This is a genomic window from Nocardioides sp. (assembly GCF_036503465.1).
Lineage (GTDB): Bacteria > Actinomycetota > Actinomycetes > Propionibacteriales > Nocardioidaceae > Nocardioides.
This window is the reverse complement of record NZ_DASXWU010000028.1, coordinates 1-57,039: the sequence shown is the minus strand read 5'-3', so window position 1 is coordinate 57,039 and position 57,039 is coordinate 1. Positions and strand designations below refer to the sequence as shown.

54 protein-coding genes and 2 tRNA genes (1 of these 56 only partly in view) are annotated in these 57,039 nt (G+C 70.4%); 6 read left to right on the top strand and 50 right to left on the bottom strand.

Features of this window, described 5'->3' with window-relative positions:
- On the top strand, positions 1–379 hold the 3' end of the coding sequence (locus tag VGK78_RS04495) for a glycosyltransferase (RefSeq protein ID WP_331526215.1). The gene continues 860 nt to the left of window position 1, outside the view; only the last 379 of its 1,239 coding nucleotides appear in the window; the start codon falls outside the window, past its left edge; its stop codon occupies positions 377–379.
- The gene (locus VGK78_RS04490; protein WP_331526214.1) at positions 379–1,257 is read left to right on the top strand and encodes an alpha/beta hydrolase; all 879 of its coding nucleotides are present in this window, start codon (positions 379–381) and stop codon (positions 1,255–1,257) included. Before VGK78_RS04495 ends, VGK78_RS04490 begins: the two co-directional genes overlap by 1 nt.
- On the opposite strand, the gene VGK78_RS04485 is transcribed toward VGK78_RS04490, so the two are convergent.
- From VGK78_RS04485 to VGK78_RS04325, 33 genes are all read right to left on the bottom strand, one after another.
- Positions 1,214–2,143, bottom strand: a complete 930-nt coding sequence (locus VGK78_RS04485; protein ID WP_331526211.1) for an alpha/beta hydrolase — start codon at positions 2,141–2,143, stop codon at positions 1,214–1,216. The two genes, VGK78_RS04490 and VGK78_RS04485, sit on opposite strands and share 44 nt — an antisense overlap.
- 11 nt (positions 2,144–2,154) lie before the next feature.
- The gene (locus VGK78_RS04480) at positions 2,155–3,732 is read right to left on the bottom strand and encodes a phospholipase D family protein (protein ID WP_331526208.1); all 1,578 of its coding nucleotides are present in this window, start codon (positions 3,730–3,732) and stop codon (positions 2,155–2,157) included.
- A gap of 48 nt (positions 3,733–3,780) precedes the next feature.
- A complete protein-coding gene (locus VGK78_RS04475) occupies positions 3,781–5,067 on the bottom strand; it encodes an MFS transporter (RefSeq protein ID WP_331526206.1) in 1,287 nt (428 codons plus the stop codon).
- Positions 5,068–5,230: 163 nt separating this feature from the next.
- Positions 5,231–6,508, bottom strand: a complete 1,278-nt coding sequence (locus tag VGK78_RS04470) for a dihydroorotase (protein ID WP_331526204.1) — start codon at positions 6,506–6,508, stop codon at positions 5,231–5,233.
- Entirely contained in the window at positions 6,505–7,512 is a 1,008-nt protein-coding gene (locus VGK78_RS04465) for an aspartate carbamoyltransferase catalytic subunit (RefSeq protein WP_331526202.1), read from the bottom strand. Before VGK78_RS04465 ends, VGK78_RS04470 begins: the two co-directional genes overlap by 4 nt.
- Positions 7,509–8,099 carry a bifunctional pyr operon transcriptional regulator/uracil phosphoribosyltransferase PyrR gene (gene pyrR / locus VGK78_RS04460; protein WP_331526199.1) on the bottom strand — a complete coding sequence of 197 codons (591 nt, stop codon included), beginning with the start codon at positions 8,097–8,099 and terminating at the stop codon, positions 7,509–7,511. The genes VGK78_RS04465 and pyrR overlap by 4 nt, the downstream gene beginning before the upstream one ends.
- Before the next feature lie 94 nt (positions 8,100–8,193).
- On the bottom strand, positions 8,194–9,573 hold the full coding sequence (locus tag VGK78_RS04455) for an NAD(P)/FAD-dependent oxidoreductase (protein ID WP_331526195.1): 1,380 nt from the start codon (positions 9,571–9,573) through the stop codon (positions 8,194–8,196).
- A gap of 64 nt (positions 9,574–9,637) precedes the next feature.
- Positions 9,638–10,456, bottom strand: coding sequence for a DUF1206 domain-containing protein (locus tag VGK78_RS04450; protein WP_331526193.1), 819 nt, complete (start codon positions 10,454–10,456; stop codon positions 9,638–9,640).
- Positions 10,457–10,525: 69 nt separating this feature from the next.
- Positions 10,526–10,936, bottom strand: coding sequence for a transcription antitermination factor NusB (nusB, locus tag VGK78_RS04445; RefSeq protein WP_331526192.1), 411 nt, complete (start codon positions 10,934–10,936; stop codon positions 10,526–10,528).
- A gap of 12 nt (positions 10,937–10,948) precedes the next feature.
- Positions 10,949–11,512, bottom strand: a complete 564-nt coding sequence (gene efp, locus VGK78_RS04440; RefSeq protein WP_331526190.1) for an elongation factor P — start codon at positions 11,510–11,512, stop codon at positions 10,949–10,951.
- Between the two features lie 91 nt (positions 11,513–11,603).
- Positions 11,604–12,536 (bottom strand): DUF4349 domain-containing protein, encoded by a 933-nt coding sequence (locus tag VGK78_RS04435; RefSeq protein ID WP_331526188.1) that lies wholly within the window; start codon positions 12,534–12,536, stop codon positions 11,604–11,606.
- Positions 12,533–13,315 carry an SIMPL domain-containing protein gene (locus VGK78_RS04430; protein ID WP_331526186.1) on the bottom strand — a complete coding sequence of 261 codons (783 nt, stop codon included), beginning with the start codon at positions 13,313–13,315 and terminating at the stop codon, positions 12,533–12,535. The genes VGK78_RS04435 and VGK78_RS04430 overlap by 4 nt, the downstream gene beginning before the upstream one ends.
- Positions 13,316–13,377: 62 nt before the next feature.
- Positions 13,378–13,959: a hypothetical protein gene (locus VGK78_RS04425; RefSeq protein WP_331526184.1), complete on the bottom strand. Its 582-nt coding sequence runs from the start codon at positions 13,957–13,959 to the stop codon at positions 13,378–13,380.
- Between the two features lie 20 nt (positions 13,960–13,979).
- Positions 13,980–14,417 carry a type II 3-dehydroquinate dehydratase gene (locus VGK78_RS04420; protein WP_331526182.1) on the bottom strand — a complete coding sequence of 146 codons (438 nt, stop codon included), beginning with the start codon at positions 14,415–14,417 and terminating at the stop codon, positions 13,980–13,982.
- 1 nt (position 14,418) lies between these two features.
- Entirely contained in the window at positions 14,419–15,510 is a 1,092-nt protein-coding gene (gene aroB, locus VGK78_RS04415; RefSeq protein WP_331526181.1) for a 3-dehydroquinate synthase, read from the bottom strand.
- The gene (locus VGK78_RS04410; RefSeq protein ID WP_331526180.1) at positions 15,503–16,018 is read right to left on the bottom strand and encodes a shikimate kinase; all 516 of its coding nucleotides are present in this window, start codon (positions 16,016–16,018) and stop codon (positions 15,503–15,505) included. Before VGK78_RS04410 ends, aroB begins: the two co-directional genes overlap by 8 nt.
- 7 nt (positions 16,019–16,025) lie before the next feature.
- Complete coding sequence (aroC, locus tag VGK78_RS04405; RefSeq protein ID WP_331526178.1) at positions 16,026–17,204, bottom strand: chorismate synthase; 1,179 nt, start codon at positions 17,202–17,204, stop codon at positions 16,026–16,028.
- A gap of 12 nt (positions 17,205–17,216) precedes the next feature.
- Positions 17,217–18,029 carry an A24 family peptidase gene (locus VGK78_RS04400; RefSeq protein WP_331526177.1) on the bottom strand — a complete coding sequence of 271 codons (813 nt, stop codon included), beginning with the start codon at positions 18,027–18,029 and terminating at the stop codon, positions 17,217–17,219.
- Positions 18,026–18,850 carry a shikimate dehydrogenase gene (locus tag VGK78_RS04395; RefSeq protein WP_331526176.1) on the bottom strand — a complete coding sequence of 275 codons (825 nt, stop codon included), beginning with the start codon at positions 18,848–18,850 and terminating at the stop codon, positions 18,026–18,028. Before VGK78_RS04395 ends, VGK78_RS04400 begins: the two co-directional genes overlap by 4 nt.
- Positions 18,851–18,862: 12 nt before the next feature.
- A complete protein-coding gene (mltG, locus tag VGK78_RS04390) occupies positions 18,863–20,074 on the bottom strand; it encodes an endolytic transglycosylase MltG (RefSeq protein ID WP_331526174.1) in 1,212 nt (403 codons plus the stop codon).
- Positions 20,071–20,559: a Holliday junction resolvase RuvX gene (gene ruvX / locus VGK78_RS04385; protein ID WP_331526173.1), complete on the bottom strand. Its 489-nt coding sequence runs from the start codon at positions 20,557–20,559 to the stop codon at positions 20,071–20,073. The genes mltG and ruvX overlap by 4 nt, the downstream gene beginning before the upstream one ends.
- Before the next feature lie 8 nt (positions 20,560–20,567).
- Positions 20,568–23,282: an alanine--tRNA ligase gene (gene alaS / locus VGK78_RS04380; protein WP_331526171.1), complete on the bottom strand. Its 2,715-nt coding sequence runs from the start codon at positions 23,280–23,282 to the stop codon at positions 20,568–20,570.
- Positions 23,282–23,557, bottom strand: coding sequence for a DUF6167 family protein (locus VGK78_RS04375; protein WP_331526169.1), 276 nt, complete (start codon positions 23,555–23,557; stop codon positions 23,282–23,284). The genes alaS and VGK78_RS04375 overlap by 1 nt, the downstream gene beginning before the upstream one ends.
- Complete coding sequence (locus VGK78_RS04370; RefSeq protein WP_331526168.1) at positions 23,554–24,057, bottom strand: hypothetical protein; 504 nt, start codon at positions 24,055–24,057, stop codon at positions 23,554–23,556. The genes VGK78_RS04375 and VGK78_RS04370 overlap by 4 nt, the downstream gene beginning before the upstream one ends.
- Before the next feature lie 21 nt (positions 24,058–24,078).
- A complete protein-coding gene (locus VGK78_RS04365) occupies positions 24,079–25,479 on the bottom strand; it encodes a replication-associated recombination protein A (RefSeq protein WP_414690629.1) in 1,401 nt (466 codons plus the stop codon).
- Positions 25,480–25,649: 170 nt separating this feature from the next.
- Positions 25,650–26,852 carry a dipeptide ABC transporter ATP-binding protein gene (locus VGK78_RS04360; RefSeq protein ID WP_331526166.1) on the bottom strand — a complete coding sequence of 401 codons (1,203 nt, stop codon included), beginning with the start codon at positions 26,850–26,852 and terminating at the stop codon, positions 25,650–25,652.
- A gap of 7 nt (positions 26,853–26,859) precedes the next feature.
- On the bottom strand, positions 26,860–28,008 hold the full coding sequence (locus VGK78_RS04355) for an ABC transporter ATP-binding protein (RefSeq protein WP_331526165.1): 1,149 nt from the start codon (positions 28,006–28,008) through the stop codon (positions 26,860–26,862).
- Positions 28,009–28,053: 45 nt separating this feature from the next.
- Entirely contained in the window at positions 28,054–29,064 is a 1,011-nt protein-coding gene (locus VGK78_RS04350; RefSeq protein ID WP_331526164.1) for an ABC transporter permease, read from the bottom strand.
- A gap of 119 nt (positions 29,065–29,183) precedes the next feature.
- Entirely contained in the window at positions 29,184–30,956 is a 1,773-nt protein-coding gene (locus tag VGK78_RS04345) for an ABC transporter substrate-binding protein (protein WP_331526162.1), read from the bottom strand.
- A 62-nt stretch (positions 30,957–31,018) separates the two neighbouring features.
- The gene (locus tag VGK78_RS04340) at positions 31,019–32,047 is read right to left on the bottom strand and encodes an ABC transporter permease (RefSeq protein WP_331526161.1); all 1,029 of its coding nucleotides are present in this window, start codon (positions 32,045–32,047) and stop codon (positions 31,019–31,021) included.
- Between the two features lie 142 nt (positions 32,048–32,189).
- The gene (aspS, locus tag VGK78_RS04335; RefSeq protein ID WP_331526159.1) at positions 32,190–33,974 is read right to left on the bottom strand and encodes an aspartate--tRNA ligase; all 1,785 of its coding nucleotides are present in this window, start codon (positions 33,972–33,974) and stop codon (positions 32,190–32,192) included.
- Entirely contained in the window at positions 33,971–35,386 is a 1,416-nt protein-coding gene (gene hisS / locus VGK78_RS04330; RefSeq protein WP_331526158.1) for a histidine--tRNA ligase, read from the bottom strand. The genes aspS and hisS overlap by 4 nt, the downstream gene beginning before the upstream one ends.
- A gap of 3 nt (positions 35,387–35,389) precedes the next feature.
- Positions 35,390–36,127, bottom strand: coding sequence for an MBL fold metallo-hydrolase (locus VGK78_RS04325; RefSeq protein WP_331526157.1), 738 nt, complete (start codon positions 36,125–36,127; stop codon positions 35,390–35,392).
- 127 nt (positions 36,128–36,254) lie between these two features.
- On the opposite strand from VGK78_RS04325, the gene VGK78_RS04320 reads away from it, so the two are divergent.
- Positions 36,255–37,481 (top strand): DUF349 domain-containing protein, encoded by a 1,227-nt coding sequence (locus tag VGK78_RS04320; protein ID WP_331526156.1) that lies wholly within the window; start codon positions 36,255–36,257, stop codon positions 37,479–37,481.
- Positions 37,482–37,569: 88 nt separating this feature from the next.
- Here the strand turns inward: VGK78_RS04320 and VGK78_RS04315 are convergent, their stop codons facing one another.
- The 14 genes from VGK78_RS04315 to VGK78_RS04250 all read right to left on the bottom strand — a co-directional run bounded on the left by VGK78_RS04315 (position 37,570) and on the right by VGK78_RS04250 (position 51,185).
- Positions 37,570–38,427 (bottom strand): hypothetical protein, encoded by an 858-nt coding sequence (locus VGK78_RS04315; protein WP_331526155.1) that lies wholly within the window; start codon positions 38,425–38,427, stop codon positions 37,570–37,572.
- Positions 38,428–38,752: 325 nt separating this feature from the next.
- Positions 38,753–40,987, bottom strand: a complete 2,235-nt coding sequence (locus VGK78_RS04310) for a bifunctional (p)ppGpp synthetase/guanosine-3',5'-bis(diphosphate) 3'-pyrophosphohydrolase (protein ID WP_331526255.1) — start codon at positions 40,985–40,987, stop codon at positions 38,753–38,755.
- 142 nt (positions 40,988–41,129) lie between these two features.
- Positions 41,130–41,696 (bottom strand): adenine phosphoribosyltransferase, encoded by a 567-nt coding sequence (locus VGK78_RS04305; RefSeq protein ID WP_331526153.1) that lies wholly within the window; start codon positions 41,694–41,696, stop codon positions 41,130–41,132.
- A complete protein-coding gene (secF, locus tag VGK78_RS04300; protein ID WP_331526152.1) occupies positions 41,693–42,940 on the bottom strand; it encodes a protein translocase subunit SecF in 1,248 nt (415 codons plus the stop codon). Before secF ends, VGK78_RS04305 begins: the two co-directional genes overlap by 4 nt.
- On the bottom strand, positions 42,940–44,661 hold the full coding sequence (gene secD, locus VGK78_RS04295) for a protein translocase subunit SecD (protein ID WP_331526151.1): 1,722 nt from the start codon (positions 44,659–44,661) through the stop codon (positions 42,940–42,942). The genes secF and secD overlap by 1 nt, the downstream gene beginning before the upstream one ends.
- Before the next feature lie 4 nt (positions 44,662–44,665).
- On the bottom strand, positions 44,666–44,998 hold the full coding sequence (yajC, locus tag VGK78_RS04290; protein WP_331526149.1) for a preprotein translocase subunit YajC: 333 nt from the start codon (positions 44,996–44,998) through the stop codon (positions 44,666–44,668).
- Positions 44,999–45,122: 124 nt separating this feature from the next.
- Entirely contained in the window at positions 45,123–46,199 is a 1,077-nt protein-coding gene (gene ruvB, locus VGK78_RS04285) for a Holliday junction branch migration DNA helicase RuvB (protein WP_331526148.1), read from the bottom strand.
- Position 46,200: 1 nt separating this feature from the next.
- The gene (gene ruvA, locus VGK78_RS04280; RefSeq protein ID WP_331526147.1) at positions 46,201–46,797 is read right to left on the bottom strand and encodes a Holliday junction branch migration protein RuvA; all 597 of its coding nucleotides are present in this window, start codon (positions 46,795–46,797) and stop codon (positions 46,201–46,203) included.
- Positions 46,794–47,333, bottom strand: a complete 540-nt coding sequence (gene ruvC, locus VGK78_RS04275) for a crossover junction endodeoxyribonuclease RuvC (protein ID WP_331526254.1) — start codon at positions 47,331–47,333, stop codon at positions 46,794–46,796. The genes ruvA and ruvC overlap by 4 nt, the downstream gene beginning before the upstream one ends.
- A gap of 287 nt (positions 47,334–47,620) precedes the next feature.
- The gene (locus VGK78_RS04270; protein WP_331526145.1) at positions 47,621–48,385 is read right to left on the bottom strand and encodes a YebC/PmpR family DNA-binding transcriptional regulator; all 765 of its coding nucleotides are present in this window, start codon (positions 48,383–48,385) and stop codon (positions 47,621–47,623) included.
- An 11-nt stretch (positions 48,386–48,396) separates the two neighbouring features.
- Positions 48,397–48,993, bottom strand: coding sequence for a pyridoxal 5'-phosphate synthase glutaminase subunit PdxT (gene pdxT, locus VGK78_RS04265; protein WP_331526144.1), 597 nt, complete (start codon positions 48,991–48,993; stop codon positions 48,397–48,399).
- A 28-nt stretch (positions 48,994–49,021) separates the two neighbouring features.
- The gene (pdxS, locus tag VGK78_RS04260; protein WP_331526253.1) at positions 49,022–49,933 is read right to left on the bottom strand and encodes a pyridoxal 5'-phosphate synthase lyase subunit PdxS; all 912 of its coding nucleotides are present in this window, start codon (positions 49,931–49,933) and stop codon (positions 49,022–49,024) included.
- A gap of 42 nt (positions 49,934–49,975) precedes the next feature.
- Positions 49,976–50,617: a phosphatidylinositol phosphate synthase gene (gene pgsA, locus VGK78_RS04255; protein ID WP_331526143.1), complete on the bottom strand. Its 642-nt coding sequence runs from the start codon at positions 50,615–50,617 to the stop codon at positions 49,976–49,978.
- Positions 50,618–50,645: 28 nt separating this feature from the next.
- On the bottom strand, positions 50,646–51,185 hold the full coding sequence (locus VGK78_RS04250; protein WP_331526142.1) for an HIT domain-containing protein: 540 nt from the start codon (positions 51,183–51,185) through the stop codon (positions 50,646–50,648).
- A 61-nt stretch (positions 51,186–51,246) separates the two neighbouring features.
- On the opposite strand from VGK78_RS04250, the gene VGK78_RS04245 reads away from it, so the two are divergent.
- Positions 51,247–51,738, top strand: coding sequence for a GNAT family N-acetyltransferase (locus VGK78_RS04245; protein ID WP_331526141.1), 492 nt, complete (start codon positions 51,247–51,249; stop codon positions 51,736–51,738).
- Between the two features lie 5 nt (positions 51,739–51,743).
- Here the strand turns inward: VGK78_RS04245 and thrS are convergent, their stop codons facing one another.
- Positions 51,744–53,732: a threonine--tRNA ligase gene (gene thrS / locus VGK78_RS04240; RefSeq protein WP_331526140.1), complete on the bottom strand. Its 1,989-nt coding sequence runs from the start codon at positions 53,730–53,732 to the stop codon at positions 51,744–51,746.
- A gap of 111 nt (positions 53,733–53,843) precedes the next feature.
- Here thrS and VGK78_RS04235 point away from each other — a divergent pair, with 111 nt between their 5' ends.
- A complete protein-coding gene (locus tag VGK78_RS04235; protein ID WP_331526139.1) occupies positions 53,844–55,823 on the top strand; it encodes a DUF4012 domain-containing protein in 1,980 nt (659 codons plus the stop codon).
- Positions 55,824–55,841: 18 nt separating this feature from the next.
- On the opposite strand, the gene VGK78_RS04230 is transcribed toward VGK78_RS04235, so the two are convergent.
- A tRNA-Val gene (locus VGK78_RS04230) sits at positions 55,842–55,913 on the bottom strand.
- A 56-nt stretch (positions 55,914–55,969) separates the two neighbouring features.
- Entirely contained in the window at positions 55,970–56,791 is an 822-nt protein-coding gene (locus tag VGK78_RS04225) for an aminotransferase class IV (protein ID WP_331526138.1), read from the bottom strand.
- 111 nt (positions 56,792–56,902) lie between these two features.
- On the opposite strand from VGK78_RS04225, the gene VGK78_RS04220 reads away from it, so the two are divergent.
- A tRNA-Gly gene (locus VGK78_RS04220) sits at positions 56,903–56,975 on the top strand.
- Positions 56,976–57,039 lie beyond the last annotated feature (64 nt).

The window sequence follows — 57,039 nt, the reverse complement described above, 5'->3', positions numbered from 1 at the left end:
CGGGCCACGGATCGACCCGGGCGAGCTGCCGGACGTCGAGGGGGCCGACGTCCGCGGGTTCGTGCCGGACCTCTACCTCCGCATGGCGGCCGCCGACGTCGCCGTGGTCCAGGGCGGGCTCACGACGACCATGGAGCTGACCGCGGCGCGGGTGCCCTTCATCTTCGTGCCGCTCCAGCACCACTTCGAGCAGAACTTCCACGTGCGGCACCGCCTCGAGCGCTACCGCGCAGGCCAGTGCGCGTCGTACGCCGAGATCAGCGATCCGGAGTGGCTGGCGGAGACCCTGGTGAAGCTCCTCGACACCGAGGTGTCCTGCCGGCCGGTCGAGACCGGCGGCGCGGAACGCGCTGCCGCGATGCTGGCGGAGCTGCTCTGATGCGCGCGATGTCTCCGGTCACCGACGGGATCCTCGACAGGGACGGCTTCGGCGTCGGCTACGCGGTGTACGGCGACGGACCGGTGACGGTCTGCCTGGTGATGCCGGACACGTGCGTCCATGCGAGGGCGTGGAAGGCACAGGTCCCGTTCCTGGCCCGGTTCTTCCGGGTGGTGACGGTCGACCCGCGGGGCAACGGCCGCTCCGACCGGCCGACGAGACCCGAGCAGTTCGCCCTGTTCGAGCTGGAGGGCGACGTCTGGGCGGTCCTGGACCATGTCGGCGCCCGGACCGTGGTGCTGGGAGGCCTCTGCGGTGGCGCCGCCCTGGCCACCGTCCTGGCCGCGGAGCGGCCCGAGCGGGTGCTGGGGCTCGTGGCCATCAATCCGGGGATGGCCCTGGGTCCGCCGCTGCCGCACAAGGTGCAGTACGACTTCGAGGCGGAGCTCGACACCGACGAGGGCTGGGCGAAGATGAACCGGCACTACTGGCAGCGCGACTGGCGCGGCTTCTGGGAGTTCTTCTTCGGAGAGATGTTCCCCGAGCCGCACTCGACCAAGCAGGTGGAGGACACCGTGGCCTGGGCTACGGAGACGACCCCGGAAGTGATGCTCCTCGACCACGACGCCGACGGCGACCCGCGCTTCGGAGAGGGCGCCGAGGAGGTCTGTCGCCGGGTCCGCTGTCCGGTGCTCGTCCTCAGCGGCTCGGAGGACAGGTGTCAGAGCTTCGAGCGAGGCCGGCGCGTGGCCGAGCTGACGGGAGGCGACTTCGTGCTGCTCGAGGGCAGCGGCCACCTCCCGAACGCCCGCGACCCGGTGAAGGTCAACCTCCTCATCCGCGACTTCGTGCGGCAGGTGTCGGGCGACCTGGTCTGAACCCGGATCCGGCGACTGACACCATCGAGTCGATCACGCGGTTCACCGCGACCGGGTCGCGTCCCTGGGGCAGGTGGCCGCTGCCCTCGAAGGTCACCAGAGTGCCGCCGGTGAGCTCGGCCAGCCGGGCGCCGTGCGCGTGCGGGACCACGCCGTCGCGGGTCCCGTGCACGACGACGACCGGACAGCGGACGGCAGCGGTCTGCTCCTCGATCGAGGTCCGTGGAGGCTTCAGGGCCAGCTCACCGAGCACCAGGATCTCCGCGTCGGTCCCCCGGCTCCAGCCCACCAGGTCCTCCACCAGCTTGGTAGAACGGGGTTCGTTCACGGCCTGGTCGAAGAAGAACGTCACGAAGCCCGGGTAGTCGCGCAGCCAGGAGTACCGGTTGTAGCGATCCCATCCGTCGTCGGCGCCGGTGTCCTCGTTCCACCGGGCGAAGGCCGCGGCACGCTCCTCCCCGTAGTCGCCCAGGCCACGGATCGAGGGCGCGATCGCCACCCAGGCGGCCACCCGTTCGGGGTGCTCGGCGGCGAGGGTGAGGGCCTCCTCGTTGCCTGCTGAAAGACCCACGACGACGGTGCGTCGGGTGCCCGTGGCATCGAGGACGTCGATCGCGTCCTGGGCCAGCTCCTCCCGCCCGTATGCCTCTCGATGCCGGGGCCGGTCGGAGAGCCCGTTCCCGCGCGGGTCGAAGGTCAGCACGCGCGTGCGCCGTGCCAGGAACGGGACCTGCAGCTTCCACACCTCGGCCGAGACGATGCGCCAGGTGGGCAGCAGCAGCACGGCCGGCGCGTCCGGATCCGGCAGCTCGCCGTACTCCCGCCACGCGACGCGTACGCCGTCGCGCTCCACCACTCCCGTGCGGTCCGGCTCGCGCGCCTTCATGCGTCACCGCCTCAGTAGCGGGTCCCCCCGCTGATCGACCGCGGCCTGCCGTCGGGGTCGTGGACGATCCCGAGGACGGGCCCAGCCCAGCGCCTGGCCCAACCCGAGATCCTAGGCAGTGGCAGCGGCCGCAGGCGACCCGGCGGCCGGTCTCCGACGCATCCGCCCCGGTGCCACGTCTCGAGGGCGGCCGCGGTGGCGGCGTACGCGTCGAACATCCCGGCCGGCTCGACGCAGTCGGCCACCGTTTCCTCCAGGCCCCGCTCGGAGACCTCCTCGAGGCGGTCCAGATGCTCCGCGGCGAGCACGAGCCGCAGGTTCCGCGCGTACTCCTCGTCGAGCACGGCGGCACTGAGCTCCGAGTCGTGGGTCCAGGAGCGGCGGTTGAAGTTGTCGGACCCGGTCACCGCCCACACGTCGTCGACCACGCACACCTTGGCGTGCACGTAGACCGGCGTGCCGGCGTGGTTCTCGAGTCCGTACGCCGCGACGCGGCCCGGCGCGACCCGCATCATCCGCCCCAGAGCACGCTCGCGCCCGAGCTCCTGCGGCAGCCGGTTCAGCCCGGCGATGTCGGGGACCAGCGGGATCACCACGATCACCCGGAGGCCGGGGTTCGCGGCCAGGGCCGACTCGAACGGCTCGGCGACCCCGTGCCCCCAGAAGTACTGGTCCTCGACGTAGACGATCCGCTCGGCCTGGCAGATCGCCTTCGTGCAGCCGCGTGCCACGCTGCGCTCGCCGCCGTTCGCGAACGGGTAGTCGCGCCCCCGGCGCAGGTCGGGATAGGTCCGCAGGAGCTGGACGGTATGGGGGCCGGCCTCCGGAGGCGGCGGCCACTGCTCGGGCAAGCCGTCGGGCGAGGTGTCGTCGTGACGTAGGTAGTCGACGGTCTTGCGGATCGGGCTCCGCGAGAGCGGTGTCGGGTCCTGCCACCGCTCGCGGAAGACCGTCTCGACGTCGTACACCGCAGGTCCGCGGATCTCGACCTGGACGTCGTGCCAGGGCGGGTGTGCGCCGTACTCCTTGGTCAGGAGCTGCGGCTGAGGGTCTCCGCCGTGGTCGGCGTCGTCGCGCCGGTTGTGGGCCAGATCCATCCCACCGACGAATGCGACGTCGCGGGCCGGGTCGTCGTGGAAGCGGACCACCACGAACTTCTGGTGGTGCGAGCCTCCCGTGCGCACGCGCATGTCGAGCAGCACCTCGGCACCGCGCTTCTGCAGCTGCTCGCCCAGGTGCCGGTTCTCCGCCGCGAAGAAGCCGGTCTGGTCCAGATGTGAGCGCCAGACCAGCCCCCGGACATCGACACCTCGCTCGTCGGCGCGGCCGAGCACTTCGAGCACCTCGCTCCCCGGCTCGCCGGTCAGTCGCTCGTCGGCGTCGCCCTGCCAGTCGGTGAAGTAGACGAGGTCGCCGGCCCGGGTCGACTCGAGGACGTCGTACAGCGCCGGGAAGTAGGTCGCCCCGTGGATCAGGGGCCGCACCAGGTTGCCGGTGGACCAGGCGCGGTCATCGTCGTGACGGTCGTCGAGAACGGTGCTGGGGTTGCCGCGCTCGGACTTGGTGAGCAGCCACTGCGAGGGTTCCACTCGTGGAGGGTGCCCCGTCGGCGGCTCGCTCATTCGCGCGGCGCGGGGTCACGGGGTGGCCGGGGTCGCGGTCACCTCGGCCGCAGGTCCGGCGTACGACGCGCCCGACCGCTCCAGGAACCGCTGCGCCGCCCGTGCCGCGGGGTGGGAGACCACGGCGGCGAGCACCCCGATCGCGGCGATCACGCCCCAGCCCGGCTCGCCCCACTGCAGCGCCAGGAAGGTGAACAGGCCCGGGAAGATGATCGGCTGCGCCTGGTAGCCCAGCCCCCAGACGCCCTGGTAGTCACCCAGCCTGCGGTGGTCGGACAGCTCGGACTGTAAGCCCCAGTCGGCCGCGGACTGCCACAGCTCGGCGCCGGTGATGGTGACGTGACCGAGCCAGATCAGGACGATCGACACCCAGCCGACGGTCTCGTGGGTGACGCCGATGACCAGGCAGGACAGGATGAACGCCCAACCGGAGAGACGGACGGCGCGGAGCGCGCCGTTCACGGTCTCCGAGCCGCGTGAGGCGCGGACCTGGAGGAGCACGGCCATCACCGTGTTGGTGCCGAACAGCCAGGCCAGCAGCGTGTGCGGGGCGTCTGTACGCTCGACGAGCCAGAGCGGGACCACGACGTTGAGCAGCACCTGGTTGGAGTTCAGGACACCGTTGCAGACCGAGAGCGTCACGAAACCGAGGTTGCGCCACGCGGGCGGGGCGGGCGCGGCGTACTCCTCGTCGTGGTTCACCGGCTGCTCCGGCCGGTCGATCCGCGGCAGACGCGAGACCATCAGCGCGTTCAGCACGAGCAGGCCGCCGGTGAGGATCGGGACGGCGGTGATCGCGGTGCGGGTGCCGATCGCGAGCGCGATGCCGCCGGCCAGCGCACCGAGGGTGTAGCCGACGTTGCGCGCCGACCGCATGTAGGCCAGGGCCCGCACCCGGACCTCGCGCGGGAACACCGCGATCCGGTAGACGTTGCGGCCGGTGTTGCCCGCGGTGCTGATCGCGGCCAGCAGCGACAGCAGCGCGACGAAGGCGAGCATCCCGCCGGCCAGCGGCCAGGCGAAGTAGAGCAGCGCCTCGACCAGGGCGGAGATGGCCCAGAGCGGCTTGGCGCCGACCCGGTCGGACAGCCGCCCGAGCGGCAGCGACAGCAGCAGCGTGACGATGCCGGCGACCGACATGCCGAGCCCGACCTGGGAGCCGGTCAGGCCGACGATCTGGGTGAAGAAGACCGCCGTACCGGTGAGGAACGACCCGGTCGCGAACGCCGACAGCACGCACTGCAGGGCCAGGTCTCGCTCCAGCGTGGTGGGCGGGAGGATGCGGCGGAGGGATGAGGTCACCGAGCCATCACGACCCCATCCTCACCTGTCCCACCGACGTCGCGCGAGTCGATATCGGCGGTCCCAGAATTCCCCGCCTGAGCGGGGAACTCTGCACTTGTTGGGGCAAATCTGGGCCAACAAGTGTCGAAATACCCGCTCAGGCGGGGAATTCGCGCAGCCGTCAGGCGAGCTTGCCGTCGAGCACCGTGGGCCTCCCGTGCAGGAACGTCGCGACGACCCGCCCCGGAAGCTCCATGCCGGCGTACGGCGTGTTGCGCGAGAGCGAGACCGACTCCGCGGCCTCGACAACGCGGCGTACCGAGGGGTCGTAGAGCACGATGTTCGCCGGAGCACCGTCCTCGAGGGGCCGCCCGTGGTCGGCCAGCCGTCCGATCCGCGCGGGGGCGTAGGACATCCGCTCGGCGACCTCGGCCCAGGTGAGTAGGCCCGGGTCGACCATCGTCTCCTGGACGACCGAGAGCGCCGTCTCGAGTCCCAGCATCCCGAACGCGGCGGCCGCCCACTCGCAGTCCTTGTCCTCGAGCGGGTGCGGCGCGTGATCGGTGGCCACGACATCGATCGTCCCGTCGGCCAGACCGGCCCGCAGTGCCTCGGTGTCGGCGGCCGTGCGCAGCGGCGGGTTGACCTTGTAGACCGGGTCGTACGACGCGGCCAGGTCGTCGGTCAGCAGCAGATGGTGGGGCGTCACCTCGGCCGTGACGTTCCAGCCTGACGCCTTGGCCTGCCGGATCAGCTCCACGGAGCCGGCCGTCGAGACGTGGCAGACATGCAGCCGCGAGCCGACGTGGGCCGCGAGCAGGCAGTCGCGGGCGATCACCGCCTCCTCGGCGACAGCGGGCCAGCCGGCCAGCCCGAGCCGTCCGGAGAGCTCGCCCTCGTTCATCTGGGCACCCTCGGTGAGCCGCGGCTCCTGCGCGTGCTGGGCGACGACGCCGTCGAACGCCTTGACGTACTCCAGCGCCCTCCGCATCAGCACCGCGTCACCGACACAGTGCCCGTCGTCGGAGAACACCCGCACCCGGGCCGCCGAGTCGGCCATCGCGCCGAGCTCGGCCAGCTGCTCGCCGGCCAGGCCGACCGTGACGGCACCCACCGCGTAGACGTCGCAGTAGCCGCCCTCGCGGCCGAGCCGCCAGACCTGCTCCACGACGCCCGCGGTGTCGGCCACCGGGTCGGTGTTGGCCATCGCGTGCACGGCGGTGAACCCGCCCATCGCGGCCGCCTGCGTGCCGGTCAGGACCGTCTCGGCGTCCTCCCGGCCGGGCTCCCGCAGGTGCGTGTGCAGGTCCACCAGACCGGGCAGCGCGATGAGCCCGGTCGCGTCGATCACCTCGGCGCCGGCGTCGGTCTCGCCGAAGGCCAGGACGCCGTCGCGCAGGAGGACGTCGGTGGGTCCGCCGCCCAGGATCCGCGCGCCCTTGATCAGGTAGCCGGTCACGTGTCCGCCCCTTCCGTCGTACCCACTGCGGGCGGTTCCTGAGGAGCCGAGGGACGAGGCGTCTCGAATGGTTCGTTGCCACCGAGCAGCAGGTAGAGCACCGCCATCCGCACGGCGACGCCGTTGGTGACCTGCTCGACGATCACCGAGCGCGCGCTGTCCGCGACGTCGGCCGTGATCTCCATACCGCGGACCATCGGCCCGGGGTGCATGACGATCGTGTGGTCCTGGAGCGTCGCCATCCGGCGGCCGTCGAGGCCGTAGCGGCGGCTGTACTCGCGCGCGGTCGGGAAGAACCCGCCGCTCATCCGCTCGCGCTGCACCCGCAGCATCATCACCGCGTCGGCCTTGGGCAGCACGCCGTCGAGGTCGTACGACGTCTCCACCGGCCAGGTGTCGACCCCGACCGGAAGCAGGGTGGGCGGTGCGACCAGGGTGACCTCGGCCCCGAGCGTGTGCAGCAGCAGTGCGTTGGACCGGGCGACTCGTGAGTGGAGCACGTCGCCGACGATCGCGACCCGCTGGCCGTCCAGCGTGCCACCGTTGCGCGGCCCCAGATGACGCCACATCGTGAACGAGTCGAGCAGAGCCTGGGTCGGGTGCTCGTGGGTGCCGTCGCCGGCGTTCACGACCGACGCCCGGACCCAGCCGGAGTTCGCGAGCCGGTGCGGGGCGCCGCTGGCGCTGTGCCGGATCACGACCGCGTCGCAGCCCATCGCCTCGAGGGTGAGCGCGGTGTCCTTCAGGGACTCACCCTTCGACAGCGACGAGCCCTTGGCGGAGAAGTTGATGACGTCGGCCGAGAGCCTCTTCGCGGCGGCCTCGAACGAGATGCGGGTGCGGGTGGAGTCCTCGAAGAACAGGTTCACCACCGTGCGGCCCCGCAGCGCGGGCAGCTTCTTGATCGGTCGGTCGGCCAGCGAGCGGAGCTCCTCGGCGGTGCGCAGGACCAGCTCGGCGTCCTCGCGACTCAGGTCTCCGGCGGACAACAGGTGCTTCTTCACGAGGCCGCCCCCTCGATGACCACCGCGTCCAGTTCGTCGACGTCGGCGAGGTGGACCCGCACCCGCTGCACCAGCGAGGTCGGGAGGTTCTTGCCGACGAAGTCGGCCCGGATCGGCAGCTCGCGGTGGCCGCGGTCGACCAAGACGGCGAGCTGGACCGCTCGCGGCCGCCCGACGTCGTTCAAGGCGTCGAGGGCGGCGCGGATCGTGCGCCCCGAGAACAGCACGTCGTCGACGAGGACCACGACCTTGTCGTCGATCCCGCCGTCGGGGATCTGCGTCGGGAGCAGCGTGCGGGCCGGCTTGAGGCGCAGGTCGTCGCGGTACATGGTCACGTCGAGCGACCCGTGCGGGACCTGGGTGCCCTCGACGGCGGCGATCCGCTCGGCGATGCGCTCGGCCAGAGGTACGCCGCGCGACGGGATGCCCAGGAGCACGATGCGCAAGGCGCCCTTGTTGCGCTCGAGGATCTCGTGGGAGATGCGACTCAGCGCGCGGGAGATGTCGCCCGAGTCGAGGACGGTGCGGTCGGCGCCGGGATCCGGCACACCCGCGGATGATGATGCTGTCGTGGCAGGCGCAGGCATCTGCGGCCAGACCTCCTTCTCCGCCTCACGGGACGGCTCGTTAAAGGATGTCGATCGCAGGCGACCTTAGCAGGCGAAGGCCTCGCCGCCCGACTCAGCGGCCTCCGAGCTGCGCGGCCAGGTCCTTGAGCACGCCCTCATAGGCGCGGTGGTACGTCGGGTAGGCGAAGTGCAGGCGCAGCAGGGTCGAGATCGGCACCTCGGCGTGGACGGCGAGCTCGAGCAGCGACATGATCTCGCCGCCCGCCGGTGCGACCACCACGCCACCGAGCAGCACCCGACGCTCGCGGTCGGCGACGAGCTTGATCAGACCGCTCTCCCGGGTGATCCAGCCGCGCGCTGCCAGGTCGCCGGTGGCGACCACGACGTCGTGGCCCGCCTCCCGTGCGGCCTTCTCGGTCAGCCCGACGGCGCCCACCTCGGGCTGGGTGAAGGTGACCCGGGAGACCGCGCGGTAGTCCGCCCAGGGTCCCCCGCGGTCCAGCACGTCGTTGACCACGACGGCGGCCTGGTACATCGAGACGTGGGTGAACGCCCCCTTGCCGACGATGTCGCCGATCGCCCAGACGCCGTCGGCCACGCGCATCCGCTCGTCTGGATCGAGGACTCTCGCCTCGGGGTCGAGGCCGACGTGCTCCAGACCGATGCCGGCGAGGTTGTTGCGACGGCCCGCCGCCACGAGCAGCTTCTCCGCGGTCAGCTCCTGGTCACCGAGGTCGAGCCTGAACCCACCGTCGGCATATCCGACCGAGGCGACCGAGGCTCCGGTCAGCACCTGGATCCCGGTCTCGGCGAACGCCTCCTCCAACACCCTGCTCGCCTCCGGCTCCTCGAGCGCGACCAGCCGGTCCAGCGCCTCGACGACGGTGACCTGCACGCCGAACAGCGCCATCACCTGTGCGAGCTCGCAGCCGATCGCGCCGCCGCCGATCACGACCAACGACGACGGCAGCTCGGTGAGCTGAACGGCGTCACGGTTGGTCCAGAACGGCGTGTCCGCGAGCCCCGGGATCGGCGGAGCCGCCGGCGTGGTCCCGGTGTTGATCACGATCCCCTTCGTCGCGGTGTACGTCGTGCCGCCGACGTCGACGCGGCCGTCACCGGCCAGCACGCCGTGGCCGCGGACGAAGGAGGCGCCGGCGTCCTCGAGCCGCTTGACGGCGACCGTGTCGTCCCAGTCGTCCGTCGCCTCGTCGCGGATGCGCTTCGCGACGGGCGAGAAGTCCGCGGTCACGGTCGAGCTGCCGGCCATTGCGTTCACCCGGCCGGCCCCGCGCAGGGTCTCGGCGGCGGCGATCATCATCTTCGAGGGGACGCAGCCGAAGTAGGGACACTCGCCACCGACCAGGCGCTCCTCCACGCCGAGCACCCGGAGCCCGGCCTGGGCGAGCTTGATGGCCACGTGCTCGCCACCGGGACCGAGCCCGACCACGATCACGTCGTACTCGCTGTTCTCCCCCGCTGTCTGAGTCATGGGCACACCCTTCCACGCGCGTGACAGTGCCGGGAGGGGTCGTTGCCAACGGTGACGGGTGACGTCACGTGGACAGATGGCGCGCCCGGGCGAAGCAGAACAGCCCGTAGCAGGCGATGCCCGCCGCGATCAGGATCAGGAGGACCGGCCCGAGCGGTTGCTGCAGCACGGTGTGGAGCGCCTGGTCGAGGCCGCCCGACTTCTTCGCATGGTGTGTGTACGCCGCAGCAACGAAGAGCCCACCCACGACACAGAACGCGATGCCCTTGGCGATGTAGCCCACCTTGCCGACCCAGCGGTACGCAGTGCCGGTGTCGCCGAGGGTGCCCCTGGCGTCGAGGTTCTCCAGGAACTTCTCGGTCCACCCGCGGCGGGCGTAGCTCACGCCGTACGCGATGATCGCGGCGCCGACCAGCCCGACGATCCAGCGGCCGTACGGCTGGTTCATCAAGGTCTTGGTGTAGCTGCTGCTGCTCGAGCTCGACCCGGACCCGACCGCGTAGCGCAGCGCCAGGTAGCCGATGTAGCCGTAGATGATCGCCTTGAGCGCCGACGCGGCCCGACGGCGCCAGCGCTTGCCGCCCCGGTACTCCTGGTGGCCGGTGAAGACCTCGACCACCCGCCAGATCACCAGCACGAACATCCCGACCGCGATCAGCCACAGCAGCAGCGGTCCGTATGACTGCTTGGCCAGGGTCTGCATCGCGCCTTTCTGCGACGCGTTCTGCTGGTGCTGGCCGAGGGCCAGCTGGACGGCCAACCAGGCGACCACCAGGTGGACGACGCCGTAGGCGACCATCCCGAAGCGGATGCCGCGGTCGAGCGTCTTGCTGTGCTGGACCTCGTGCCCCAGCCACTCCGCACGATCACCGACGTCGGTCATGGCGTGAATCTAGGCCGGTGAGGACCGCGCGGGCCTCACACCTTGGGGTGACGGGGGCGATCGGAGAGGTCAGCCGACCAGGGAGTCGCGGTCGCGGAGCATGCTGCCGAGGACGCCGTTGACGAACGACGGCGAGTCGTCGGTCGACAGGTCGCGGACCAGCGCCACCGCTTCGGAGACGGCGACGGCGGGCGGTACGTCGTCGACGTACAGGAGCTCGTAGGCACCGATCCGCAGCGCGGTCCGGTCCACGGCCGGCATCCGGTCCAGCGTCCAGCCCTGGGAGTACCCCGCCAGCAGCTCGTCGATCCGCGGACGGTGCTCGGTCACTCCGCGGACCAGCGTCTCGGTGTAGGGGTTGGTCGGGCCCTCGCCCGCCGCGACGGCGGCCTCGAGCGCGGCCACCGGCTCCTCGCCGCGCATCTCCGCGGCGTACAGCACGTCGAGCGCACGCTTGCGCGCCTTCGACCGAGCAGCCATGACCGGGCCGACTCAGCCCTTGACCCGACCGAGGTACGACGAGTCGCGGGTGTCGACCTTGACCCGCTCACCCTGGGTGATGAACAGCGGCACCTGGATCTCGTGGCCGGTCTCGAGCGTCGCCGGCTTGGTGCGTCCGGTGGCGCTGTCGCCGACGACGCCCGGCTCGGTGTAGGTGATCTGCAGCTCGACCGACGCCGGCAGCTCGATGTAGAGGACGCGCCCCTCGTTGCTGGCGACGATCGCCTCCTGGTTCTCCAGCATGAAGTTCTTGGCGGCGCCGACGATCTCGGGGCCGATCTCGATCTGGTCGTAGGTGCCGGTGTCCATGTACACGTACGACGCGCCGTCGTTGTAGAGGTACTGCATCGTCCGCTTGTCGACGTTGGCGACGTCGACCTTCACGTCGGCGTTGAACGTGCGGTCGACGACCTTCCCGGACTCGACGTTCTTCAGCTTCGACCGCACGACCGCGCCGCCCTTGCCGGGCTTGTGGTGCTGGAACCAGATGACCTGCCAGAGCTGGCCGTCGAGGTTGAGGACCATGCCGTTCTTCAGGTCGTTGGTGGTGGCCATGCGGGAGCGCCTCTTCTGCCGGGATCGGGTGGGCCCGGCCCCGGAGAGTCCGGGCGGGCGACCTCGAAGTCTAGTACGGCGTTCCGGCCGCCTACGATTCCGCGGGCGCCTCCCGCCGCCGTGTGCGACGCAGCCGGCGCAGCACCAGCCAGACCGGGACACCGATCAACGCCCCGGCCACCGCGAACGGCAGCACGGCACCGAGTGCGAGCAGGACGGCGGTGATGAGTGCGACGAGGGCGTCCCAGCCGTGGCCGAGCCCGCCCACGAAGCCGCCGGCGGCGTGGGCAGCGGGAGCCGGCGGCGGAGCCGCCCGCCGGGTCACGTCGACGGTGATGGTGGCCAGGCTGGTCTGGTCGGAGAGATAGACCCGCTGCTGGCGCAGCGACTCCAGCTCGCCCTGACGCTGGGTCAGCGCCCGCTCGACGTCGAGCAGCGCCCGTAGGTTCGCCGTCTGTGAGACGAGGTGCCGCAGACGGCGTACGCCGGCCCGCTCGGCGGCGATCCGCGCACGGAGGTCGATCACCTGGGTGGTGACGTCCTCGGCCTTGCGGGACGCGCTGCGCAGCGAGGCGATCCCGGCCAGGGAGGTCATCGCGTCGTCGAACCGGGCGCTCGGCACCCGGACCACGAGGTGGGCGCGGGTCACCGTCCCGTGGTCGTCGGTCACGGTGTCCTCGTCGGCGACCCGCCCGCCGTCGCGCGCGAGCACGGCGTCGAGGCGGGTCCGGGTGGCGGCGACGTCGCTGCTGATGAGCGCGATGTGCCCGGTGGAGATCACCGCGCGCTGTTGCACCTCGTCCCCGGGCTGGGACGCCGACTTGGCCGCGGCCGCGCTGTCCTGCGCGGCACCCGTGTTTCCCAGGTTCATCCGACCGCCCGCCGCGACGGGGGCGTCCTGCGATCCGGCACTCGCCCCTGATGCCCGGCTCGAGCCGCATCCGGCGGTGGCCAGGACGGCGACGACGGCCGGGACCGCAAGAAGCAGCGACGTCCGGCGACGCAGCGGCGTGCCCGCCCTCATCGGAACGACCAGACGATGCGGACGGTGACGGCCAGCTTGTCCTTGCCCGCGCGGATCGGCAACGCCTTGGCGGCGTCGAAGGCCGCCAGCCGGTGGAACGCCAGCGGTCGCGGCGCGGGAGCGCTGGCCCGCACCTCACGCAGCGACATCACCTGGCCGAGAGACTGGCCCGTCGCAGCGGCGTACTGCTGCGCCTTGGTCGTGGCCTCCTTCACCGCGGCCGCTCGTGACTTCCCCAGCAGCGAGTCCGGGTCGGAGATGCGCAGACCGAGACCGCTGACCCGTACATCGTTCCCGCCGGTGCGCACGACCGCACCGACGGCCCGGCCTCCCTTGGTCAGGTCCCGCACCAGCACCTGCGCGCTCTGCGAGACCCGGTAGCCGCGCAGGGTGGGCGGGCTGTACGGGTGGTAGTCGTAGACGGCGTTCATCTGCAGGCCCGTGGTCTGCACGTCGGAGCGCCGTACGCCGAGCCGGTCGAGGGCGGCGAGCACGGCGTTCATCCGGCTGTTGGCCGCCGCCATGGCTTCGTCGAGGGTGGGCCTGACCAAGCCGACCGAGACGGTGAACGCGAGCTCGTCCGGGACGCCGAACGTGCTCCCGGTGCCGGTGGTCACCAGGGTGCGCGGTCGGGTGTCCGTGTGGGTGGCGGGGCTCGGGGTCGGCGCGGCCTGGGCGCTGTTCCCCTCGTTGCCCAGCAGGTAGGCGACCGCGACGGCGAGGACGACGACGAGTGCGACGAGCGCACCCTTGGCGCTGATGGTGACGGAACGGTTCACGGCATGCTCCTCCGATCGTTGCGGTGTCGATCGGACGTCGGGAGAGGCCTGCCGGTTCCGCGTCAGGTCAGCGCGACCGTGTCCAGCACGAGGTCACGCAGCAGGAGCAGGAACGCGGACGCGGCGACTGCTCGACCACCCCAGCGCGCGAGCACGAACGAACGGCTGCTGCGTCCGGCCTGCCTGGTCGGGACACGAGCCTCGAGCACCCACGCCAGCAGACCGCCGTACAGGGCGGGGATCGCGACGAAGAGCGCGATCGCGAGCGGAGCGTCGAGCAGGGTGAAGTCGACGCCGTCGCGATGCACCAACAGGGCGCCGACCCCGACCCCCGCGCAGATCGCGGTCGTCACCACGCGCACAGCCGGGCCAGGGAAGTGCAGCCAGCGCACGGAGGCGTACACCCCGGCCCCGATCAGTCCCAGCACGGCGGCCGTCGCCATGAGCTGGAGCGTGCCGCCGACCGTGAAGCGACCCATCGCGAAGCCGTCGTCGGTCGGGATCCCGTGCGCCTCGGGGCTGGAGCGGGCCAGCAGGAACATGGCGACCCGGCCGACCACCCCGCCGACCAGGAGGCCGAGTCCCAGACCGGTCACCGCACACGTGATGAAACGACCGAGTCGTCCGTGCAGCCCCGTGTTCATGGCGGTGACCCTAGGGCACGTCAGCCCCGGTCGCCCCGGCTCAGCCGCTCCAGCGCGTCGCGGTAGCCGTCGACGCCCCTCCCAGCGATCACCGCGACCGCGTGGGGGGTCACCACGGAGTGGTGCCGGAACTCCTCGGGGCGCCGGGAGACGTCGCTCAGGTGCACCTCCACCAGCGGCGCCGCGAGCTGCGCGCACGCGTCGTAGAGCGCCAGGGAGTAGTGGGTCCAGGCGCCGGCGTTCAGCACCACGGGGGTCTCGTCGTCGGCCGCGGCGTTCAGCCAGTCGAGCAGCTCGCCCTCGTGGTTGGTCTGCCGGACCTCCACCTCCAGCCCGAGCTCGCGTCCCCACTGCTCGCAGAGCGCGACCAGCTCGCCGTACGTGGTGGAGCCGTAGATCTCCGGCTGCCGCCTGCCGAGGCGGCCCAGGTTGGGACCGTTGAGGACCAGCACGCGCATCTCAGGCGCCCCCCGCCATCACGTCATACGCCGCGCGCAGGTGCTCCTCCGCCGGGTCGGTCAGGATCCGCGGCCTGGCCAGGTCCTCGAGCACCACGAACCGGAGTGAGGAGCCGCGGGACTTCTTGTCCACCGCCATCCGCTCACGCAGGTCGCCGTACGTCGCGCCGGACCATCCCGTCGGCAGCCCGACCCGGGTGAACGCCGTGCGGTGCCGGTCGGCGACGTCGTCGGCGAGGATCCCGGCGGCACGGGCGAGCTCCGCGACGTACACGCACCCGACGGCGACCGCCTCGCCGTGCCGCAGCCCGTAGCCGCTGGCCCGCTCGACCGCATGCCCCATCGTGTGGCCGTAGTTGAGCACCTCGCGACCAGGGCGTCCTGCCTCGCCACCCCGTTCGCGGAGATCGCCGGCGACGACGTCGGCCTTGACCCGCACCGCCCGCTCGACCAGGTCGCGCAGCACCGGTGATCGGGGATCGGGCACTCCGTGCTCCTCGACCAGCGTGAGGATCTCGGGGTCGGCGACGAAGCCGCACTTGACGACCTCGCCGAGCCCCGACCGGAGCTCGGCCGCAGGCAGCGTCGCGAGGAGGTCGAGGTCGCACAGCACCCCGGCCGGCTCGTGGAAGGACCCGACCAGGTTCTTGCCGGCACGGGTGTTGATCCCGGTCTTGCCGCCGATCGCCGCGTCGACCATCCCGAGCAGCGTGGTCGGGACGTGGACGACCCGGACGCCGCGCAGCCAGGTGGCCGCGACGAAGCCCGCCAGGTCGGTGGTGGCACCCCCGCCGACGGCCACGACGGCGTCGGTCCGGGTGAATCCGGCGTCACCGAGCGCCTCCCAGCACCCCGAGGCGATCTCCGCCGTCTTGGCGTCCTCCCCCGGCGGCACAGGCAGCCCGACCACGTCGTACGACGACAGGACGTCGCCCACCGCGGACGCCGGCCCCCACAGGTCGTCGGGGAGGATGATCGCGACCCGCTGCACCTCCGGGCCGAGCAGGTCGGGCAGCGTCCCGAGCAGTCCGGAGCCGACCATCACGTCGTACGCCGCGTCGGTGGCCACCCGGATCACCGCGGGGTCAGCCATCGAGACCCTCCACGATCTGCGTCTCGACCAGGTCGGCGACCTCGTCCGGCGTACGCCCGTCGGTGTCCACCACCGCGACGGCGACAGACTCGTAGACCGGTGTGCGTTCGTCGAGGAGCGCCTTCATCGTGCCGCGCACGTTGCCGAGGAGGAGCGGCCGCGACGTCCCCAGCCCGACCCGTGTGGCGGCGTCCGACAGCCCCACCCGGAGGAACACCACCGGGTGCGCGGCCAGCGCGGCGCGGCTGTCGTGGTCCATCACCGCACCGCCGCCGACGGCGAGGACGCCGGTGTGCTCGGCCAGGGCGCGCGCGACCGCCGCGCGCTCCAGCGCTCGGAAGTGCTCCTCGCCGGACTCCACGAAGATGTCGGAGATGGTGCGCCCGTCGGCCTGCTCCACGTCGTCGTCGGTGTCCCGGAAGACCACTCCCCAACGCTCGGCCAGGATCCGTCCCACGGTCGTCTTGCCGGCGCCCATCGGTCCGACCAGCACCACGCGCGGGCTCATCCGGCCCTCATCGCACGCGCAGCGCGGCGAGGTACCCCTCGACGTTGCGCCTCGTCTCGGCCAGGGCGTCCCCCCCGAACTTCTCCAGCACCGCGTCGGCGAGCACCAGCGCCACCATCGCCTCGGCCACGACCCCCGCCGCCGGCACCGCGCACACGTCCGAGCGCTGGTGGTGGGCGACCGCCGCCTCGCCGGTGGAGACGTCGACGGTGCGCAACGCCCGCGGCACGGTGGCGATCGGCTTCATCGCGGCCCGGACCCGGAGCACCTCGCCGGTCGACATCCCGCCCTCGGTGCCTCCCGAGCGGCCGCTGGTACGCCGGATCCCCTGGTCGGTCGGCACGATCTCGTCGTGGGCGAGGCTGCCCCGGGTGGCGGCCAGCTCGAACCCGTCGCCGACCTCGACGCCCTTGATCGCCTGGATCCCCATCAGGGCACCGGCCAGCCGCGAGTCGAGGCGACGGTCCCAGTGGACGTGGGACCCGAGACCCGGCGGCAGCCCGTGCACGACGACCTCGACGACGCCGCCGAGGGTGTCGCCGTCGTGGTGGGCCTGGTCGATCGCCGCCACCATCGAGGCGCTCGTCCCGGGGTCGAGGCACCGCACCTCGTCGGCATCGAGACGCTCCACGTCGTCCGGGCCCGGTAGGACGCCCGCCGGCGCGCGCACGCCCCCGAGCTCGATCACGTGCGAAACCACTCGGGCGCCGGTCGCCTGCTCCAGGAACGCGCTCGCGACACTGCCCAGGGCCACCCGCGCCGCCGTCTCGCGTGCCGAGGCCCGCTCGAGCACCGGACGGGCCTCGTCGAAGCCGAACTTCTGCATCCCCACCAGGTCGGCGTGACCGGGACGGGGACGGGTGAGCGGCGCGTTGCGCGCCAGGTCGGCGAGGACCGACTCGTCCACCGGGTCCGCGGCCATCACCTGCTCCCACTTGGGCCACTCGGAGTTGGCCACCTCGATCGCCACCGGACCGCCCATGGTCTCGCCGTGGCGGACACCACCGAGTATCGTCACCCGGTCCTGCTCGAACGACATCCGCGCGCCGCGCCCCTTGCCGAGGCGGCGCCGGGCCAGGGCGGCCGAGACGTCGTCGGTGGTGACGCGGACGTGCGCCGGCAGGCCCTCGAGGATCGCGACGAGAGCGGGGCCGTGGGACTCCCCGGCGGTCAGCCAGCGCAGCATGGACAGATTGTGTCAGCCGGTGAGACCGGCCATGGCCGGCTGTCCGGCGAGGACGCCGATCACTGCCCCGAGGAGCATGAACGGGCCGAACGGGAAGGGCACCCGGAGCAGCTGGTAGTTCCGCTTGACCAGCGCCAGGACGACCCCCGGGAGGCTGAAGGCGACGAACCCGATCCAGATCCCGAAGACCAGTGCCCCGGGGCTCAGGTAGCCGAGCAGGAAACCGATCAGCGCGGACAGCCGCACGTCGCCGAAGCCCATTCCGATGGTGTGGATGAACCAGAAGATCCAGAACAGCGACCGCACCACCACCAGCGACACCACGGCGCGCACCAGGTCGGTCCGGTCGCCGGTGATCGGCCAGATCACCAGCCCGCACGCCACGACGTACGCCGTTGCGGGCAGCACCAGCCGGCTCGGGATCAGTCGGGTGCGCCAGTCGACCACGGCGATCGCCACGCCGACCGGGACCACCGGCAGGGTGATCGCCAGCGCCGCGTGCCATCCGATCCGCCAGCCCACCAGGGCGCCGAGAACGGCACCCGCGATCGCGCAACCCCACGCCAGGTGCGGGACCGCAGCCAGGTCGATGTAGGGCTCCTTCTCCCGCTCCCGGGCGTGCATCCCCCACAGCGAGAAGTCGGGCACCGGGCGGCGCGGCTTCCGACGCGGAGGGTCCACCGCGGCGGTCGCGGCGTCCGCGGGAGCGTCCTGCTCCGGTGCGTCGGGCGGCGGTGGCTCGGGCAGCCGGCGTACCACCGCCGGCACGGCCGCGCTCGCGACCGCGGCGGCGGCCGCACAGACCACGACGAGGGCGACGCTCACCGGGGAGACCTCGTGGCCAGCGCCTGCTCGCCGGCTCGCCGCATGGCGTCCACGGGTACGTCGAAGCGGCCGGTCATCGCCCGGACCTGGTCGACCGCCTGCCACAGCAGGAGGTCGAGCCCACCGACCACCGTGCGCCCCTCGGCGGCGGCGGCAGCGGCAAGCGGCGTCGGCCACGGGTCGTAGCGCACGTCGAACACCACCGGAACCTCCCTCACGGCCGTCAGCACGTCCTCGGTCTGCGCCGCCGCCGGGATCGTCGAGACCACGATGTCCGCAGCGGACCGACCCAGCTCGGCCAGCGACGTCACCTCGACGTGCGGGGGCCTCGGGTGGCGGGCCACGGCGGTGACGGTGTCCGCCGCCCGCGTCTCCTCACGGACGGCCAGGGTCGCGCGCTCCAGGCCGCGCTCGGCCAGCGCGAGGAGGACCGAGGCCGCCGTCGCGCCGCCGCCCAGCACCAGAGCGCTGCGCAGCGTGCCACCCGTCGCCCGACCGAGCGCCGCCTCGGCACCGGGCACGTCGGTGTTCAGCCCGTGTCGTCCGCCGTCCGGGTCGAGCAGCAGCGTGTTGGCGGCCCCCGACATCTCGGTCCACGGATCCCGAGCGGTCAGCAGCGCCACCACCTCGCGCTTCAGCGGCATGGTCAGCGACAGGCCCCGCCACTCCGGCCCCAGCCCGTCGAGGTACGCCGCCAGGCCTCCGGCCGCGACGCGGACGGAGTCGTAGGTCCAGCCCAGCCCCAGCTCGGCGTACGCGGCGCGGTGCAGCACCGGCGACAACGAGTGCTCGACGGGATCGCCGAGGATGGCACAGCGCATGGTCCGGTCGTCCTAGCAGCGTTCCGAGGTGGTGCAGTACTGGGCGTACTCCTGCTTGAACCCGAGGAAGTCCTGGTAGGTCTTCCCGAACTTCGTCTCGCCCGTGCGCAGGTTCACCGTCAGGTAGTAGTACCAGGGGCCCGGGGTCGGGTTCAGCGCGGCCTTGATCGCCTCGTCACCAGGAGAGTCGATCGGCCCCGGCGGCAGCCCCGGGTGCAGGTAGGTGTTGTACGGCGAGTCGGTGTTCTGGGTCTCGTCGGTGGTGACCGCGACGACGCCCTTGCGGTGCAGCGCGTAGTTCACCGTCGCGTCGACCTGAAGCAGTCCGTTGGTGCCCTCCCGGTCGCCCGGTCCGTCGAGGCGGTTGTAGAGCACCCGCGAGACCTTGGGCATGTCCGAGCCGCGGCCCTCGGCCTGGATCAGGCTGGCGATCACCATCACCTGGGCCGGGGTCTTGCCGACCTTCTTCGCGCCCGCGACCAGCCCGTCGTCGACGGCCGCCTGCTTCCACCGGTCGACCATGTCCTTGAGCATGTCGACCGGCTTCTCCGTGGGCCCGAACGGATAGGTCGACGGGAACAGGTAGCCCTCGGGGTTCCCCTTGGCGTACGACGGGAGCCCGAGCGCCGCGGTGTTCTTCAGCGCGGCGTTGAAGTCGGCCACCGAGTACTTCGTCTTGTCGGCCAGGACCCCCACGATGTCGACCGCCCGCAGTCCCTCGGGGATGGTCACCGTGTCCTTGATGATGTTGTCCGGATTCGCCAGGACCTTGAACGCGTCCTCCGCGCTCATCTTCTTCTTGAGCTGGTAGAAGCCGACCTGGATGCCCTTGGAGCCGTTCGCGGCGTTGATGAACGCGTCCACGGAAGCGACGACCCCGTCCGACTTGAGGTTGCGGCCGATGGTCCCCACCGAGTCGCCGTCCTTGACCTCGAACAGCACCTTGCCGTGCCCGGGTCCCGAGTAGTCGTCGGCCTGGGACAGATGGTCCTTGAGGTAGTGGAAGCCCTTCGTGCCCACCAGATAGGCACCACCGACCACCACGGCCAACGCGATGATCACCGCCAAGCACCCGGCGAACCCGCGCCGCTTCTTCTTCCGCGCGCCACCCAGGTAGTAGGGGTCGTAGCCGCCGTCGCCCGGGTCGCCTGCCTCCCTTTCCACCGGGTAGCCCTCGGGCGGCTCCTCGGGAGGCGGGTCCTGGTAGGCGTTGCCGTCGCTCATGACTCTCCTGTCACGTTCTCTCCCCGAACTCTCCTTCCGGGCACGACCTCCCCGGGTGGACGACCGGTTGCCCGCTCGGTGTCCAGGGCGTGTTGCAGGATGAGCACCGCCGCAGCCTGGTCGACCACGGCCCGCCGTTCGGCACCCTTCTTCCCCCGGTCGCGCAGCATAGCCTCCGCGCTCACCGTGGTCAGACGCTCGTCCTGCAGACGCACGACGACCGGCGCGACCCGCTCCGCGAGCCGGGTCGCGAACTCGCGGGTCTTGACCGCGGCCGGGCCCTCGCCGCCCGACAGCGACCGGGGCAGACCGACGACGACCTCGACCACGTCCTCCTCGCGCACGAGCCGGGCGATCCGGGCGAGGTCGCCCTTGCCTCGGCGCACGGTCTCCAGAGGGGTGGCCAGGAAGCCGGTCGGGTCGCTGCGGGCGACCCCGATCCTCGCGTCTCCGGGGTCGACCCCGAGGCGTACGCCGTGGCGCATGGGCGCGATCAGGCCTCCGTCGCCCGGGCGATCGCGGCGGAAGCGGCCGCGAGGGCCTCGTCGATCCGTGAGGCGTCGCCGCCGCCGCCCTGGGCCAGGTCGTCCTTGCCGCCGCCGCGGCCCTCGACCAGTGGCATCACCGCCGAGAGCACGTCGTCGGCCCGGACGCCACGGTCGCGGGCGAGGTCGTTCACGGCCGCGACGACCGAGACCTTGCCGTCCGCGACGCCGATCAGCACGGCGGCGCCCGCCTGGTCCGCCCCGATCCGGCCGCGCAGGTCGAGCGCCATGGTCCGCACGTCACCGGCAGCGGCTCCGTCGAGCCGCAGTCCGACCACCTTGACGCCGTTGACGTCGGCCGCGTCCGCCGCCAGCTGGGCACCCTGCGACAGCAGCTGGGCCACCCGCGCCTGCTCGAGCGCCTTCTCCGCTGTCCGCAGCCGCTCGACCATGTCGTTGACCCGCTCCGGCAGCTCCTCCGGCCGGGCCTTGAGCGCCTCGGAGAGCTGGGCGACCAGGACGTGCTCGCGGGCCAGGAACCGGTAGGCGTCGGCCCCGACCAGCGCCTCCACCCGGCGTACGCCGGAGCCGATCGACGACTCGCCCAGCAGCTTGATCACCCCCAGGTGGCCCGACCGCTCGGCGTGGGTGCCGCCGCACAGCTCGCGCGCCCAGTCACCCACCGAGATCACCCGGACCTGGTCGCCGTACTTCTCGCCGAACAGCGCCATCGCGCCGGAGCGGACGGCCTCCTCCTGGCTCATGATCTCCGCGTGCACCGCGAGGTCGGAGAGCACCAGGTCGTTGACCCGCGCCTCGACGTCCTCCATCACCGCCATCGGCACCGCGCCGGTCGCGGAGAAGTCGAAACGGAAGCGCCCGGGTGCGTTCTCGGAACCCGCCTGGGTCGCCGTCTCGCCGAGCGCCTCGCGGAACGCCTTGTGCACCATGTGGGTCGCCGTGTGGGACCGGGAGATGGACTTGCGGCGCTCGACGTCGACCTCGGAGTGCGCCTGCACCCCCGGCGTGACCTCACCGCTCAGCACGCGTGCCGTGTGCACGATCAGCCCGGTGATCGGCGACTGCACGTCGCGGACCTCGACCCGGGCGCCGTTGCCGAGGGTGATGACGCCATGGTCTGCGAGCTGGCCGCCGCCCTCGGCGTAGAAGGGCGTGCGGTCGAGCACCAGCTCGACGTCCTCCCCCTCACCCGCCGAGCCGACGACCTCCCCGGCCCGGACGATGCCGCGCACGCTGCCCTCGCTGACGACCTCGCGATACCCCGTGAAATCCACGGCCGTGCCGAGCTCGTCGGCCACCCTGCGGTACGCCGCGGTGTTGGCGTGGGCACCCTTCTTGGCGCGGGCGTCGTCCTTGGCGCGCTGCCGCTGCTCCCCCATCAACTCGCGGAAGCCGACCTCGTCCACCTCGAGCCCCTGCTCGGCGGCCATCTCGAGCGTCAGGTCGATCGGGAACCCGTAGGTGTCGTGCAGCGCGAAGGCCCGCTCACCGCTGAGCACCGTGCCGCCCGCGCGCTTCACGTCGTCGGCGGCCAGGTCGAAGATGTGGGTGCCGGCGCGCAGCGTGTGCCGGAAGGCGTCCTCCTCGGCGTAGGCGACCTGGGAGATGCGTTCCCAGTCGCGGTGCACCTCGGTGTAGGTCTCGCCCATCTTGTCGCGGCTGACCGGGAGCAGCTCGGGGAGCACCCGGTCCTCGCAGCCGAGCAGTCGCATCGAGCGCACCGCTCGCCGCAGCAGGCGGCGGAGCACGTAGCCACGGCCCTCGTTGCCCGGGGTGACCCCGTCGGCGATCAGCATCAGGCAGCTGCGGACGTGGTCGGAGACGACCCGCATCCGGACGTCGTCGACATGGCCGGTCTCGCCACCCGCGCCGTAGCGCCGGCCCGTCAGCTGCTCGGCCTTCTCGATCACGGGGTACATCACGTCGATCTCGTACATGTTGTCGACGCCCTGCAACAGGTAGGCGACGCGCTCCAGGCCCATCCCGGTGTCGATGTTGCGTCTCGGCAGAGGACCGACGATGTCGAAGTCCTCCTTGGAGCGGACCGCGCTCAGCTCGTCCTGCATGAAGACCAGGTTCCAGATCTCGAGGTAGCGGTCCTCGAGCTTGGCCGGCATCGCCAGCCGCTCGGTGGTCTCGAACTCCGCGTCGGGGCCGTGCTCCGGGCCGCGGTCGTAGAGGATCTCCGAGGACGGTCCGCCCGGCCCCGGGACGCCCATCGACCAGTAGTTCTCCTTGGGCCCGAGCTTGACGATCCGCTCGGTGGGCAGCCCGGTCACCTTCATCCAGATCTGCAGCGCCTCGTCGTCGCCGTGCAGGATCGAGGGCCAGAGCCGGCTCTCCTCCAGGCCGAAGCCGCCGTCGGACTGGGGCTTGGTGACCAGGTCCCAGGCGTACTCGACGGCGCCTTCCTTGAAGTAGTCGCCGAAGGAGAAGTTGCCGCACATCTCGAAGAACGTGCCGTGCCGGGTGGTCTTGCCGACGTCCTCGATGTCCGGCGTGCGGATGCACTTCTGGACGCTGACCGCCCGGTCGTAGGGCGCGGTCTCCTGACCCAGGAAGTACGGCTTGAACGGCACCATCCCGGCGTTGACGAACAGCAGGTTCGGGTCGTCGAGGATCAGGGACGCCGAGGGCACGGCGGTGTGCGCGGCGGCCTCGAAGTGCGCCACGAACCTTCGCCGGATCTCCGCGGTGTCCATCAGCTCCCACCTTCCTGTGTCCGCTCGTCGGCCCGCCCCGCGGCCACGAGCTCGGGCACCCCATGAGGCACGAGGCCGAATCGTTCGCGCAACCCGGTTTCGGCCTCCGCCTGTCCCTGCGCGACCTCGTCGCGCAGCAACCGCGCCCCCAGTGTCAGCGCGTGCCAGCGGTCGCTGATGCCGTCGCGGGTGAAGACCTCGGCCACCCGGTGGACCCGGACCATCGCGTAGACCCCTGCGCCGGCCCCTGCCATGAACCAGAGACCTCGCCTCATGAGGCCTCCCTGCGGTCGACGGCCAGCGCGGCACGCTGGCGCGCGTGCAGGTCGCGCTGCGCGGCCTTCAGGTCGGCCCGCCGCTGCTTGCGCGCACGGCGTACCTCCTGCTTCATCTCGAAGCGGATCCGGTTGCGGGTCGCCGGCGCGAGGCCTCGGCGTACTCCCTGGGCCAGCGCGGCCGCCTTGACCACGGTCTCGCGCAGCAGGAGGTCGGCGAACGCCCGGCCCTCGAGACGCATCGGCTCGGGCGGTGGCCTCGGCGCGCCCAGGTCGGTGATCACGAACTCCACCGGAGCAGATGTCGGCATCGGAGCCGCAGCGGAAGCGCTCGCGTGCTCGAGATCGTCGAGGCGGCGACGCAGGGCGACGAGCTCGTCGGAGGTGCGGATCACGCCTCGCCGGGCGCGGACCAGCGCCGTCCACAGCGCCAGGCACATCACCAGGCAGAGCACGGCCAGCACGCCCACGGCGAGCAGCACGGTCTGGTCCCGGGTCACAGCAGACGACCTTAGCCTGGCCTATCGTCCGCGCACGATCCGCCTGATGCGCTCCCAGCGCTCCTTGACCGCCGCCTCGGCGCCGAGCGAGGTCGGCCGGTAGTACTCCGCGTCCAGCACCACGTCGGGGGCGTACTGCTGCTCGGCGATCCCGAAGGGCTCGTCGTGGCTGTAGATGTAGTCCACCCGTCCCTGCCCTTCGGTCCCTGAGGAGCCGACGGACGAGGCGTCTCGAAGGGTCTTGGAGCCCGGGTAGTGCGCGTCGCGCAGATGTGGCGGGACCTGACCGATCTTCCCCGCCCGCACGTCGGCGCTCGCCGCGTTGATCGCGGCTGTCACGGCGTTGGACTTCGGCGCCACCGCGAGCGCGATCGTGGCCTGCGCCAGGTTGAGCCGGGCCTCAGGCATGCCGATCAGCTGCACCGCCTGGGCGGCCGCCACGGCCGTGGTCAGGGCGGTCGGGTCGGCGAGCCCGATGTCCTCGCTGGCCAGGATCACCAGCCGGCGCGCGATGAACCGCGGGTCCTCTCCGGCTTCGAACATCCGGGCCAGGTAGTGCAAGGCCGCGTCCGCGTCCGACCCGCGCACGGACTTGATGAACGCCGAGATGACGTCGTAGTGCTGGTCGCCCTGACGGTCGTAGCGGACCGCCGCCCGGTCCACGGCCGTCTCGGCGGTGGCCAGGTCGATCGTGGACGCGTCCTTGGCGGCCGCGGCCCCGGCGGCGGCCTCGAGGTAGGTGAGCGCTCGCCGGGCGTCACCGCCCGCCAGCCGCACCAGGTGGTCGCGCGCCTCGTCGTCCAGCTGGAAGGCGCCGTCCAGCCCGCGCTCGTCGGCGAGTGCGCGGTCGACGACCTCGACGACGTCGTCGTCGGTGAGCGAGTCCAGCTGGAGGAGCAGGCTGCGGGAGAGCAGCGGGGAGATCACCGAGAAGAACGGGTTCTCGGTCGTAGCCGCCACCAGCGTCACCCAACGGTTCTCCACACCGGGCAGGAGGGCGTCCTGCTGGGCCTTGCTGAACCGGTGCACCTCGTCGACGAACAGCACCGTCTCGCGGCCGCTCCGGGTGAGGTCGGCGCGCCCGTGGTCGATGGCGGCGCGCACCTCCTTCACACCCGCCGAGACCGCCGACACCTCCACGAACGCGCGGTCGGTCTGGCCGCTCACGATCGCCGCGATGGTGGTCTTCCCGGTCCCGGGCGGCCCCCACAGCAGCACCGACATCGACTGCCGGCCCTCGATCAGCTGCCGCAGCGGCGATCCCTCGGCCCGCAGCTGCGGCTGCCCGACGAGCTCGTCGAGCGTGCGGGGCCGCATCCGGACGGCCAGCGGCGCGGAGGCGTGCGTGTTCGCCTGCAGGGAGCCCGATCCGGGGAGGTCGGCGTCGCTGCGCAGCGACGCGTCGTCGAACAAGCCCTCCACGGGTGCAGCGTACGGGTTGGCGCTTCAGGCACCGTCACCGGATTTCGACTCGCCGTCACGGCTTCGCCGGCTCAGCCGTGGGCTCGCGGTTCCTGAGGAGCCCGAGGGACGAGGCGTCTCGAAGGGCCATCTGCGCACGTCCACGCCCGGCCGTCGTTCCTCGGGCCCGGCTACGTGCTTGAGGTGACGGACTTCGACTTCAGGTCGAACCAGGTGTCGGCGAAGCCGGGCTGGTCGTGCAGGTCGGTCGTCGTCGCGCCGCCGATCGGGTTGCCCTGGTCGTCGACGCCCAGCAGCTCGGCGGTCACCGGCCGGGCGGGTGCCTCGCTGATCTCGCCTGCGAAGTGGCAGGCCACCTTGTGCCGCTGGCCGATCTGCAGGAGCGGCGGCTCCTGCTTGGCGCAGATCTCCTGCGCCATCCAGCACCGGGTGCGGAAGCGGCAGCCGCTCGGCGGGTTGATCGGCGACGGGACGTCGCCCTCGAGCCGGATGCGTTCGCGCCTGCCACCGATCGCGGCCTGCTTGACGTCGGGAGCCGCCGACAGCAGCGCCTGGGTGTAGGGGTGGTGGGGGTGCTCGTAGATCGTCTCCCGGTCGCCGATCTCCACGATCTTGCCCAGGTACATCACCGCGACCTCGGGGCAGAAGTGACGCACGACAGCCAGGTCGTGGGCGATGAACAGGAACGCGATCCCGAACTCCTCCTGCACGTCGCGCAGCAGGTTGACCACCTGGGCCTGGATCGACACGTCGAGCGCCGACACCGGCTCGTCTGCCACGAGCAGCTTCGGCTGCAGGGCGAGCGCGCGGGCGATACCGATGCGCTGCCGCTGACCGCCGGAGAACTCGCTCGGGTAGCGGTTGTAGTGCTCCGGGTTGAGACCGACGACCTCGAGCAGCTCCTGGACCCGCGAGAGCGTCTTCTTCTCCGGCACCATGTTGTGCACCCGCAGCGGGGTGCCCACGATCGTGCCCACGGTGTGCCGCGGGTTCAACGACGAGTAGGGGTCCTGGAAGATCATCTGGATCTCGCTGCGGATCGGCATCATCTGCCGCCGCGACAGGGGCCCGATGTCGTTGCCCTCGAAGTTGATCTCACCCGAGGTCGGGTCGTACAGCCGGGTGATCAGCCGGCCGGTCGTGGTCTTGCCGCAGCCCGACTCGCCCACGAGTCCGAGAGACCGGCCCTTGCCCAGCGTGAACGACACGCCGTCCACGGCCTGCACGTGCGCCACGGTGCGGCGGATCACACCGCCGGACTTCACGGGGAAGTACTTCTTGAGGTCGCGCACCTCGAGAAGAGTGTCATTGCCGACAGGTGCCCCCGAGCTGTCGGGGGCACGCTCGATGTCGGAGTTGGTCACGGTGCTCATCCTGCCCTCAAACCTCGTCGGGGTCGACTGCCGCCAGCTCCGGAATCATCTCACCCGTCTCGGGGTCGATGAGGTCGGGAGCGATCTCCGGGAGGATCTCCTCGGTGTAGATATCACCCGGATTGGCCAGGTGGCACCGCTTGACGTGGTTCTCCCCGCGGTCGCCCGGCACGAGGTCGGGCAGGGTGGTCCGGCAGAGGTCGCCCGGCACCTTGTCCACGTGAGGACAGCGTGGATGGAACGCACAGCCCTGGGGTGGGTTGAGCAGGCTCGGTGGGTTGCCCGGGATGGGGATCAGCCGGGCGTCGGCATCTCCGGTGACCTCGGGGATGCTGCCCAGGAGGCCCCACGTGTAGGGCATCTCGGGATGGGTGAGGATCTCGCGGGTGGCGCCGTACTCGACCGCTCGCCCGCCGTACATCACCATCGTCGTGTCGGCGAGCTCGGCGATCACGCCCAGGTCGTGGGTGATGATGATGACCGCCGAGTTGAACTCGCGTTGCAGGTCCTGCAGCAGGTCGAGGATCTGCGCCTGGACGGTCACGTCGAGCGCCGTCGTGGGCTCGTCCGCGATCAGCAGCTGAGGGTCGTTGACCAGGGCCATCGCGATCATCGCGCGCTGCCGCATGCCGCCGGAGAACTGGTGCGGGTAGTCGTCGACCCGCCGTCCCGCCTGCGGGATGCCGACCCGGTCGAGCATCTCCACCGCTCGCTTCTTGGCCTCGCCCTTCGAGACCCGGTGGTGGATCCGGTAGCCCTCGGAGATCTGGTCGCCGATCGTGTAGAAGGGGTGCAGCGCGGTGAGCGCGTCCTGGAAGATCATCGCGACGCTGTTGCCGCGGATCTTCCGCATCCGCTCCTCCGACGCGCCGATGACCTCGTGCCCGTCCACCCGGATGGAGCCCGAGAGCCTGGTGTGCTTCGGGTCGTGGAGACCCAGCACGGCCATCGACGACACGCTCTTGCCCGAGCCCGACTCGCCCACGATGCCGAGCGTCTTGCCGCGTTCGACGACGTAGGAGAGGTCCGTCACGGCCTGGACGAGTCCGTCGTGGGTCGGGAACTTGACCGTCAGGTTCTCGACGACCAGGAAGGGGTCGTCCGGGTTGGCCGGAGCCGCCATGTCATCGGCGCGCTCGGTGATGTCGATGCTCATACGACTCTTTCGTGGGAGACGGAAGGCGGGCGGGGAAGGCGCCCGTCAGGCGATGCTCACCCGCGGATCGAGGAAGCTGTAGAGGATGTCGACCAGCAGGTTGGCGATGACGATGGAGACCGCGGCCACCAGCACCGTCGCGCTGATCACGTTGATGTCGATCGGTGTCGACAGCGCCTGCAGACCCCAGTGGCCGATGCCGTCGATGCCGAAGATCTGCTCGGTGAAGACCGTGCCCGCCAGCAGCGTGGCGAAGTCGAGACCGAAGATCGTGATCACGGGGACGATCGCGGCGCGCAAGGCGTGCTTGAACAGCACCGTGCCCGTGCGCACGCCCTTGGCCTGCGCGGTCCGGATGTAGTCCTCACCCAGGGTCTCCACCATCTGACCACGCGTGAACCGCGCGTACGCCGTGCAGTAGGTCAACCCGATGACCAGCCACGGCAGCGCCATCTCCGCGACCGTCTTGGCCGGGTTCTTCGTGATCGGGTAGTAGCTGGTCGTGGGGAAGATCTTGAGCTGCAGGGACAGATAGATCCAGGCGAGCAGCGCGATCACGTAGTACGGGATCGAGGAGACGACCAGAGTCCCGCCCACGAGTAGTCGGTCGGCGGTCGTGCCACGCCATCGTGCGGCGAAGGCACCGATGATCACGCCGACGGTGAGGTAGATGAGCGAACCGCCGACGGCGAGCGTCGCGGTGGCCGGGTACTTCTGCTTCAGGTCCTGCCACACCGGGTTGCTGGTGTTGATGGAGATGCCGAGGCAGGGCGCGGGGCACTTGTAGTACTTGCCGTCGTCGTAGACCTTGTCACGGCCGACGAAGATCCCCTTCGCCCAGGTGCCGTAGTTGGCGATGATCGACTTGTCGTAGCCGTACTGGTGCCGGATGGAGTCGAGCTTCTGTGCCGAGCACTTGCCGGGACCGAGCTTCTCGCAGTAGTTCCTGGCAGGCGCGTCCCCCATGCCCTTGAAGAACAGCACGAACACGAACATCGAGGTCAAGATGATCACGAGGATCGAGCTGAGCAGTCGACGAACGATGAATCCCGTCATCCCTGGCTTCCTAGCTGTCGGGTGGTGGTGGGTGGTGGGGTACGGCGGGCGCCGTACCCCACCACCCGGATGACTCCGTCGGTCCGAGGACCGACTAGTCGACCTGTCGGGTCACTGGGTCACTGGTTGATCCAGATGTTCTTCCAGGTCGGCATGCCCACGGTGTTGTCGTCGAAGTCGCCTTCGATCTTCGAGCCGTGAGCCTGAGCGATGCCCGTGTAGTACGTCGTGAACAGCGGGAAGTACTTCTGGGCGATCGTGTGGTCCAGCTGGTTCCAGGCGTCGGCCTGGTCAGCCAGAGGCATCTTCTGGATGGCGTCCATCTGGTTCTGAACAGCCTTGTTCGTGAACGTCGAGTAGTTCGTACCGAACGAGTGGGTCTTGTCCGGGTTCGTGTTCGCGAACAGGGTGGGCAGCCAGGTCGAGCCGGACGGCCAGTCAGAGCACCAACCCGCCGAGCGGACGTTGATGTCCTCTTCGGTGTTGTCACGTGCAGCCGCGTAGTTGGCCGTCGTGGTCGGCACCGGGGTGGCCTTGAAGCCGGCCTCGGTCAGCGCCTTCACGGTGGCGTCCTTCGACTTCACGTTGATCGGGTCGTCGGTGCGGAACAGGAACTTGATCTCGAACCCGAGGGCGTTGGCCGACTTCAGCAGCGCCTTCGCCTTGGCCGGGTCGGTGTCGAAGCCCTGGCGGCCGGTCACGTTGTACGGCGTGCGGCCGGGCAGGCCCGGAGGCATCAGGTTGGTCGCCGGGATCGCGTTCACGTTCGGGATCAGACCACCCGCGAGGATGATGTTCTTGTACGGGTAGGCCCAGGACAGAGCCTCACGCACCTTCTTGTTGGTGATCTTCCGGTTGTCGGGAGCCCAGTAGTAGGTGCACGGGGAGCCACCCAGCGTCAGCCGGCTCGGGTCCTTCTGCTTCAGCTGCTGGAAGTCGGGGGCGAGCAGGTCGTCGTAGGTCAGCGTGGTCTGCCCGCTACCGGAGTCGGCCAGCAGGATCTGGTCGATCTTCTCCGACTGGGTCTGCAGCTTGAAGTCGTACCCGTCGGGGTACTGCGTGCGGGCCGGATCGGTGCTCGCGCTCCAGTACGGGTTCTTCTCCAGGACCAGCTCCTTGGCCGGGCTGAAGGACTTGATCATGTACGGGCCGGTCGACCACGGGTGCTTCTTGTAGGCCTTCGGGTCAGAGACCTTCGGGTCGGTCGGCACGGGACCGTTGGCCGGGAAGGTGCCCCAGTACGGCATGTCCGGGAAGGGCTTGGACATGTTGATCGTGATCGTGTTGCCGTTGACCTTGATGCCACTGAAGATCGTGCCCGGCTTCTGCTTCTCGGTGTAGGGGCCCTTGTAGGTCGAGCCGCCCTTGAAGTACACGTTCGAGTAGTAGCCGCAGGCCCCGGTCGGGAAGGTCGCGACGTCCATGCACCGCGTCATGCCCCAGGCGACTTCCTTGGCGGTCACGGGCTGGCCGTTCTCGCCCCACTTCACACCGGAGCGGATGGTGAACTTCCACTGGGTGTAGTTGTCGTTGTGCTGACCGAGGTCGGTGGCCAGGTCGGGCACGAGCACCATCTGCTTGGTGTCCGGGTTGTACCGGTACTGCGTCAGCGAGCGGCCGATCAGACCCGTGAAGATCGAGTCGGTGTCGGTGTAGTAGATCTCGCTGGGGTCGATGGTCGTGGTCAGACCGTTCAGGGTCAGGACCGTGACGGTGCCGCCCTTCTTGGCGCCGGCGATGGTCACCGGGCCCTTGGCGGTGGCGTCCTGGCCGTTACCGGTGTCACCCAGCTTGGTGTTGTCCTGCGTGTTGTCTCCCGCGTTGCCGCTCGATGACCCGGAGCCGCCACAGGCGCTCAGGGCCAACAGACCGACCGCGGAGATGGCAATCAACGGTGATTTGAACCGCATAGCCCACCCTTTCCGTGGTTATTGCATTTCTCCCGGTGAACCGATCACCGGCGAGTTCGGGGGTCGAAGGCGTCTCGGATCGAGTCGCCGAGGAGGTTGAGCGCGACCACCAGGATGGTGATCGTCATGACCGGCGCCCAGAGGTACAAGGGATACGTCTGCCAGTAGATCTGGGCGTCCGCGATGGTCTGACCGAGCGATGGATACCCGGTGATGCCGATGCCGAGGAACGACAGGCCCGCCTCCGCCGTGACCAGGCCGGGCAGGGCCAGGGAGGTCGCGACGACGATCGGGGCGACGAGGTTCGGGAGCAGCTCCTTGAACAGGATGCGCCGGGTCGGGACACCCATGACCTGGGCCGCCTGGACGAACTCTCTCTCGCGGAGGGACAGCACCTGGCCTCGGATCAGGCGGCACAGGCCCATCCAGCCGAAGATGGTCAGGATGATGATCAGCGCGATCAGCTGGGCCTTGGCGAGCCGGCCGAGGTTGTCGCCCTTGCCGAAGCGCTCGACGATGATCGGCGCCATCGCCAGGGCACCGAGCAGGAAGGGGAAGGAGAGGAACAGGTCGGTGACGAACATGATGATCCGGTCGAGCCAGCCTCGCGAGAAGCCGGCGACCAGGCCGAGCACGACACCGGTGACGATGCTGAGGACCGTCGCGACGGAGGCGATCAGGAGATCGGTGCGCAGTCCGTAGAGCAGCCGGGAGAGGTTGTCCACGCCCGTTGCCGGGGCGAGGCCGAGCGGGTGTGCCGCCCAGAAGCCGTGGTCGGGCGGACCGTGCAGGGGCATCTGGTTGCCGCTGAAGTCCAGCACGTCGAACGGCTCGTACGGCAGCTTGTCGGCCGTCGGGTAGATGTTCATGATGTTGCTGATGACCGGCGCCAGGAGTGCCGCCAGGATCAGCAGTGCGGTGATGACGGTGCAGATCACGGCCATCCGGTCGCGGCGGAGCCGGTCGAGTGCGATCTGGGTCGGAGAGCGGCCGGCGAGCTTCTTGCCTTCAGGTTCCTGGTCGGCGCCGGTCTGGACTTCGACCTCACCGAGTTCAGTCGCACTGATGCCCATGCTCGTCCTCTCATGTGCCAAGAAGTTCGTCCGTGGCCGCTGCCCAGCGCGCTCGCAGCCGGGTGAGGCAGGTCACGGCATCTGGACCGGGATGGACTCTAGATGACGGTCAAGTGATTTCTACGCCCCACGAGGTAACGATTCAGTCTCGGGATTTGGACCGTTCCAACGGAGCGTCCACACCGGCCTCCCGGCGTTGCTCGGCGGTGATCGGCGCCGGTGCGCCGGTGAGGGGGTCGTACCCGCCGCCGCTCTTCGGGAAGGCGATCACGTCGCGGATCGACTCCGAGCGGGACAGCAGGGCCACGATCCGGTCCCAGCCGAAGGCGATGCCACCGTGCGGGGGCGCGCCGTAGGCGAAGGCGTCCAGCAGGAACCCGAACTTCTCCTGCGCCTCGTCCTCCCCGAGCCCCATCACCGCGAACACCCGTCTCTGGATGTCAGCGCGGTGGATACGGATGGAACCACCGCCGATCTCGTTGCCGTTGCAGACGATGTCGTAGGCCCACGCCAGGGCGCTGCCCGGGTCCTGGTCGAAGCGCTCGAGGTCCTGTGGCGACGTGAAGGCGTGGTGGACCGCCGTCCACGCGCCGCTGCCCACGGCGACATCTCCGGCAGCCGTCGCCTCGTCGGCGGGCTCGAAGAGCGGTGCGTCGACCACCCAGAGGAGCCTCCAGGCGTCCTCGTCGATCAGACCGCAGCGGCGCCCGATCTCGAGGCGGGCGGCCCCGAGCAGGGCACGGCTCGGCTTGACCGGGCCGGCGGCGAAGAAGACACAGTCACCGTTCTTCGCACCCGTGTGCTCGGCCAGGCCCGCACGCTCCTCGTCGGTGAGGTTCTTCGCGACCGGGCCGCCGAGCTCGCCGTCCTCGCCGATCGTCACGTAGGCCAGGCCGCGGGCTCCGCGTTGCTTGGCCCACTCCTGCCACGCGTCGAACTGTCGGCGCGGCTGGTCAGCGCCGCCGGGCATCACCACGGCCCCGACGTACGGCGCCTGGAAGACGCGGAAGCCGGTGTCGGCGAAGTACGCCGTGCAGTCGACGAGCTCCTGACCCATCCGCAGGTCGGGCTTGTCGGTGCCGAACCTCGCCATCGCCTCGACGTAGGTCATCCGGGGCAGCGGCGTGGGCACGTCGTACCCGATCAGCTTCCAGAGCGCCACGAGCACGTCCTCGGCGACCGCGAGGAGGTCGTCCTGGTCGACGAAGCTCATCTCGATGTCGAGCTGGGTGAACTCGGGCTGGCGGTCTGCGCGGAAGTCCTCGTCCCGGTAGCAACGGGCGATCTGGTAGTAGCGCTCCATGCCGGCGACCATCAGCAGCTGCTTGAACAGCTGGGGGCTCTGCGGCAGGGCGTACCAGCTCCCCGGCTGGAGCCGGGCCGGGACCAGGAAGTCGCGCGCGCCCTCGGGCGTCGACCTGGTCAGCGTCGGGGTCTCGATCTCGACGAAGCCGTGCTCGTCGAGGACGTCGCGGGCCGCCTTGTTGACCCGGCTGCGCAGACGGATCGCGGACGCGGGGCCGCTCCGTCGCAGATCGAGGTAGCGATGGCGCAGCCGCGCCTCTTCACCCACATCGCCGCCCTTCTGTGAGCCGGCGTCGTCGATGGGGAACGGCAGCACGGCGCTCGGGCTGAGCACCTCCACGTCGTCGGCGATCACCTCGATCTCGCCCGACGCGAGGTGGGGGTTGGCGTTGCCCTCGGGCCGCCTCTGCACGGTCCCGGTCACCTTGAGGCAGTACTCGCTGCGGAGACTGTGCGCCACCGCCTCGTCGCGGATCACGACCTGGGCGACCCCGCTCGCCTCGCGCAGGTCGATGAAGGCCACTCCCCCATGGTCTCGTCGCCTCGCCACCCATCCGGCGAGGGTCACCCGCGTCCCCTCGTCGGCGGCGGTGAGGGTTCCGGCGTCGTGGGTGCGGATCACGCTTCCTGCCTCTCGTCGATCGAGCCGGGCTCGTCGGTCGAGCTTGTCGAGACCACCATGCCGGGTCTCAGGTCCTCCTCCGCGGGGCCCCACGTCGCGGCGTCGGCGTCGACCTGCTCGCCCGACCGGATGTCCTTGACCTGGTCGGACTCCCCGTGCTCGGTCGCCGGGAACCAGACGAAGGGGATGCCGCGCCGCTCGGCGTACCGGATCTGGCGGCCGTACTTCTGCGGGCTCGCGGCGACCTCGGCCGCGATGTCGCGGCTCCGCAGCCGGTCGGCGAGCATCTCGGCGGCGGGACGGCTCTCCTCGTCGGCCAGCGCGACCAGGACAACGCTGGGCACGGCCCGGCTGCCCTCGAGGACCCCGTCGGCGAGCAGGGGCAGCAGGGTGCGGGAGATCCCGAAGGAGACGCCCACGCCGGGGTACGTCGTGCGCCCGTCGTCGGCGAGAGCGTCGTACCGCCCCCCGCCTCCGACGGCCTTCAGCCGCTCGTAGCCCTCCATGTAGATCTCGACGACGGTGCCCGTGTAGTAGTCGAGGCCCCGGGCGATGCGCAGGTTCGCCTCGACGCTCACCCGGCCGTCGCTCGCCTTGACCGCGTCGGCGCAGCCCTCCAGGACCGACGCCAGCTCCGCCAGCCCGCGGCTCAGCAGCTCGTCGACGACGCCGAGTGCCTGGACGCGCTGGACCAGGGTCGGGTCCGACACGCGGATGGTGGCCAGCTCGAGACAGCGGTCCGCCTGCTCGGGTGTGGCGCCGGCGTGCTCGACGAGGAGCTCGGCGACGGTCTCGGGCGGCAGCTTGTCGAGCTTGTCGATCTGCCGGATCGCGGCCGTGACGTCGGGGATGCCGAGCCCGCGGTAGAAGCCCTGGATCAGCTTGCGGTTGTTCACCTGGAACGACAGGGGCGGCAGCGGTAGGGACCCGAGGGCCCGCACCATCACCCGCATCACCTCGACGTCGTGGTGGAACGGGAGGGCGTCCTTGCCGACGATGTCGACGTCGGCCTGGGTGAACTGGCGGTAGCGGCCCTCCTGCGGGCGCTCGCCGCGCCAGGCCGGCTGGATCTGGAAGCGCCGGAAGGGGAACTCGAGGTGACCGGCGTTCTCCAGGACGTAACGGGCGAAGGGCACGGTGAGGTCGAAGTGCAGACCCAGCTGACGTTCGGAGCCGGTCTCGTCGGCGCTCTCTGCGTCATCAGGGGCCTGGAGCCGTCGCAGGACGTAGATCTCCTTGTCGATCTCGCCGCCCTTCGCCAGCCGTTCCAGTGGCTCGACGACCCGGGTCTCGATGTTGGCGAACCCGTGCAGCTCGAAGGTCCGGGACAGAGAGGAGATCACCTCGCGCTCCACGGCGCGGGCGGCAGGCAGCAGCTCGGGAAAGCCGCTGAGCGGCGTGGGCTTGGCCATGGGTCAGAGTCCTCGGGTGACGCGGCCGACGGTGCCGGCTGCGGTGCCGGCAGCGAGATCGAGCAGGAAGGGGTTCGTGGCGCGCTCGTGGCCGATCGAGGTCTGCTCCCCGTGCCCCGGGAGCACCGCCACGTCGTCGGGCAGCGTCAGCACCTTCCCGCGCAGGGTCTCCAGCATGGTCGCGTGGTCGCCACCCGGCAGGTCGGTGCGCCCGATGGAACCGGCGAAGAGCAGGTCGCCGGAGAACATGACCTCCGCGACCTCCCCGGCTCGCCCTGAGCCTGTCGAGCGATACGGCGTACGGAAGGTGACCGACCCGGCGGTGTGGCCCGGCGTGTGGTCGACGACCACGTCGAGCCCGGCGAGCTCGAGTCGCTGGCCGTCGGCGAGCTCCGCGACGTCGTCGGGCTCGGTGAACTCGTAGCGGCCACCGAGCAGCATCGCGGCGGTGTCGCGGGAGATGCCGGCCATGGGGTCGGCCAGGAGATGCCGGTCTGAGGGGTGGATCCAGGCAGTGGCGTCGTACGCACCTGCCACCGGGGTGACCGACCACATGTGGTCGATGTGCCCATGGGTGAGCAGCACCGCGACCGGCTTGAGCCGGTGTTCGCGAACGATGTCGGCGATGCCGGCGGCCGCGTCCTGACCCGGGTCGACGACGACGCACTCGGTCCCGGGGCCGGTTGCGGCGACGTAGCAGTTCGCGGCCCACGAGCCTGCGGGGAAGCCGGCGATCAGCACCCCGGCAGACTATCCATCGCTCCCGGCCGTGATGGAATCGGTGCACGGGCGCCCGGAACGCCCTCGCTAGCATGGAGCGATGCCCGAGGTCGGCACAGCGACGAGGACGGACCGAAGAGGAACGAAAGTGACGACGAGCGAGTGGGGACGCGTCGCCGAGGACGGAACGGTCTACGTGCGTACCGCCGACGGGGAACGACCGGTCGGTCAGTACCCCGAGGGGTCCCCCGAGGAGGCGCTGGCCTTCTACGCCAAGCGGTACGACGAGCTGGCCGGCAGCGTGCACCTGCTCGAGCAGCGCGTCAACGCCGCCGTCGTCTCCCCGGACGAGGCGACCGAGTCGGTGCGCAGCCTGCGCGCGCAGGTCGTCGACGCATCCGCCGTGGGTGACCTCACCAGCCTGGTCGGCAGGCTCGACTCGCTGCTGCCGGTGATCTCACAGCAGCGACAGGCACGCCGCGCCGAACGCGCCGAGAAGGCGGCCGCCGCCAAGGAGTCCAAGGAGCGACTCGTCGCGGAGGCCGAGAAGCTCGCAGAGAGCAACGACTGGCGCAACGGCGCCAACCGGCTCCGGCAGCTGCTCGACGACTGGAAGGCCCTGCCGCGCATCGACCGATCTGCCGACGACCAGCTGTGGCATCGCTTCTCCACCGCGCGCACGTCGTACACCCGGCGCCGCAAGGCGCACTTCGCCGAGCAGAACGAGAAGCGCGAGGGGGCGCGGGTGGTCAAGCAGCGCCTGGTCAAGGAGGCCGAGGCGCTGGTCAACTCCCGCGAGTGGGGTCCGACGACCGGGGCCTATCGCGACCTGATGCGGCAGTGGAAGGCCGCCGGGCCGGCCCCGCGCGACGTCGAGGACGAGCTGTGGAAGCGGTTCCGTGGAGCGCAGGACACATTCTTCGGGGCGCGCGACGAGGCGATGGCGGCCCAGGACTCCGAGTTCGCCGCCAACGCCGAGGCCAAGGAGAAGCTCCTCGCCGAGGCAGAGGCGCTGGTGCCGGTCACCGACGTCGACGCCGCCAAGCGCGCCGTTCGTGACATCTCCGAGCGCTGGGACGCGATCGGCAAGGTGCCCCGTGACCAGATCCGCCCCCTCGAGGACCGGATGCGTGCCGTCGAGCAGGCCATCCGGGGCATCGAGGAGGAGAAGTGGCGTCGTACCGACCCCGAGAAGTCGGCCCGTGCCGACGACATGGTCGCCAAGCTCCAGGAGGCGATCGGCAAGGTTGAGTCAGACCTGGAGAAGGCCCGCACCTCCGGTGACGAGAAGCGGGTCACCGAGCTCGAGGAGAACCTCGCCTCCCGCCGGGCCTTCCTGGAGATGGCCGAGCAGGCCTCCGCCGACTACTCGTGAGACGGCTTCCGGGATAGTACGGATCACTCGGCAGTCCAGAAGTCCCGGGGAACCGGCATGCTGATCCGTACTATCCGACCCGTCGCCGTCACGAGGCGCGCGCGTCTGGGTGTCGCTCCTGCCACCAGGCTGGAACCTCGAGAGTCCAGTCGCGCTCCGCGCTCGGGAGGAACTTCGCGCGAGCTCTGACCTCACGCATGCGGGTGACCGTCGCCGCGTCGTACATCCGCCCGGCCACGACTTCGAAGTACTCGAGACCGTGTGCCCGAAACCTTTCCGCACGCTCGACATCTCGGCGGTGCTGAGCCGCGTCTCGGTGTACCGCTCCCTGGTACTCCCCTACGACCCCGGCGTCGGCGTCGAGCAGATCCGGGATGCCGAGCAGGTTGCCGTGCCGGTCGAACACCGGGACGTTGTACAGAGGCGTGGGCAGTCCGGCGTCCAAGCACCAGCACTGACACATCCATGCCTCCTGGGGTGACCAGTGCGTTCCACAAGCCAGACCCGCCGCCTCTCGGGCAAGGACGACACCGTTGCGGGGACCGACGTGGGCGAGGTAGAGCCAGAACTCACCCACGGTGCCCAGTCCTGCTGCCACGGCCATGTCGATGGCCACCGCGCCCGCTCGGGCACCACGGAGGCGGATGATCTCGTCGAACAGCGCGCGCTCCCACACTGCGCAGCGCAGACCCCGGTGGACGCTCCACTCCCAAAGCGGTAGTTGGCGGCGCAGCCTGACGAACCCGGGGTCGGCTCGAAGGCACTCCTTGCCGACAGCCAGGGGAACAGGGAGGAGCCGGCCGTCGGATCGCGACTGCCCGTCGAAGTACGAGGCACCGCGCCAGCGCAGCGCCGCCCAGCCGCTGATCGCGCCGTACCGGCCGAGTCGTGCCTCCTGCTCCACGATCCGCTGCTCGACAACCGAAGAGTCGGCGCTGGCGGGCACGTAGCGTCCTTGGGATGTACGCCGCCACTTCGGCCCAGCGGCTTGTTGCCGGGTCGGACCGCGACGCCCGGTGCGGTCGACCGCAACCGGCGGCACCAGGTTCTCAGGCGGCTCGCATCGCGGTGACCACTCGCCATCCATTCACTTGAGGATTGTGGACGGCCGGCGCTCCCGCCGACTCGAACGAAAGCTCTGTGGAGCACCCGACCTCAAGGCCCTCCTGTGGACGGTTGGCGGCTCGTCCCTCAGGGATAGTACGGATCACCCGGCCACTCCTGGGCAGGCGTGGACCGGCCTGCTGATCCGTACTATCTCGGGGTGAGGCTCACTGGGTGACGCGGTAGGCGTCGAAGACCCCTGGTACGCCGCGGACGGCGCGGAGGACGTTGTCGAGGTGCTTCGCCTCGGCCATCTCGAACGTGAAGCGGCTCTTGGCGACGCGGTCGCGGGTGGTGGAGAGCGTGGCGCTGAGGATGTTCACGTGGGCGTCCGAGAGCACCATCGTGATGTCGGAGAGCAGGCGGGCGCGGTCGATCGCCTCGACCTGGATGTTCACCAGGAACGTCGAGTGCGCGGTGGGCGCCCATTCGACGTCGAGCAGCCGCTCGGGTTGACGCTGGAGCTCGGCCGCGTTGGTGCAGTCGCGACGGTGCACGGAGACGCCACCGCCCTTGGTCACGAAGCCGAGGATCGCGTCCGGCGGGACGGGCGTGCAGCAGCGGGCCAGCTTCACCCAGACGTCCGGGGCACCCTTGACGATGACGCCGGAGTCGCCGGGCGCCGACACCTTGGACCGCCCGCGGGGTGCGGTGATCGAGACGCCCTCGGCGAGATCCTCCTGCGCACCCTCCTCGCCACCGTGCAGCTCGATCACCCGGCGTACGACGGCCTGGGCGCTGAGGTTGTTCTCGCCGACCGCGGCGTACAGGGCCGAGACGTCGGCCAGCCGGAAGTGCACGGCCGCCTCGGTCAGCGACTCGTGGGAGAGCACCCGCTTGAGCGGCAGCCCCTCCTTGCGCATGAGCTTGGCGATCTGGTCCTTGCCGCGGTCGATCGCCTCCTCCCGGCGCTCCTTGGTGAACCACTGCTTGATCTTCGAACGGGCCCGCTGCGACTTGACGAAGCCGAGCCAGTCGCGTGAGGGTCCGGCCGTCGGCGCCTTGGACGTGAAGATCTCGACGACGTCGGAGTTGTCCAGCGTGGACTCCAGCGGGACCAGCCGGCCGTTGACGCGCGCGCCGATGGTGTGGTGCCCGACCTCGGTGTGCACGGCGTACGCGAAGTCGACCGGCGTGGACCCCACCGGCAGCGCGATCACGTCGCCGCGCGGCGTGAACACGTAGACCTCGGCCCGGTTGATCTCGAAGCGCAACGACTCCAGGAACTCGCCGGGGTCCTCGACGTCGCTCTGCCAGTCGAGCAGCTGGCGGACCCAGTTCATGTCCTCGAGGTCGCCGAGCTTGTCGGTGTCGACGCCGTTGCGGCGGTTCTCCTTGTACTTCCAGTGCGAGGCGACGCCGTACTCGGCCCGCCGGTGCATGGCCAGGGTGCGGATCTGCATCTCGACCGGCTTGCCCTGCGGACCGATCACGGTCGTGTGCAGGGACTGGTACATGTTGAACTTCGGCGTCGCGACGTAGTCCTTGAACCGGCCCAGCACCGGCGTCCACCGGGCGTGCAGGACACCGAGCGCCGAGTAGCAGTCGCGGTCCTCCTCGACCAGGATCCGCAGCGCGACCAGGTCGTAGATGTCGCTGAACTCCCGGCCGCCGACGATCATCTTCTGGTAGATCGAGTAGTAGTGCTTCGGTCGGCCGGTCACGGTCGCCTTCACCTTGGCGTCCTTGAGGTCCAGCTCGACCCGCTCCTTCACCTGCGCCAGGAACTGGTCGCGCGACGGCGCCCGCTCGGCCACCATCCGCACGATCTCGTCGTAGATCTTGGGGTGCAGCGTCGCGAACGCGAGGTCCTCGAGCTCCCACTTGATGGTGTTCATGCCGAGCCGGTGCGCCAGCGGCGCGTAGATGTCCAGCGACTCCGTGGCCTGACGCTCCTGCGTCGACTGCTTCACATAGCGGACCGTGCGCATGTTGTGCAGCCGGTCGGCGAGCTTGATCACGAGCACCCGGATGTCGCGAGCCATCGCCACGATCATCTTGCGGATCGTCTCGGCCTGCGCGTTCTCGCCGTACTGGACCTTCTCCAGCTTGGTGACGCCGTCGACGAGCTGGGCGACCTCGTCGCCGAAGTCCGTGCGGAGCTCGTCCAGCGTGTACGGCGTGTCCTCGACGGTGTCGTGCAGCAGGGCCGCGACCAGGGTCGGCTCGGTCATGCCGATGTCGGCCAGGATCGTGGCGACCGCCAGCGGATGGGTGATGTAGGGGTCGCCGCTCTTGCGCATCTGCGTGCCGTGCAGGTGCTCAGCAGTGCGGTAGGCCCGCTCGATCAGGGCCAGGTCGGCCTTCGGGTGGTTGGTGCGGATGGAGCGGATCAACGGCTCGAGCTCGGGCCGGTCGTTCTGGTTGCGGCCGCCCCCCATCCGGGCCAGCCGGTTGCGCATGCCGCGCGGCGAGGGAAGGCGCTCCGCGGCGCGTTCGCGCGCGGACGGCCCGCGCTCGGTCGCGCGCTCACGCGCGACCGGGAGGCTGCCGTCCGTCGTCATCTGTTCAGTCTAGGAGAGGACGGAACGATCCAAACGGCAGTCAGACCGTCATCAGGGACGTGAGCGGCAGGTCGCCGATCGCCTCCCGACCCGGCAGGAAGCTCAAATCCATCAGCACCGCCACCCCCTGAGCGACGGCACCACTGTGTTCGACGAGCCGCCTGGTGGCGGCGACCGTCCCGCCCGTCGCCAGCACGTCGTCGACGAGGAGCACCCGATGACCGGGCTCCAGCCCGTCCCGGTGCATCTCGAGCGTCGCCTTCCCGTACTCCAGCGCGTAGGACTCGGCGTACGTCGCGCGCGGCAGCTTGCCGGCCTTCCGCACCGGCACCAGCCCGGCGCCCAGGGCGAGCGCGACCGGGGCCGCCAGGATGAACCCTCGCGCCTCGATGCCGACGACGTGGTCGACCACGCTCCGCCCGGACTCGTCGCGCCCCGCCTCCGCCAACGCCTCGACGACGAGCCCGAAGGCGTCGGGATCGGCGAGCACCGGCGTGATGTCCTTGAACACCACGCCCGCCTCGGGGAAGTCCGGAACGTCGACGACCAGTCGGCGCAGGGCCTCGGCCGCGCGCTCGGACGTGGTGGCCGCGGCCGGCTGGGTCACTTCTTGCCCCGTTTGGACTTCGAACGCCGGGTCGGCTGTGAGCGGCCGCTGGCCGAGCTGGGTCGCACCGGCCCGCGCGACGGTGGCACGACTCGTCCGCGTCCGCTGGGCTCGGTGTTGGGCTGCGGACGGTTGCCACCGCTCCGCGCCGCCGCCGTCTGCTCCTCGCGGGCGGTCCGCAGCCGGGCCTCGTCGGGGTCGTCGGCGATCGGCATGTCCTCGGTGTACGCCGGCACCGACGCGTAGCGGTCGACCTCGTGCCGGCGACGGGCCTTGAGCCGCTTCTCCAGCTCCTGGACGTCGGGCTCGAGCGACTTCAGGTGGGCCAGCAGCGGGGTCGCGATGAAGATCGACGAGTAGGCGCCGGCGGCCATGCCGACGAACAGGGCGAGCGCCAGGTCCTTCAGGCTGCCCGAGCCGAGCTGCACCGCACCGACGTACAGGATCGCGGCGACCGGGATCAGGGCGACGATCGAGGTGTTGATCGACCGGACCAGGGTCTGGTTGACGGCCAGGTTCGCCGCCTCGGCGTACGTCTGGTGGCTCGCCCGGAGGTTCTTGGTGTTCTCGCGGACCTTGTCGAAGACCACGACGGTGTCGTAGAGCGAGAAGCCGAGGATCGTCAGCACACCGGTGACCGTCGCCGGTGTCACCTCGAACCCGGACAGGGCATAGATACCCACCGTGATCACGAGGTCGTGCGCCAGCGCCACCATGGCGGCCACCGACATCTTCCATTGTCGGAAGTAGCCCCAGATCATCAGCACGACCAGCACCAGGAAGACGACCAGACCGGTCGCCGAGCGTTTGGCGACCTCCTTGCCCCAGCTGGGCCCGATCTCGTCGGTGGAGATGGCGGCCTTGTTGACGTCGACCGACTTCTCGATCGCGGCGGCGACCTGGTTGGACTCCGTCGGCGTGAGCGGCTCTGTCTCGACGATGATGTTGTTCTTGCCTGCGGTCGTCACCACGACCTGCTGGGTCGACGGGATGCCGGTGCCGGCCACGTCGTCGCGCAGCTTGTCGGCGTTGTCCTGGGTCGCCTGTCCCGTCGGCATGGTGACGGTGAACTGCGCGCCGCCGCGGAACTCCAAGCCGAAGTTGAGACCCTTGAAGTAGAGCCCGAGCACCGCCGCGACGATGATCAGACCGGAGATCGCGTACCAGATGCGGGTCCGGCCGACGAAGTTGATCGACCTGCGGCCGGTGTAGAGGTCGTTTCCGAGCCTGCTGAACTTGCCCATCAGGCCCTCCCTCCTGCCGGGAGCCGATCGAGGCCGAGGTTCTCCGCGTCGAGACCGGAGAGCTTGTGGCCCTTGTTGAAGAAGGCGAACCGGGCCAGCCACGACACCATCGGCTTGGTGAACCAGAAGAACACCGCGAGGTCGATGATCGTCGAGAGACCGAGAGCGAAGGCGAAGCCCTTCACCACACCGGCGGCGAAGATGTAGAGGACGACTGCGGCCAGGATCGACACCGCGTCCGCGGCCACACAGGTCGCCCGGGCGCGGATCCAGCCGGCCTCGACCGCAACCCTCATCGACTTCCCGGATCTCATCTCGTCGCGGATGCGTTCGAAGAACACGATGAACGAGTCGGCGGTGATGCCGACGGCCACGATCAGGCCGGCGATCCCGGGCAGGGTGAGGGTGAACCCGGCGCTCTTGGCCAACAGCAGCACCATCGCGTACGTCGTGCCCCCGGCCACGAGGAGCGAGGCGATCACGACGAGGCCGAGGCCGCGGTAGTAGAAGAGGCAGTAGATCATCACCAGCGCCAGACCGGCGATGCCCGCGGTGATGCCCGCCGACAGCTGGTCACCGGCCAGCGAGGGGCCGATCACCTCGACCGTGGTCTTGTTCTTGTCGAAGGAGATCGGCAGGGCGCCGTACTTCAGGCTGGTGGCCAGGCTCTTCGCCTCGGACTCGCTGAAGTTGCCGGTGATCTGGGAGGTGCCGTCGGAGATCACGGACTCGAAGTAGGGGGCCGAGATCACCTGGCCGTCGAGCACGATCGCGAACGTCTTCGACTGGTCGCCCGCCATTGCCTGCGACAGCCGCCGCTGGATGTCGGCGCCGTGGCTCTTCAGCTGGATGCCGACCGTCCACTGCACCTGGCCCTGGGTCGTGCCGGGTGCGTTGGCGGAGGCCGAGGAGATCTCGGTGCCCTCGATCTGTGCGGGCGAGAGCAGGTACTTCTGACCCTGCGCGTCGCACGTCACGATCGGGATGTTCGGGAGGTCGACGACCGGCGTCTTCGACGGGCACGTGTAGGCGTTGTAGACGGCCACCGACTGCGGGTCGGGGTTGGTCATCCAGGTGAGCGCGTCCGCGAACGCCTTCTTGTTCGCCTCGGTGTAGTGCACCTTCGAGGTCGAGAGGGGTGCCCCTCCGGGGGTGGCCGTCGGCGACGAGCTCGGCTTGGCCTTCTTCTTGGTGTCCTTCTGGGTGCCCAGCAGCGCGGGTCCGCGGTTCTTGCCGGTCGAGTCGGCCTTCGGCGTGCTGGACTTTCCGGACGTGGTGGGCGCGCTGGAGGGCGGCAGGGTCACCCCGGAGCCGGGCGACTGTGACGGCGAGGCCGACGGCAGAGGCGCCTGCTGTCCCGTCTGAGGAACCTGTGCGACCAGCCGGAACCGCAGCCGGGCCTGGCGGAGCACGGTCTGCACCAGGCTGTTGCCGGTGGGTCCTGGCACCTGGACGACGATCTCGTTGCTGCCCTGGGTGGTCACCTCGGCCTCGGAGACGCCCGAGCCGTTGACGCGCTCGTTGATGATGTCCGCGGCCTGGTTGAGGTTGTCCTTGCTGACGCTCCCGTTGGCGATCAGGGTGATCTGGGTGCCGCCCTCGAGGTCGAGCCCGAGCGCCGGCTTCCAGGTGCCGACCAGGGCCACCAGGCCGTAGGCGACGGCCAGCCCGATGAAGAACACCGCGACGGTGCGTCCCGGGCGAGAGCTGCTGCGTGCCATCTGGTTACTTCTCCTCCGGCTCGTCGGCAGGGTCGCCCGCGAGCTCCGTGTCGAGCTGGGTGTCGTCGTCCCGAGCCGCGGGCGTCGTCACCTGGCCGACCGCCGCGCGGACCACGCGAAGGTTCACGCCGTCGGACACCTCGAGCTGCACCGTCTTCTCGTCCAACGACCGGAGGACGCCGATGATCCCCGAGGTCAACATCACTTCGTCTCCCACCGAGAGCTCACGCTGCATCTGTCCCAGGGCTCGCTGGCGCCGCTGCTGCGGGCGGATCATCGCGAACCAGAACAGCAACGCGAGCGCCAGCAGGATCAGGAACGGCGCCACGTCTTCCACGACTTCCTAGCTCAGGGGGTACGAGATGAGGCCGGCGCGACGGAGGTGGGTCCGGCCGACCGAGGGTGAAGTGTAACCGGGGATGTGGGCCGGGCCACGAATCCACCCCCAGCAGCCGACGGCGTCAGGACTCGAAGAGCGTCGGTTCTCCCGGCTGGTCGGGTGGCATCGGGGGTGGGGTGAGCCCGAGGTGCTCCCACGCGGCGCGGGTGGCGACCCGGCCGCGCGGCGTACGGGCCAGGAAGCCGTTGCGGACCAGGAACGGCTCGGCGACCTCCTCCACGGTCTCGCGCTCCTCCCCCACGGCCACCGCGAGCGTCGAGATGCCGACCGGGCCGCCGCCGAAGCGCCGGCAGAGCGAGTCGAGCACCGCCCGGTCGAGCCGGTCGAGACCGAGGGGATCGACCTCGTACAGGTCGAGCGCGCGGTGGGCCACCTCCCGGGTCACCACGCCGTCGGCCCTGACCTGGGCGTAGTCGCGGACGCGTCTCAGCAGGCGGTTGGCGATGCGGGGAGTGCCCCGCGAGCGCGAGGCGATCTCGGCCGTGCCTGCGGCATCGGCCCGGACCCCCAGCAGGCCCGCCGAGCGGCGGATGATCGTGTCGAGCTCGTCGGGCTCGTAGAACTCGAGCTGAGCGGTGAAGCCGAACCGGTCGCGCAGCGGCCCGGGCAGCAGACCGGCCCGCGTGGTCGCGCCGACCAGGGTGAACGGCGGGATGTCCAGCGGGATGGCGGTCGCGCCGGGTCCCTTGCCGATCACGACGTCGACGCGGAAGTCCTCCATCGCGAGGTACAGCATCTCCTCCGCGGGCCGCGACATCCGGTGGAGCTCGTCGACGAAGAGGACGTCGCCGTCGTTGAGCCCGGACAGGATCGCGGCCAGGTCACCGGCGTGGGTGATCGCGGGCCCGCTGGTCAGCCGGAGCGGGGTCGACATCTCGGTCGCGATGATCATGGCCAGCGTTGTCTTGCCGAGCCCGGGAGGACCCGACAGCAGCACGTGGTCGGGGGCGCGGCCGCGTCGCCGCGCGGCCTCGAGCACCAGGCCGAGCTGGTCGCGCACGCGCTGCTGCCCGATCACCTCGTCGAGGGTGCGTGGCCGGAGCGCCGCCTCGACCGCGCGCTCGTCCCCCTCGGCCTCGGCCGTGGTCAGGGAGGCGAGATAGGCCTCCTCGTGCGCCTCGAGCTCGTCTCGGGCCATCTCACGCCCTGCTCAGCGTGCGGAGGGCGGCGCGCAGGAGTGCGGCCACGTCGGGCTCGTCGCCGGCCTGGTCGGAAACGGCCTCGATCGCCTTGTCGGCGTCCTTGGCGGACCAGCCGAGCCCGACCAGCCCCTGCTGCACCTGGTCGCGCCAGGGCTCGACGAGCAGAGGTACGCCGCCGCCCGAGGCCGCGACGGGAACGCCGATCCGGTCCTTGAGCTCGAGGATGATCCGCTGGGCGCCCTTCTGGCCGATGCCCGGCACCGTGGTCAGGGTGCGGACGTCGTCACCCGCGACCGCGCGGCGTACGGCGTCCGGCGAGAGGACGGCCAGCATCGCCTGGGCGAGCTTGGGGCCGACGCCGCTGGCCGTCTGGACCAGCTCGAAGACCTGCTTCTCGTCCTCGTCCGCGAAGCCGAAGAGGGTCAGGGAGTCCTCGCGGACGACCATCGAGGTGGGCAGGGTCGCCTGGTGCCCGGTGCGCAGTGTGGCCAGGGTGTTGGGCGTGCACATCAGCTCGAGGCCGACCCCGCCGACCTCGACGACCGCGCTGGTCAGGGTCACCGCGGCGACCTCCCCGCGCACGAACGCGATCATCCCCATGCCTTCCGTGGATCGGGCCTGCCGAGACTGCCGGCCGCGGCGAGCGCGGCGTCGATGCGGGCCTGCGCTCCGCCACGCCAGATGTGGGTGATCGCCAGCGCCAGTGCGTCGGCGGCGTCGGCCGGCTTGGGTGGCGCGTCCAGGCGCAGGATGCGGGTGACCATGGCGCCGACCTGCGCCTTGGCGGCGCGTCCGCTCCCGGAGACGGCGGCCTTCACCTCCGACGGCGTGTGCAGGGCGATCGGCAGCCCCCGGCGGGCGGCCGCGACCATCGCGATGCCGCTGGCCTGGGCGGTGCCCATCACCGTGCTGGAGTCGGACCGGGCGAAGACGCGCTCGATCGCCACGGCGTCCGGCCGGTGCTCGTCGAGCCAGGCCTCGATGCCACGCTCGATGTGCATCAGCCGCCGCGAGACGTGCTCGTCGGCGGACGTGCGCAGGACGTTGACGTCGACCAGCCGCAGCGGCCTCCCGACCTCGCCCTCGACGACACCCATGCCGCACCGGGTGAGCCCGGGGTCGATCCCCAGCACGCGCATGCCGTGGCCTCTCCCATTCGCCCGAACACCTGTTCGCACGCCACGCTAACGGGCGCCGACGACGGTACGGCGTACGACACGCAAGCGGGCAGCCGTTCTCGAGGAACGAGAGAACGGCGTCGGCGAGCGCAGATTGCCCTTCGAGACGCCTCGTCCCTCGGCTCCTCAGGAACCGCGAGCCCACAGCTGAGCTTGCGAAGCCGTGACGGGCGAGTCGAGATCCGTGCCCGTGCCTGAGGCGCCGACCCTGGTCTCGACCAGCTCGACCAACGAAGGCCTCAAGCGTCGAGGGCGGCCATGACCTCGTCGGGGACGTCGACGTTGGTGAAGACGTTCTGGACGTCGTCGAGATCCTCCAGCGCGTCGACCAGGCGGAAGACCTTGCCCGCGGCGTCGGCGTCGACGGGGATGTCCATGCTCGCCACGAACTGAACCTCGGCGGAGTCGTAGTCGATCGACGACTCCTGCAGGGCACTGCGCACCGCGACCACGTCGGTCGCCTCGGAAACCACCTCGAACGAGTCGTCGAGGTCGTTGACGTCCTCGAGCCCGGCGTCGAGCGCCGCCTCGAGCACGTCGTCCTCGCTGACCGCGCGCGCCTCCTGGGTCTTCGGCACGATCACGACGCCCTTGCGGTTGAACAGCCGCGAGACGGAGCCGGGGTCGGCCATCGTCCCGCCGTTGCGGGTGACGGCCGTGCGGACCTCCATGGCGGCACGGTTGCGGTTGTCGGTGAGGCACTCGACGAGGAAGGCCACGCCCTGGGGTCCGTAGACCTCGTACATGATCGTGGAGTACTCGGCGCCGCCGGCCTCGGCGCCCGAGCCGCGCTTCACCGCGCGGTCGATGTTGTCGTTGGGGACCGACGACTTCTTCGCCTTCTGGATCGCGTCGTAGAGCGTGGGGTTGCCGGCGGGGTCTCCCCCGCCCATCTTCGCGGCCACCTCGATGTTCTTGATCAGCTTGGCGAACATCTTGCCCCGGCGCGCGTCGATGACGGCCTTCTTGTGCTTGGTGGTGGCCCATTTCGAGTGGCCGGACATGCTTCCTCTTCTCAGCTCTCGTCGATCAGGTCCAGGAACAGGCGGTGCACGCGGTCATCACCGCCGACCTCGGGGTGGAAGGACGTCGCCATCAACGACCCCTGCCGGACCGCGACGATCCTACCGGCGGCCTCACCCTCCTCGACCGTGGCGAGCGCCTCGACGCCCGGTCCCGCCTGCTCGACCCAGGGCGCCCGGATGAAGACGGCGTGCACCGGGGCGTCCAGCCCGGTGAAGTCCAGGTCGCCCTCGAACGAGTCGACCTGCCGTCCGAAGGCGTTGCGTCGGACCGTGATGTCCAGCCCGCCGAGCGTCTCCTGGTCGGCGGTGCCGTCCTCGACCCGGTCGGCCAGCATGATCATCCCCGCGCAGGTGCCGAGGACCGGCATGCCCTCCTTGATGCGGTGTCGGATCGGCTCGAACAGGTCGAAGGTGCGGGCCAGCTTGGACATGGTCGTCGACTCACCGCCGGGGATCACCAGCCCGTCGCAGCGGTCGAGCTCCGACTCCCGGCGTACGCCGATGGTCTCGACCCCCAGCCCGTCCAGCACGCGCAGGTGCTCACGGACGTCCCCCTGCAGCGCGAACACGCCGATGGTGCGGTTCATGGCGTGCTCATTCGTGTGACGGCCCGGCTCACCAGCCGCGCTCGGCCAGCCGGTGCGGCTGCGGGATGTCGTCGACGTTGATGCCCACCATGGCCTCGCCGAGCCCGCGGCTGACCTTGGCGACCACGTCGGGGTCGTCGTAGAACGTCGTGGCCTTGACGATCGCCTCCGCGCGCTGGCCCGGGTTGCCGGACTTGAAGATGCCGGAGCCGACGAAGACGCCCTCGGCCCCGAGCTGCATCATCATCGCGGCGTCGGCCGGGGTGGCGATGCCCCCGGCGGTGAACAGCACGACCGGCAGCTTGCCGGCGGCGGCGACCTCGCGGACCAGGTCGTACGGCGCCTGCAGCTCCTTCGCGGCGACGTACAGCTCGTCCTCGCTGAGGCCGTGGAGGCGGCGCAGCTCGGCGCCGATCGTGCGCATGTGGGTGACCGCGTTGGAGACGTCGCCGGTGCCCGCCTCGCCCTTGGACCGGATCATCGCCGCGCCCTCGGTGATGCGCCGGAGGGCCTCGCCGAGGTTCGTGGCGCCGCACACGAAGGGCACGGTGAACTGCCACTTGTCGATGTGGTGGGCGTAGTCGGCCGGGGTCAGCACCTCGGACTCGTCGATGTAGTCGACCCCGAGGCTCTGCAGCACCTGAGCCTCGGCGAAGTGACCGATGCGGGCCTTGGCCATCACCGGGATCGAGACGGTCTCGATGATGCCGTCGATCATGTCCGGGTCGCTCATCCGCGACACCCCGCCCTGGGCCCGGATGTCGGCCGGCACGCGCTCGAGCGCCATCACGGCCACGGCCCCGGCGTCCTCGGCGATCTTGGCCTGCTCCGGGGTGACGACGTCCATGATCACGCCGCCCTTGAGCATCTCGGCCATGCCGCGCTTCACGCGGGTCGTGCCGATGCCGTTCCGCTCGTCGGTGGAGCCTGTCGAGACCATCTCAGTCATGCCTCCATGGTAGGGCTGACCGGCCGTTCATCCCTACTCGGCGGGAGGGGTGAGACCCAGCGCCTGACGGCGTACGACGAGGATCCGCTGCACCACCGTGACCGTGCTCGCCACGGCCAGCACGCCGAGCGTGATCGGGATCAGCCACATCACCCCGTCGGGCACGCCGAGCAGTCGCAGCAGGTCGGCCAGGCCGGTCATCACCAGGATCGACACCAGCCGGTCGGACCGCTCGGCGATGCCGACCTTCGCCTGCATGCCGAGCGACTCGGCCCGGGCCCGGGCGTACGACGTGACCGATCCCATGGTCAGGCAGTAGATCGCGAGCGCGGCCCGCCACTCGCTGTCGCCGGGGCCGATGTAGTAGACCGCGAGGCCGCCGAAGATCGCGGCGTCGCCGATCCGGTCGAGCGTGGAGTCGAGGAACGCCCCGAACGACGAGATCTGGCCGCTGGTGCGGGCCATGTAGCCGTCGATCATGTCGCTGAACACGAACGCCGTGATGATCAGGACGCCGGCCAGCAGCCAGCCCTGCGGGAAGCAGACCAGCGCGCCGGCGCAGACACCCAAGGTGCCGACCAGGGTCACGGCGTTCGGGCTGACCCCCATCCGCAGGAGGAGGTCGCCGAGCGGCGCCCAGAGGTCGGTCCAGAACTGGCGGAAGCGTTCGAGCATGGCGGCAGCAGGGTAGCGAGTCGCCCGGTCACTCGACCCAGGCGTCGGCGAGCAGGCGTCTGGTCTCCAGGAGCAGCTCGGGCAGGGTCTTGGTCTTCCCGATGACCGGTAGGAAGTTGGTGTCGCCGACCCACCGGGGTACGACGTGCTGGTGCAGGTGGGCCGCGATGCCGGCACCGCCGGCCGCTCCCTGGTTGATCCCGACGTTGAACCCCTCCGCCCGCGACACCGCCCGGAGCGTCGTCAGGGCGGCCTTGGTCATCGTCGCGATCTCGGCCGCCTCCTGCTCGGTGGTGTCGGTGTAGTCCGCGACGTGCCGGTAGGGGCAGATCATCAGGTGGCCGGCGGCGTAGGGGTACAGGTTCAGCACGGCGTACGCCGTCTCCCCCCGGCGGACGACGAGATACCGCTCGTCCTCGCGGGACGTCGAGATCCGGCAGAACGGGCACTCCCCCGCTGAGGCATCCGTCGGCTTGCTCTCCCCGCGGATGTAGGCCATCCGGTAGGGCGTCCACAACCGCTCCAGCCCGTCGGCCTCGCCGATCCCATCCTGGTGAGCGGTCTCCATGGCGCCACTGTAGGGAGGCGGCCGAGGGCTACGACGAGTACCCGGCTCTACGCTCGAGCGCGTGGCCGACCCGATCCTGCGCCCCGCGACCACCGACGACGTGGAGTCGATCGCCGACCTCTTCCACCGCGGCTGGCACGACGCCCACCCGGGGAAGGTGCCCGACGGCCTGACCGAGCGGCGGACACGCGAGGCGTTCGGCGACCGCGTCGCCCGGCGCGTCGCAGAGACGAACGAGACGACCGTGGCTGAGGTCGACGGGGCGGTCGCGGGCTTCATCATGATCGACGGCGACGAGGTCGAGCAGGTGTACGTCGATCGCGCGTTCCGCGGCTCGGGCGTCGCCGCCGTCCTGCTCACCGCGGCCGAGCGGCAGGTCGCGGCCGGTGGCCACCGCCTCGCCTGGCTCGCGGTCGTGGTGGGCAACGACCGGGCGCAGGCGTTCTACCGCCGGCAGGGCTGGGTCGACGAGGGCGACCTGCCCTACCCGGTGACCGCGCTCGGCGAGACCTTCATCTCCCCGTGCCGGCGGTTCACCAAACGCGTGGGCTGACCGACTCAGACCTGCTCGCGGGAGGCGACGGCGGCCGCGACCCGCTCGATGGCCTCGTCGATCGGTACGCCGTTGTCCTGGCGGCCGTCCCGGTAGCGGAACGACACGGCGGCGGCCTCCATGTCCTGGTCGCCGGCGATCACCATGAACGGCACCTTCTGCAGCTGGGCGTTGCGGATCTTCTTCTGCATCCGGTCGTCCGAGTCGTCGATCTCGACCCGCAGCCCGCGCGCAGTCATCCGCTTCGCGACGTCCTCGAGGTAGGCCACGTGCCGCTCCGCGATCGGGATGCCCTGCACCTGCACCGGCGAGAGCCACGGCGGGAACGCGCCGGCATAGTGCTCGACCAGCACGCCGATGAACCGCTCGATCGACCCGAACTTGGCCGAGTGGATCATCACCGGCCGCTGGTGGCTGCCGTCGGCGGCGACGTACTCCAGCCCGAACCCGGCCGGCTGACCGAAGTCGTACTGCACGGTCGACAGCTGCCAGGTGCGGCCGATCGCGTCCTTGGCCTGGATCGAGATCTTCGGTCCGTAGAAGGCCGCGCCGCCCGGATCCGGGACCAGCTCGAGGCCGGACTCCTCGCCGACCCGCTGCAGCACCGCCGTCGCGTCGGCCCAGTCCTCGTCGGACCCCTGGAACTTCTCCTTGTTCCTGTCGTCGCGCGTGGACAGCTCGAGGAAGAAGTCGTCGAGACCGAAGTCGCGGAACAGGCCCAGGCAGAACTCGAGCAGCTTCTTGGCCTCGTCGCCGGCCTGCTCGCGGGTCACGTAGGAGTGGGAGTCGTCCTGGGTCAGCCCACGCACCCGGGTCAGCCCGCCGACGACCCCGGACTTCTCGTAGCGGTAGACGTTGCCGAACTCGAAGAACCGCAGGGGCAGCTCCCGGTAGGACCGGCCGCGGGACTGGTAGATCAGGTTGTGCATCGGGCAGCTCATCGCCTTGAGCTGGTACCTCGCGCCCTCGAGCTCCATCGGCGGGTACATCGTGTCCGCGTAGTAGGGCAGGTGCCCCGAGGTGTGGAAGAGCCCCTCCTTGCTGATGCTCGGCGAGCTGACGTAGGAGAAGCCCTCCTCGATGTGTCGCTGCCGGACGTAGTCCTCCATCACCCGGCGGATCACGCCACCCTTGGGGTGGAAGACCACCAGGCCCGGGCCGAGCTCCTCGGGGAAGGAGTAGAGGTCGAGCTCGCGCCCGATCTTGCGGTGGTCGCGCTTCTCGGCCTCCTCCAGCCGGTGGAGGTACGCCGCGAGCGCGTCCTTGCTCTCCCAGGCCGTGCCGTAGATGCGCTGGAGCTGCTTGTTCTTCTCGTCTCCACGCCAGTACGCCGCGGCCGTGCGCATCAGCTTGAAGGCCGGGATGCGCTTGGTGGTCGGCAGGTGCGGTCCGCGGCAGAGATCCTTCCAGGCCGGCTCGCCGTCGCGCCGGAGGTTGTCGTAGATGGTCAGCTCGCCGGCGCCGACCTCGACGTTCGCGCCCTCGGCCGCGTCGTCGCCGTGGCCCGCGCCCTTCAGGCCGATCAGCTCGACCTTGTAGGGCTCGTCCTCGAGCTCCACGAGCGCGTCGGCGTCCGCCACCGGGCGGCGGGAGAACCGCTGGCCCTCCTTGATGATCTTGCGCATGGCGGTCTCGATCTTGTCGAGATCGTCGGGGTGGAACGGGGTCTCGACGTCGAAGTCGTAGTAGAAGCCGTTCTCGACCGGAGGGCCGATGCCGAGCCTCGCCTCGGGCCACAGCTGCTGCACGGCCTGCGCCATCACGTGGGCCGTCGAGTGCCGCAGGATGTCGCGTCCGTCCGGGCTGTCGATCGCGACCGGCTCGACCTCGTCGCCCTCTCGCAGCTCGTAGGCGAGGTCGCGCAGCACTCCCCCGACCCGCGCCGCGATCACGGCCGCGTCGTCGGCGTACAGCTCCCAGGCCTTGGTGCCCGTCGTGACCGTCCGCTCCTCACGCGCATCGGCGTGGGTGAGGACGATGGTCAGGTCGGACACGACTGCTCCTGTGCGGTACGGCGCTGGGACCTGTCGATCGTATCCAGGGTGCCGCCCCACCTTCGCGCCCATTACCCGCCGTGATCAGGCAGCACGCTGTTTACTCGTCCCGTGACCACCGACGAGTCCACCTCCGCCGCGCCCTCCGAGGACAGCGGCAGCGGCCGCCACCCCGGCATGGTGCGGGTGAAGGTACGTCGCCGCAGGCGACGCCGGCGTCGGCTGATCGTGGTCGGCGTCCTGCTCGTCGTGGTGCTGGTGCTGGTCGCGCTGGCCCTGATGGCCCGGACGCTGGTCTCCGCCAAGCACGAGGCGCAGGCCGCGCAGCAGGACCTGACCTCGGCCAAGGCCGCGCTCTCCGCCGACCACTTCGGCCAGGCCCGCGCGTACGTCAAGGAGGCGCGCGCCCACGTCGACCAGGCCCGGAGCGACTCCGGCGGGCTGAGCGGCGACGTCTGGTCGGTGATCCCGGTCGCGGGTGGCGCCGTGGACGACGAGCGCTACCTGGTCGACGCCCTCGACCAGACGACCTCGGTCGCAGAGCTCGGTGTCCAGATCTACCCGATCGTGTCCGGCCGCTCGGCCGAGCTGATGCACGGTCAGCGCATCGACCTGAAGCTGCTCCAGGACGTGGCGGACCGGACCAGCGCCATCGGCCCGCACATCGACCAGGCACTCGCCGACCTCGACCAGGTCAAGGGGAGCACCCCGATCGTCGGCACGTCGGTGAAGAACGCCAAGGCCACCGCGCTGAGCTACCTGGCGCCCTTGCAGGAGACCTATCGCGACAACGCACCGATCATCAGCTCGCTGCCGGCGCTGGTCGGGGCGGACGGCCCCCGCACCTACCTCCTCGCGATGCTGAACCCGGCCGAACAGCGCTACTCCGGCGGCGGCGCCCTGTCGTTCACGACCTTGCGGTTCCGCGACGGGGTCGCGTCGTTCGGCGCGAGCGTGAACGTCGACGACATCCTCGCGCGCGGAGACCAGCAGGTCTGGGCCCCGGTCGTGGGCAACACCTTCCATCGGCAACCCGCGCTGCGGGTGACATCCGCGACGTTCTCCCCGTGGTGGTCGGTCTCCGGCGAGGAGCTGATCCGTGGCTACCAGAAGGCCTTCCCGGGGACCCGGTACGACGGGGTCATCGGCATCGACCTCCAGGGCCTGGCCAGCCTGTTCCGGATCACCGGGCCGATCGACCTCCCGTCGTTCGGACAGATCACCGCCGACAACCTGGTGCAGACGCTCGGTGGCAGCTACGGCAACTTCGACTCGGTCGAGCAGCGCCACCGGCTGAACGACGAGCTGGTCCCGGCGTTCCGCCAGAAGCTCTTCGAGGGCGGGAAGATGTCGGAGAAGGTGAAGTCGCTCGCGGCGAGCGCGAAGGGCCGCCACTTCGTCACCTACTTCCGCGGCCCCCTGATCCGGCACCGTTTCGCGCGGGTGGGGCTGTCCGGTGACCTGAGCCCGACCTTCTACGACTACATCGGCGTCTTCAGCCAGAACCTCAACGGCAGCAAGACCGACTACTGGCAGCACCGCACCGTCGACTCCACCGTGCACCTCAAGGACGACGGCAGCGCCAGGGTGCACCTGCACATCACCGTCCGCAACGAGGCCCCGCCGTACACACTGCCTGTGCCGGACCCGAAGGCCGGGTACACGACCCGGTACCTGCTGACCCGGATCGGCGTCTTCATGCCCCGGAACGCGACGTTCGGTGACGCCGAGGTGAACGGGAAGACGTACGGCGCGAAGCTGCACCTGCCCACCGTCACCGGCGTCCGGAACCGGAAGTACGTCGAGGGCACGATGATGCTCAACTCCGGCCAGAGCAGCACGATGGACGTGACCTACGCGGTGAAGAACGCCGCCGAGGTCGTCAGCCCGTCGAGCCTGATCTACCACCTCGACGTCGACCCGCAGGACCTGGTCGTCCCCGAGAACCTCCGCGTCCACGTGGTCTGGCCGACCGGCTTCCACGCCGGCGGCGACCTGCCGGACGGTTGGAAGGCCACCGCCACCGGCGCGACGTACACCGGCGTCGTCGCGGACAAGGCGTCCTGGGCGATCCCGCTGGCGAAGGGCTGAGCGGCCGGTAATTTCGGGTGGGCGATACTGGGTTCGAACCAGTGACCTCTTCGGTGTGAACGAAGCGCGCTACCACTGCGCCAATCGCCCGTGCGGACGCCGACTGTAGCGCAGGATGGCGGGGCCCTCGAAACTCGCGTGGCCGGTCAGGCGAGCAGCTCGGCCTCGCGCTCGTGCCACACCTTGCGGACCTCGGTCGTGACCGGGCCGGGGGCGCCGAGCTCGCGGTCGTTCCAGCGGTGGATCCCCTGTACGTCGCGCGTCGTCGAGGCCAGGAAGGCCTCCCTGGCTCGCTCGGTGAGCACCTCGATCGGCTCGTCGAACTCCGTGGCGCCGTACCAGTCGAGGACCAGCTTGCGGGTGATCCCGGCCAGGCAGCCACTGGCCAGGCTGGGGGTGCGCAGCTCGCCGTCGACCACGTAGAAGACGTTGGTGCCAGTACCCTCGCACAGGTTGCCCTGGAGGTTGCCGAAGATCGCCTCGCTCGCACCGTGGCTCCGGGCCAGGGCGAGGGCGCGGACGTTCTCGCCGTACGACGTGGTCTTGAGGCCGGCGAGTGCCCCGCGCTCGTTGCGGGGCCATGGCACGGTGACGACCGCAGCGGTGTCCGGCCAAGGGTCCATCGGGCCCGCCACGACCACCAGCGAGGAGGGGCCGTCGCCCCGGTCGGAGCCGAGCGGTGCGAGGCCGCCGGTCCAGGTGATCCGGACCCGGCCGAGGGTCAGCGGCTCGCCCTCCAGGACCGCCGCGATGGCGCGGCGTACCTCGTCGTGATCAGGGTCCTGGAGCCCGAGGCCGCGTGCCGAACGGGTCATCCGCTCCAGGTGGGGCTCGAGTGCGAAGACCCGCCCGTCGACCACTTTGACGACCTCGAAGACCCCGTCGCCGACCGTCACGCCGTGGTCCCGCGCGGCCACCGCAGGGGCGTCCGGATCGGTCAGGAGCTCGCCGTTGACCCAGGTGCGCATGCCTCGAAACTACCGGCGAAGGGCTCGGTGCGCCCGAATTGGAGGTGCCCAGGGCATCGGCTAAGGTTCTCTTCGCGTCTCCCGGGACGGGCATCTGGCCGGGGGTTGCAAGCGGACGTAGCTCAGTTGGTAGAGCGCAACCTTGCCAAGGTTGAGGTCGCGAGTTCGAGCCTCGTCGTCCGCTCGGAGCGGGTCTCGAGCCCATCCAGCGGTGGGTTGGCCGAGAGGCGAGGCAACGGACTGCAAAT

Bases quoted from the DNA above. Each gene is read 5' to 3' on its own strand.
- VGK78_RS04490 (WP_331526214.1), top strand. From the start codon at position 379: ATGCGCGCGATGTCTCCGGTCACCGACGGGATCCTCGACAGGGACGGC.
- VGK78_RS04485 (WP_331526211.1), bottom strand. From the start codon at position 2,143: ATGAAGGCGCGCGAGCCGGACCGCACGGGAGTGGTGGAGCGCGACGGC.
- pyrR (WP_331526199.1), bottom strand. From the start codon at position 8,099: ATGCCTGCGCCTGCCACGACAGCATCATCATCCGCGGGTGTGCCGGAT.
- VGK78_RS04455 (WP_331526195.1), bottom strand. From the start codon at position 9,573: ATGACTCAGACAGCGGGGGAGAACAGCGAGTACGACGTGATCGTGGTC.
- VGK78_RS04450 (WP_331526193.1), bottom strand. From the start codon at position 10,456: ATGACCGACGTCGGTGATCGTGCGGAGTGGCTGGGGCACGAGGTCCAG.
- nusB (WP_331526192.1), bottom strand. From the start codon at position 10,936: ATGGCTGCTCGGTCGAAGGCGCGCAAGCGTGCGCTCGACGTGCTGTAC.
- efp (WP_331526190.1), bottom strand. From the start codon at position 11,512: ATGGCCACCACCAACGACCTGAAGAACGGCATGGTCCTCAACCTCGAC.
- VGK78_RS04435 (WP_331526188.1), bottom strand. From the start codon at position 12,536: ATGAGGGCGGGCACGCCGCTGCGTCGCCGGACGTCGCTGCTTCTTGCG.
- VGK78_RS04425 (WP_331526184.1), bottom strand. From the start codon at position 13,959: ATGAACACGGGGCTGCACGGACGACTCGGTCGTTTCATCACGTGTGCG.
- VGK78_RS04420 (WP_331526182.1), bottom strand. From the start codon at position 14,417: ATGCGCGTGCTGGTCCTCAACGGTCCCAACCTGGGCCGCCTCGGCAGG.
- aroB (WP_331526181.1), bottom strand. From the start codon at position 15,510: ATGGCTGACCCCGCGGTGATCCGGGTGGCCACCGACGCGGCGTACGAC.
- VGK78_RS04410 (WP_331526180.1), bottom strand. From the start codon at position 16,018: ATGAGCCCGCGCGTGGTGCTGGTCGGACCGATGGGCGCCGGCAAGACG.
- aroC (WP_331526178.1), bottom strand. From the start codon at position 17,204: ATGCTGCGCTGGCTGACCGCCGGGGAGTCCCACGGCCCCGCTCTCGTC.
- VGK78_RS04395 (WP_331526176.1), bottom strand. From the start codon at position 18,850: ATGCGCTGTGCCATCCTCGGCGATCCCGTCGAGCACTCGTTGTCGCCG.
- mltG (WP_331526174.1), bottom strand. From the start codon at position 20,074: ATGAGCGACGGCAACGCCTACCAGGACCCGCCTCCCGAGGAGCCGCCC.
- ruvX (WP_331526173.1), bottom strand. From the start codon at position 20,559: ATGCGCCACGGCGTACGCCTCGGGGTCGACCCCGGAGACGCGAGGATC.
- alaS (WP_331526171.1), bottom strand. From the start codon at position 23,282: ATGGACACCGCGGAGATCCGGCGAAGGTTCGTGGCGCACTTCGAGGCC.
- VGK78_RS04375 (WP_331526169.1), bottom strand. From the start codon at position 23,557: ATGAGGCGAGGTCTCTGGTTCATGGCAGGGGCCGGCGCAGGGGTCTAC.
- VGK78_RS04360 (WP_331526166.1), bottom strand. From the start codon at position 26,852: ATGAGCACCGTGACCAACTCCGACATCGAGCGTGCCCCCGACAGCTCG.
- VGK78_RS04355 (WP_331526165.1), bottom strand. From the start codon at position 28,008: ATGAGCATCGACATCACCGAGCGCGCCGATGACATGGCGGCTCCGGCC.
- VGK78_RS04350 (WP_331526164.1), bottom strand. From the start codon at position 29,064: ATGACGGGATTCATCGTTCGTCGACTGCTCAGCTCGATCCTCGTGATC.
- VGK78_RS04340 (WP_331526161.1), bottom strand. From the start codon at position 32,047: ATGGGCATCAGTGCGACTGAACTCGGTGAGGTCGAAGTCCAGACCGGC.
- hisS (WP_331526158.1), bottom strand. From the start codon at position 35,386: ATGGCCAAGCCCACGCCGCTCAGCGGCTTTCCCGAGCTGCTGCCTGCC.
- VGK78_RS04310 (WP_331526255.1), bottom strand. From the start codon at position 40,987: ATGCGCAACCGGCTGGCCCGGATGGGGGGCGGCCGCAACCAGAACGAC.
- secF (WP_331526152.1), bottom strand. From the start codon at position 42,940: ATGGGCAAGTTCAGCAGGCTCGGAAACGACCTCTACACCGGCCGCAGG.
- secD (WP_331526151.1), bottom strand. From the start codon at position 44,661: ATGGCACGCAGCAGCTCTCGCCCGGGACGCACCGTCGCGGTGTTCTTC.
- ruvB (WP_331526148.1), bottom strand. From the start codon at position 46,199: ATGGCCCGAGACGAGCTCGAGGCGCACGAGGAGGCCTATCTCGCCTCC.
- ruvA (WP_331526147.1), bottom strand. From the start codon at position 46,797: ATGATCGCGTTCGTGCGCGGGGAGGTCGCCGCGGTGACCCTGACCAGC.
- VGK78_RS04270 (WP_331526145.1), bottom strand. From the start codon at position 48,385: ATGTCCGGCCACTCGAAATGGGCCACCACCAAGCACAAGAAGGCCGTC.
- pdxT (WP_331526144.1), bottom strand. From the start codon at position 48,993: ATGAACCGCACCATCGGCGTGTTCGCGCTGCAGGGGGACGTCCGTGAG.
- pdxS (WP_331526253.1), bottom strand. From the start codon at position 49,933: ATGGTCTCGACAGGCTCCACCGACGAGCGGAACGGCATCGGCACGACC.
- pgsA (WP_331526143.1), bottom strand. From the start codon at position 50,617: ATGCTCGAACGCTTCCGCCAGTTCTGGACCGACCTCTGGGCGCCGCTC.
- VGK78_RS04250 (WP_331526142.1), bottom strand. From the start codon at position 51,185: ATGGAGACCGCTCACCAGGATGGGATCGGCGAGGCCGACGGGCTGGAG.
- VGK78_RS04225 (WP_331526138.1), bottom strand. From the start codon at position 56,791: ATGCGCACCTGGGTCAACGGCGAGCTCCTGACCGATCCGGACGCCCCT.